Origin of the sequence: Liquorilactobacillus capillatus DSM 19910 (genome assembly GCF_001434915.1) — a bacterium.
Taxonomy (GTDB): domain Bacteria; phylum Bacillota; class Bacilli; order Lactobacillales; family Lactobacillaceae; genus Liquorilactobacillus; species Liquorilactobacillus capillatus.
Map to the genome: position 1 here is coordinate 1 of NZ_AZEF01000020.1, position 57,671 is coordinate 57,671.

Below are 57,671 nucleotides of genomic sequence, written 5' to 3' on the forward strand. Positions count from 1 at the left end.
TTAACGCCGATAGTAGTTGGGGGATCGCCCCCTGCGAGGGTAGGACGTTGCCGTGCGAAGATAAAATGTAAAAAGAGTTTAGGACAAAAGTCGTGAACTCTTTTTTTATGTTCTTTATTTTTGAACATCTAGTACTAAAACGTGCGGCAAAGATTGGTTAGTTATACGTAACTCCGTAAGTCAGAGAATCTCAACCCAGAGTTATCTGTCTTACGATATTAATGCTCGTCAACTAAACGTTTTTTGACCCGCTCTTTTTTTATTTGAATGTGTTTAATAACTTAGGCTCAGGTGACATATTAAAAAATATGCTTTCAAGGTATGTAAGATAAACCTATAAAAGCATATTTTGTAATTTTATTTTTTATTGCCAAAACAGTTAACCATTTTTGTTCGGCAACGTGACATTGCACGATTTACTTTTGTTCGAGGCAAGTTTAAATCAAGACAAATTCGCTCCGGTGTATAGTGTTCAAAAGCAAGTAAATTAAAAATAGTGTATTCAAATTCGGACATATTTTCCGTAATAGATAAGACCATTTCTTTTGTTATAAGTATTCCCAAAGAGTTAGGGGAAAAGAAGTTGTCTTTTGTGAATGAATCACCCTGTGTTTCAAAAAGATATTCAAATGATTCGGCGTATCTGTCGCCAAGCCTTTTTTTAGCACTTTCCTTGCGTAATAAGCTACAATATCGATTGAATAAACTCTGTTGGAAAAACTTTCCAAAGGAAACATTGCCGGTGGTATCATAAGCCAACGAAGCTTGATAACAAACTATTCGAGCTTCTTGAACAAGATCCTCATTCTCTAAAAATCTAAAATGATAACGTTGAGTCGCCTTATTGACCAGCGGGCGGTATTTATTAAAGAGCTCTTCAAAAGAAGCGCTTTCATTATTAAGCCTGATTGCTATGATCAATTCATTATCTTGGTTAATTGAGATGCTATTCATTTCTTGTTCCTCCAAAAATAGTGTTTTATGTGTCTACTAATTAATATACCTTGTTTTAGCTAAACAAATAGGAAGTACGTTATTAAAAACTAACAAATTCGATAAAAAATTATCTAAAGTTGTTATTATCAGATAAGGAAAAGAAGGTTTTGGAGAAGCAAGTAGAAGGGAAGTTGAACACTGAGTAATAATTATACTAACCATTGAACTATGATGGAATCAATAGATGAATAAAAATAAGGAATGAGTCAAAAATTAGCTTTGACTCATTCCTTATTTTATCTACGGAGATTAGCTTAGAGATGTAATAATAATAAGCCACTTACCGGATTTGAACCGGTGACCCCCACCTTACCATGGTGGTGCTCTACCTGCTGAGCTAAAGTGGCATTGAATTGTTACCTTAGATAGTATATTATATCATTGTTTTAAAATCAATAACAATTCAAAAAAAGTTTGGTAAGATCGGTCATTTAATTATTGTGTGGCAAAGTTATTTGCTGTTCAAGTGTAAAAAGATCGGCTGGTACTTTACTAAGAATAGGTGATATATCACCAATACTCAGTAGAATTAGTTCATGCATAGCACGTGAACAGATCGTATATAACTTACCAAGTGTCTGTTCATTTGGATAAGTAACAGCTGAGATATTATAAGCAACTACTGCATCAAACTCAAGCCCCTTGGCCAAATAAACAGGGAGAATTAAAATACCTTGTGGCAATGCACGGGTGGTATTAGTAATAAGGGTTGCGGACAATGGTGAATGAAGTTTGCGATATAGTAACTTACTTTCTTCAAGGCTATTTGTAATGAGGGCAACCGTTCCATGGACAGCAAGTAGTTGAGATAATTGAAGATTAATTTTAGCAAGAGCATCAGCTTCATTTTGTGCAAGTAAAATTTTGGGCTTTTTACCAGGACGAGTAAAGGCATGGATTTTAGAACCATCTGGTAATAAGGCCTTAATAAAATTCGTAATATTACTTGTTGAACGGTAACTTTTGTTGAGTTGGATAACACGAGCTCTATTTACATTAAGTGCTTTTTCTAAGTTACGTAAAAATTCCTGGGGTTCTTGTAACGCTGCAAATAAGGCTTGTTCACTATCACCAAGTAAAGTTAGTTTTGCTTTTGGAAATGCAAATTTAAGATAAACTAGTTGAGCTAATGAATAATCTTGAATTTCATCAATAAAGAGATGCTGGATTCTGTGATTTTGGCCACTACCAGTCAACAAATCGCGTAAATAAAGCAAAGGAGCACAGTCACTTAGAGCTAAGCGATGCAGCTCTAAGCGATTATTAAAACTAGTTTCAGAGCCGTTGCGTTTTTCTTTAAGGAATAAAGAGTACTGCCGATAAATATCTAGGAAATAATTATTATAGATCGCATCATAGACTGGTTGAAATTTTTCTTTGACTAGCTTAAGAGCTAAATAGTGTTCTTCATCTGCAATTTCTGTAAAACGAGTATGTTTGTAGTCGGAAGCTAAGGATAAATATTCTTCATCGCTCAACGTGTCGATTTGTTCACTGACCCACTTTTGCTGGGTCTCTTCGTTGATTAGCACTTTTAATTTTTTAATAAGTATATTTTTAGTTTCAAAGAAGAGCTGAGAAGAAGACATTGCTTGTGGCAGGCTGGCATAGATTTCCCTAATCATTTCTTTACTGAACATAATACGGTCGACCAACATAATATCCGTAAATTGCAAATCAATAGCTGCCAGTTGGTGAACGTAGTCTGTAACAGAGACCATAAAGTTGGCACTTTCTTTTAAACGTCTAGTAGTGCTGGAACTATTGGAAGTAACAAGATTATTTTCATAACTATCAAAAAGGGTTTCAACTTTTAAGCCCTCAAAACGCTGTGAAAAGAATTCAGCCAAAGTAACTTGCCGCATGTTACGTTCACCCAGACTAGGTAGGACTTCAGAAATATAGTGACTAAAAAGGAGATTAGGTGAAAAAAGAATGATTTGGTCAGCGTTTAAATCACTACGGCTATGGTAGAGTAAAAAAGCAATTCGTTGGAGAATAGCTGAAGTTTTTCCGCTTCCGGCTACTCCTTGAACAAGCAGCATATCACTGTGTGTGTCACGGATGATTGTATTTTGTTCTTGTTGGATTGTTGCAACAATATTTTTCATGTATTCATCACTCGCGCTACCTAAGATTTCCTGTAAAATATTGTCACCTACAGTCTCATTAGTATCAAACATATTTTTTATCTGGGCATCTTGAATGAGAAACTGCCTTTTTTTTAATAATTCGGTTTCTTGGCTGCCAATAGGTGCGTTATAGCTAACCTTGCCCAGAGTTCCATTATAATAAATGCTTGAGATAGGTGCACGCCAATCATAAATTAGAAAATGCTGATCTTCATCAACAAACGAGGAGATACCAATGTAGAGTTTTTCTGGAGTATGTTCCCCCTCATCAAGAATATCGACTCTTCCAAAATATGGTGATTTTTTTAAGTCTTTTAGAGTCTGAACTTGCTGTTTGAGAATTTTTTCCGTTTCTACATTTTTAGCGACTAGTTGTTTCTGCTGTTGTACCTCGGCATTTGTTTCAATCCGGTCGTCTATCTCAAAGGTATTGATTTTTGCATTTTGAACATAGTTTTTTTCAACAGAAGAGGTTTCCTGATGAGCTTTTGTGTATTCTTCTTCTTTCTTGAGTAAGTTGTGCTTGATTTTGGCAACCACATTATTAACGCGATGTTGTTCTTTCAGCCGTTCTTTATCCATGCTCAAGCCTCCTATTATTCTTTTCATAAAAAGTAATACTAACATACTCTTTATCCAACAACAATTATTTAAGGATTATGAAATAAATGAGTTGCGATGGGGTTTTGACTTTACAATTTTTGTTGGGTACAATAAAATTGTAAGTTAACAAATAGACTAGTTAATTTAGGTAATAAGTAACAAAAATTTTAAATAAGAGCTCAAGTGGCGGGGATACCCTGCATTTAGGTGGTACCGCGATGAAAAAATCATCCTATTGCTAGGTAGCAATGGGATTTTTTAGTTATTTTAGCTTATTGGAGGGAAATTATGAAAAAAGTTATTTTAACAGGTGATCGTCCAACTGGAAGATTGCATATTGGACATTATGTCGGTTCATTAAAAAATCGAGTTGCATTACAAAATACAGGCAAGTATGAACCCTATATTATGATTGCAGATCAGCAAGCTTTAACTGATAATGCGCGTGACCCTGAGAAAATACGCAATTCACTAGTTCAAGTAGCATTAGATTACTTGGCTGTAGGGATAGATCCAGCAAAATCAACTATTTTTATTCAATCACAGATTCCAGCGTTGACAGAATTGACAAGTTATTATTTGAATTTGGTTACAGTTTCACGACTTGAAAGAAATCCAACTGTTAAAGCTGAAATTCAGCAAAAAAACTTTGAACGCTCTATCCCAGCCGGCTTTTTCGTTTATCCAGTTAGCCAAGCTGCAGATATTACAGCTTTTAAAGCTAATTTAGTACCAGTTGGTGATGACCAAGAACCAATGCTTGAACAAGCACGAGAGATTGTCAGAAGTTTTAATACTATTTATAAGAAAAAAATTCTGGTCGAACCAGAAGGAATTTTCCCACCTAAGGGTGAGGGCCGTTTGCCGGGGCTAGATGGAAATGCCAAGATGAGTAAGTCACTGGGAAATTGCATTTATTTATCAGATGATGCTGATACTTTACACAAAAAAATTATGTCAATGTATACTGATTCAGAACATATCCATGTTGAAGATCCGGGCAAAATTAAGGGAAATATGGTCTTCACATATCTAGATGTTTTTGATGATGATAAGCAAAAGGTTGCAGAATTAAAAGAACATTATCAAAAGGGCGGTCTAGGTGATGTCAAGATTAAACGCTATCTAAATGAAGTTCTTGAAGCACAGTTAGGGCCTATCCGTAAAAGAAGAATGGCCTTTGCCCAAGACTTACCAGCAGTTTATGATCTTCTGCAAAAGGGAAGTCAAAAAGCTAACGCTGTAGCAGAGCAAACATTAGCAGAAGTTCGTGCCGCAATCGGAGTTAACTATTTCGGTTAAGTAATTTTTAACAGACCGCTTGGCAAAGTTTGGAGGGGACACATTGGAAAATTTAGTTATTCTTGATTTTGGGTCGAATTCAGCTCGATTAGCAATTAATCGAATTTCAGCTAAAGGTAAATTTAAAGAAATAAAACGAATCAAAGAAACGACTCGTCTGGCTGAAGGGATGGGTCGTGAGAATGGCGGCAAAAAAATGCTTGACCCGCAAGCGGTTGAGCGAACACTTAAAGCTGTTAAATATTTTACCAAAGTCTATCAAAATTATCCGCACAGTCAAGTGTGTGCCATAGCAACCGCAGCAGTGCGTGAAGCTGAGAATAGCGCTTCTTTTTTACAAGCGGTTAAACAAATGACGGGGGCTGATGTTCAAGTCCTTTCAGGTCAAGATGAAGCTTATTATGATTATCTGGGTGTAACTAATTCACTGCCGCTTAATGACTGCCTGATTGTCGACATGGGCGGAGGCAGTTGTGAGCTGATCTTAGTAAAAAATAAAAAAGCGCAGCATCTAACCTGTATTCCTTACGGTGCTATCAGTTTAACTGAACGCTTTGGAGCTGACAAGGTAATGACTGCTCAACAATTATTTAAATTTCAAAGTTTTATTCAAAAAAAATATCAGCAGTTAGGTTGGTTGGAGCAAGCTCGAGAAGTACCTATTGTGCTTTTGGGCGGATGCAATCGGACAATTGCGCGAGTCCAGAAAGAAAGATTACACCAGAAGAACCTTGAACAGATTCATGGTTTCAAAATACCGGCACAGGATTTTGCTGCTATTTATACAGCACTGTTAGGTAAAAACAGTCAGGAGCGGAAGCAAGTTGCAGGGATGGAACAAAATCGTGCAGATATTATTTTAGGTGGAATGACGCCTGTGATAATGTTGGTCCAGCAGATGAACAGCTCACACGTTATTTTTTCTGAAAGCGGAGCCCGGGAAGGCTTCATGCATACTTTTCTAAAAAATAGAACTAATTGAGGACGATAGCTACGTGTTTACAGATAGTTATTAAAATCGCAGTAGATTTTATTGGTTATAAGGTTGTGGCTGTAGTACTAAGTTGAGGATAGTAAAAAAGAGTTGCAACAAAGTTATTTTGTCGCAGCTCCTTTTATTGTTTTGACCAATCTTGTGAAAAATACTTTTGTGAAAGTGTGGCTAATACTCCTTCTTTATCTAGTGTGGTAAGACTTTTATTTATCTGGTGCCGCAGTTTTTTATTACGTGAAGTAATTCCATATAAAGGTTGTGCAGTAACAGGCGGAAAAGAATTACTTTTGACCAGACGATCTAAAAGTAATGGGTTCTTTTGGACTGCAACTGAATAGTCAAAGCTACTTATGATCCCAGCTTTAACTTTTCCTTGAAGAATAGCTTGAATAAGTAGTTGTGTTTTAGGATAACGTAAGACGGTTATTTTAAAAGACTGCAACGTTTTGGGGAGATCTAGTTTCGAAGCAAGAGCTAGTTTGTATTTCTTGGTGAGAACAAGGTTACCTATTTTGTGGTTAGGTAGTGATAACAAAACATTAGGCTGATAGAGATAAGCGTTTGTTTTGTAATACGTTTTTTGCTTAAGATAAGTTGTCTTTTGTTTCCAAAAAAGTAGTTGAATTTCTCCCTTATTAAACTTATGTCTTAGTGCTTGAGATGAACCACTAATGAATTTAACCTGCATGTTATTTTGGTGAGCGATTTTTTGAGCAAGTTCAACATTAAAACCAGTTAATTTTTGCTTGGAGTTATACCAACTGTAAGGTTTGTCTGGTGTGACGATACCGACACGAAGCGTTTCTTTTGCGGCTGGTTTGAGTTTATGAATAAAACTCACTGTCAGACCTATGCCAGTTAGCAAAATAATGATCCCTAACATAAATAAATAATATTTTTTTTTAAACATAAACAGCACACAAATGAAGTGTTGCTTGGCCTCCTCTTTAGGACTCTAATCATATATGAGTACCATTATATAATGAAAATGAAGTAATTACACGTTAATGTATATTTGAAAGGGAGAATACAATGCCCGGTTTTGAGAAATTTTATGAAAAGACTTTGCAGCAGCGCTGGGAAACTTTACAGCAGCAAGGGGTTCTATCTGAAGAACAACTATGTTATTTGAAGAATAAAATTTATGCTCCAGATTTAGGTAATTCGATGATTGAAAATTATATAACTGATTATACCCTTCCTGAAGGAATTAGCTTTCATTATCTAATTGATGGACGTAATTATCTTGTTCCAATGGTAACGGAAGAACCTTCAGTAATTGCTGCAAGCAGTCATGGAGCAAGAATGGTTCAAAAAGCTGGTGGTTTTAAAACAAAAGTTGAACAACGTTTGATGATTGGGCAGATAGTGATAGAGGATTTCCAAGATTATGCTGACTTAAAGCGGCAAATTGAAAAAGAACAAACGGCGATCCTTAAGGTGGCAAATGAAGCACATTATTCATTGGTCACACGTGGCGGAGGAGCACGTTGGTTACGTTGCAGACAGTTGGCAGATGATTTGATGTCAGTTGACCTAGCAGTTGATGTGCAAGAGGCGATGGGGGCTAACATGCTTAATACGATGTTGGAAGCTACAGCAGATTATATTCAGACAAAACTTGCTTCGAAGGTCTTGATGAGCATCCTATCCAATTTTGCGACTGAATGTTTGACGACCGCAGAGTGCAGTCTGCCACTTTCAGCCCTTACCAAAGGAAATCTTAGCGGAAAAGAAATTGGACAAAAAATAGTTCAAGCAAGTAGAGTAGCCCAACTTGACCCTTACCGTGCAGCAACACACAATAAGGGGATTATGAATGGAATTGATGCAGTAGTTTTAGCAACAGGTAATGATTGGCGCGCGATTGAAAGCGGCGCACACACCTTTGCCGTGAAAAATGGACAATACCGAGGCTTAAGTCAGTGGGAAATTGATGATCATCACTTAAAGGGAAGAATTGAATTACCATTGCCTGTGGGTCGTGTTGGCGGGTCAATTGGAATTGTACCGCTTGTTAAAATCAATCAGCAAATAATGAATGTTAGGAGTGCGCGGGAACTGCAGAGTATTATTGCTAGTGTCGGCTTGAGTCAAAATTTAGCAGCCTTGTATACTTTGACATCAGAGGGGATCCAACGAGGACATATGCGTCTTCAACTAAAGTCATTAGCGTTAGCAGCCGGAGCAAAAACAGCTGAACTGAAACAAGTTTTAGATGTCATGATTAAGAAAAATGAGCATAATTTAGCAGCTGCCAAAGAGGTTGTAGCTGAGATTAGGAGGAAGGATCAGAATGAATGAGATTAGATTAAATGAAGCTGCTACCAAAGTAGTGGCGGAATTAGGTGAGTTATGTCCCCAAAAGATGGAAATCAAGTATCATCAAAAACAGGCTGGTTTTTTGAGGCATGATCAGGCTCAGCAATACTTGCGTGGTGGTAAAATGATCATTGAAGTGAATGATGTGACGGAACCTAATTACACCGTTTCACATGAGTTACTTCATTTACGGTTGTTATTTAAAGGTGCACCGCAGATTTCGTTTAATATTACAACAGGCGCGTCAGAGTTAGATAATAAAATTATGGCAACGGGGATGGAACTATATGATATTGTACTGCATTTTAGTGTCTATCAGCAGCAAAAAGAACGTGGACTAATTAATGAACGCGTTAAAGAGCTTTATTTTAAAGGTGTTCTAGCAACGTTGAAACCTGAACCGCAAGATCGCCAGGATGAATGGATGGTTCTACGTGTTTTAACTTTACTGGATACGCTAGTCTTCTTTGACACTGAAGCTCAGACTATACTACCCCGACTCGAAGAGCTTTACCCACGAACACTGGTTGCGGCTCAAAAGATTTATGCTGAATTAACCAGTAAAAAAATCAGCTCAGCTTTTGAAATACGGAGAGCAATTGTTAAAATATATCGATTATTTGATCAACAATTAGAAAAATGGCAGATGGTAAAAATGAATCTACAAAATTTCGTCACTCTGACACCCGTTTTTAGCGAAAGACAGAAACGACTCGAAGTACGGCAATTATTTTCTATTTTACATTCTGAACTACATGAAAATCTACAGGATACAACGGCGTATATTGGTATTTTAAAAAATGATGGTCAAAATAGTTTCGTGCTGCCTGCACCGCAGAAAGAGAAGACTGAGGAAGTCTTTAAACGAATCTATGCAATGCCAACAGGAAAGTTTCTTGCCAAACTTGCAATTCCGTATTTAACTCGCTAAAGTTGCCGTTAGGAGGCGGGGATAGTGACTTACTTGCAGAAAATGATGGAAAAAGCGGAACATATCTTATTTTTAACGGGTGCAGGTGTTTCAACGACTTCAGGAATTCCTGACTACCGCTCTAAAACCGGTTTGTATACACAAACCACCACTGACCCTGAATATTTATTGAGTCAGAGTTGTTTAAGACAAGAGCCAGCTGTTTTTTATGATTTTGTAACGAAACATATGTATTATCCCACAGCTAAACCCAATATTATTCATGAGAAGATGGCTGCAGCGACGCACCATTATGATGCACATGTTATTACACAAAACGTTGATGGCTTGCATCAAGCGGCTGGGACGAAGGATGTGCTTGAGTTTCATGGCGATCTGTACCATGTGTATTGTCAAAAATGTAACGAACAGGTAGATTATCGTGAATACCTGAAAAATATGGTTCACCAGCATTGCGGCGGAATATTACGGCCAGATGTAGTGTTATATGGTGAGACAATTAAACAACAGGTGTTGGATACAGCAATCACATTGCTTGCACAAGCTGACTTAATTGTTGTTTGTGGAACATCGTTGAGAGTGTATCCTTTTGCGGGGCTAGTACAGTACCGTAAATCAACTGCACAAATCGTAGCGATCAACCGGGAAAAAATTACACTTCCATTTGGAGGTAAAATGATTCTTGAGGATGCAGCAAAAGTTTTTACTAAACTGGATTTTTAAAGCTGAGTTAGTGTTAAAAAGATAAGCTGGATATAGGAAACTATTAATATTTTTTACACGAATTAGCTTTAAAAAATATGATATACTTACACTAATAATTATTACGTAAGTAAAGCTGAGTTAAAGGAGATTAATTCAATGGGCGAGAAAAAGACTTTTTATATAACAACACCAATTTATTATCCGTCTGGAAAACTACATATAGGAAATTCATACACAACGATTGCTTGTGATGTTATGGCGCGTTATAAAAGATTGCAGAATTTTGATGTGTTTTTCCTAACAGGAACTGATGAACACGGGCTTAAAATTGAACAAAAAGCTGAAAAATTGGGGATAACGCCCAAAGCTTATGTCGATAAGATGGCTGCGGAGATAAAAAAGCTGTGGCAGATTCTTGAGATTTCTAACGATAAGTTTATTCGTACAACGGATAGTTACCATGAAAAAGCAATTCAGAAGATCTTTCAAAAATTACTTGAAAAAGGTGACATCTATTTGGGGGAATATGAAGGCTGGTATTCTGTCTCTGATGAAGAATACTTTACTGAATCGCAACTTGCTGAAGTTTACAAGGATGAGAAGGGGAAGATTATTGGTGGAAAAGCTCCTTCAGGTCATGAAGTGGAATTAGTAAAAGAGGAATGTTATTTTTTCAAAATGAGCAAATATGCTGACCGCTTGGTTAAGTTTTATGAAGACCATCCTGATTTTATTATTCCAGTTGCACGTAAGCATGAGATGCTTAATAACTTTATCAATCCGGGACTTGAAGATTTAGCTATTACACGTACAACCTTTAACTGGGGAGTTAAGGTTCCTGATAATCCTAAACATGTCGTGTATGTCTGGATTGATGCATTATGTAATTATATTACAGCTCTAGGGTATGGGACTAATAATGATACGTTATTTAAAAAATATTGGCCTGCTGATGTTCAAATGGTCGGAAAAGAAATTGTTCGTTTCCACACCATCTACTGGCCAATTATCTTGATGGCACTTGATCTACCATTACCTAAGCATGTAATTGGGCATGGTTGGCTTTTGATGAAGAATGGCAAGATGTCCAAGTCAAAGGGGAATGTTGTTTACCCAGAGATGTTAGTTGAACGTTATGGTCTTGATTCTTTAAGGTACTATTTGATGAGAGCTGTTCCTTTTGGCAATGATGGTGTCTTTACACCAGAAGACTTTGTTGAGCGAATCAATTATGATTTAGCCAATGATTTAGGGAATCTATTAAACAGAACCGTGGCTATGATTAACAAGTATAATGCAGGGACTATTCCAGCGTTAGTTAAAGCGACAGAACTGACAGGATTTGATAAAGAGTTAGAGACACAAGCAGCAGAAACGATTCAAAATTATCAGCATGAGATGGATAACGTTCACTTTTCTAATGCTCTAGATGTTGTCTGGAAGCTTGTTAGTCGGACAAATAAATATATTGATCAGACAGAACCGTGGGTCTTAGCTAAAGAAATATCTAAAAAAGATGAATTAAATAGTGTGCTTGCACATTTAGCAGCCAGTTTACGTGTTATTGCGATTCTTTTGCAGCCCACTTTACTGCATGGAGCCAGAGCAATTTTTGAACAGTTGGGATTACCAACCGTTAAGATGGATATTGCGGGAGTTAGTTTTACTGATTTACCTACGGAAGTTCAAGTTATTGCTAAAGCAACACCGATTTTCCCACGTTTAGACGTTGAACAGGAAGTTGCTTATATTAAATCTAAGATGACTAAAAGTGAAAAAGTAAAGGGTCGTAAAGCTATTGCAGAAGCTAAACAGCAGGTGCAGCCGGAACTAAACTTGACTAAAAAAGAGATCAGATTTGATAAATTTGAAAAAGTAGAATTGAAAGTAGCTGAAGTTTTACAGGTCGAACACGTCCATGGGGCAGACAAGCTACTGAAATTTCAACTAGATGCTGGCGATAAGGGGCAACGGCAGATCCTGTCAGGAATTGCTAAATGGTACCCTACACCAGAAGAACTAGTAGGGAAAAAAGTTATCATTGTTGGTAATTTGCAGCCACGGAAAATGCGTGGAGAAATCAGTCAGGGAATGCTATTATCAGCTGAGTATGGTGAACGTATCAAGTTAATAACAGTTGATAGTGCGATTCCAAATGGATCTTTGATCAGTTAATGTTTTAAAGAGATTGCGCTTGTAAAGTAGCTAGACTTTGCATGACAATCTTTTTTTAGTTAAATCTATCTGAGTTTTCAGGAGGAATATGGAATGAAGATTTTTGACTCGCATACGCATATTAATGCACCGCAATTTGAAGGTGAAACAGCTGAAGTAGTCCAAAGAGCGCAAGCATTAGATGTTACTAAGATGCTTGTGCTGGCATATGACAAGCCGAGTATGCAAAAGTTGACAGAATTGATCAAACGCTACCCAGGGATCGTTTATGGTGCAATCGGTTGCCATCCTGAAGATGCCGCTCGTTACGATGAACGGCTAAAGATGTTTCTTGAACAGCAGCTGCATGGTGCTGGAATGGTGGCACTTGGTGAAATAGGCTTAGATTATTATTGCTCTGTGCCCCATGATCTGCAAAAAGATGTTTTTAGAGAGCAGATAGAACTCGCACAAAAATTAAGTTTACCTATCAGTGTTCACAATCGTGATGCATTTGAAGATACTTATACGATCCTGCAAGAAATGAAATTAGGTAAGCTCGGGGGAATTATGCACAGCTTTAACGGTAATGCTTTTTGGGCGAATAAATTTTTAAAGTTAGGGATGTTTTTGTCATTTAGTGGTGTGGTGACCTTTAAGAATGCAACAGATGTTAGAGAAGCATTTATGGCAGCACCGCTGGAGCGAATACTAGTCGAAACAGATGCACCATATCTTACTCCTGCACCTAATCGCGGCAAACGTAATGAACCGGGCTATACGAGATATACATTGGAATATTTGGCACAACTTAGAGGAATAACGGCCGAACAATTAGCCAATATTTCCTATAAAAATACAAAGAAAATATTAAGGATCAAGTAGGATGAGAAAAATAAAAGAAGTTATTGTTGTTGAAGGAAAAGATGATACTAAAAGAATAAAATTGGCGGTTAAAGCAGATACCCTTGAAACGAGAGGGTCCGCCCTTAGTGATGAAACACTTGAACAGATAGCCCTGCTGCAAGAAACAAGGGGAGTTATTGTATTTACAGATCCCGATTTTTCAGGTGAGAAAATTCGGAAAATCATTACACGTGAGGTTCCAGGCGTTAAACATGCTTTTTTAAGTAAAAAGGATGCGGCACCGCATGCGAAGGGAAGCCTGGGAGTCGAACACGCTTCGCTAGCAGCAATCCGTGAAGCACTTGCTCATCTTTATACTGAGGTAGCAGTAGATGAGCCCTTGATCCTTCGTGAAGATCTTATTGCAGCAGGACTAATGTCAGGAGCAAATGCTAAGAAAAAACGCGCACTTTTAGGTGAAATTCTAAAAATAGGCTATACTAATGGAAAACAATTGTATAACAGGTTGAATCTATTCCAGATAACACCGAAACAATTTGGAGAGGCTTTACAGTTAGTTAAACAGATAATGGAGGATAAAAAGCGTGACGGACAATAACAGACCAGAAATAGGGTCTCCAGTTAGAACAAGAGCGATTATGGAGACTTATGGTTTAAATTTCAAAAAAAGTCTAGGTCAAAATTTCCTAACAGATACTAATATTCTTAGAAAAATCGTTGCGGCAGCTGAGGTAACTACCGCTGATGATGTAATTGAGATTGGTCCTGGAATTGGTGCATTGACAGAGCAATTGGCCAAAAAGGCCCATCGTGTACTGGCTCTTGAACTAGATGAACGTTTAATACCTGTTTTAGCAGAAACATTAGCGCCATATCCTAATGTGCAGGTGATAAGACAAGATGTACTTAAAGCCAATCTAAAAAAATTGCTGACAAGTTATTTTGATGGACAGCATCCAGTTAAAATAGTAGCAAATTTACCTTATTACATTACTAGTCCAATTATTCTATATTTACTTGAAACCGGCATTGATTTTAAAGCGATTGTTGTTATGATGCAAAAAGAAGTGGCAGAACGTTTAGGAGCACATCCAGGAACCAAGTCTTATGGTTCCTTGACCGTACGTGTTCAATATCAAATGGATGTGAAGGTTCCATTTGTAGTACCTAAGACGGTCTTTGTACCTCAACCTAAAATTGATTCTGCGATTGTTGCGCTGACGCCTAAAGTACAACCCTGGACCGTTCTTCCACAAAATGAACAGCTTTTCTTTAAGATAGTTAGAGGATGTTTTCAACATCGACGCAAAAATATTTGGAATAATTTACAATCATTATTGGGCAAAAAACAAGTAAATAAGGAAAAATTACAACAGTTGTTAAGCGATACCGGTATTGCGCCGCAAGAGCGGGCAGAAAAGCTGACGATTCCCGAATTTATCCAGTTAACTAATAAAATGATTGATTATAAAATCATCGAAAAATAATTATTTTTTAATTGAATTAAGGTGTTGTAGTGTGGTATAATTGCAATTTTTGTGAAACAATGTTATGATAGTTTCACAGAGGGGTGAAATCCATGCCAATAACATTAGCGACTATTAAGAAGAAACTTGACGATTATGTAGGTGAAAATTTAACGGTAATCGCACAAGCTGGGCGTAAGAAAACGATTAGGCGACATGGAATCTTGCGGGAAACATTTCCAGCTGTATTTGTAGTTGATTTAAACCAGGATGAGAATGCATTTGAACGAGTTTCATATAGTTATACAGATGTACTTACTAAGAATATTGAGCTTGATTTTGAAAAGAATTAGTTTGGGAAGAGCATTGATTAGAAAAATGTTATTTTTTACTGAAGCCTAGCTGGTCGATAATGCATGGCTTTTTTTATTTGCTAAAAAATGCTTGGATTTTTCTTTTCAAGTAGTACTCTTTTTAAGTATAATGATAGTAAAATGTTTGAGTAGGTGACCAGATGGATACTATAGAAAAAGCTCCTGCTAAGATTAATTTGTGTTTGGATACTCCATTTCGTCACCTTGATGGAAGTCCGGAATGGAGAATGGTGATGACTTCGATTGATCTAGCTGATTACGTGCACATTGAAACGAGTAGTGTTTTCACTGGAATTGCTGTTGAAACTGATGCAGGTTTTCTACCCAGTGATCAGCGTAATTTAGCTTATAAAGCGGCTAAAGAATTACAAAAAAGTTTTAATATCAAGAATGGAGTACAGATCAGTATTAAGAAAAATATTCCAGTTGCGGCGGGGCTAGGTGGTGGTTCTTCAGATGCTGCTGCAGTTTTACGCGGCTTAAATAAACTCTGGGACCTAAAGCTCTCAACACGTAAGCTGGCCCAAATTGGGCTGAAAATAGATTCTGATGTTCCGTTTTGTGTTTATAGCACAACAGCATTGGTTGAAGGAAAGGGGGAAGTAGTGACCCCACTTGATGAACTGCCGCCATTATGGCTTGTAATTGCTAAGCCGCGAGCGAGTGTGTCAACACCCACTATTTTACGAAAAATATCATACGAGAAAATAATTCATCCTGAAGTTGATAAAGTTGTAGCTGGGATCAAGAAAGGCAGTTTAACAGAAATTTGTAAATGGATGGGTAATGCTTTAGAACCAATAACAATTAAGGAAATTCAGGAAATAAAGCGAATCAAGCAAAAAATGTATGCTTTTGGGGTGGAAGCAGCCCAAATGAGTGGAAGTGGGCCAACTGTTTTTGGTATCTGTTCTAAGTATTCACGGGCACAGCATGTTTATAACAGTCTTAAAGGTTTTTGCGACGAAGTATATTTAGTACGACCATGTAATTTGAATTAGCTGAATTGGAGGAACCATTAATAAAGACGGAGCATGGTGACGCCATGGAGTACCAATAAAATGACAAGAAAAGCAAACTAAAAAGGACATCATATTTACAGTTGAAACTTGGAGTAGTCAGATTAATTCCAAGTAGTAAATAATGGTGTCCTAAACTGATGATATTTAAAATGAGGGATACTTAAATTTTTAAGTCAGCTTTAGCAGCCTGGACTTGTTTGGCGACTTCGTCGAAACCAGTACCACCAGCTGATGTTCTACGGGTTACGGCAGTTTTAGCCTTGAGATCATCATAGATATCTTCGGTAATCAATGGTGATATCTTCTTAAATTCAGTTAATGGAATATCTTGCAAGTTAGTACCGTCCTGTGTGCCCTTGAGGACGAGCTTACCAACAACTGCATGTGCTTGCCGGAAAGGAAGACCTTTGCTGGCAAGGTAATCTGCTAGTTCGGTAGCATTAGAGAAATCGTGTTCGGTAGCATGTTCCATTTTGTCTTCATTAACGGATAGTGTGTCCAACATACCTGTAAAAATTTTTAAACTAGGAATAATTGTTTTGATAGTGTCAAACAATCCCTCTTTGTCTTCTTGCAGATCTTTATTGTAAGCTAAAGGTAAACCTTTTAGCGTGGTTAATAAACCAAGTAGATGTCCAAATATTCGTCCACTTTTACCGCGTATTAGTTCAGCCATATCAGGATTTTTCTTTTGGGGCATAATAGAGCTGCCGGTAGAATATTCATCACTGAGTTCAATATAGTTGAATTCGTAGGAACACCACAAAATGATTTCCTCACAAAAGCGCGAAAGATGCATCATAAGAATTGACGAGTTACTGATAAATTCAAGGACAAAATCTCGATCTGAAACAGCATCAAGGGAATTAGTATAAAGTCCTTTGAATTGTAGCTCATTAGCGGTAAACTGACGATCAATTGGAAAAGTGGTCCCTGCTAGAGCGGCTGCCCCCAATGGACAGAGGTCTGTATGTTGCTGATTAAATGTAAAACGCTCAATATCACGTTTGAACATTTGATAATAAGCCATCAGATAATGACCATATGATATTGGTTGCGCATGTTGCAGATGTGTATAGCCGGGCATAATCGTGTAAATGTGTTTTTCGGCTTTCTTTACAATTGTTTTCTGTAATTGTGATAAAGCTGTGAGCACTTCAGGCAAACGATGTTTGAGATAGAGATGTAAGTCGGTTGCAACTTGATCATTACGACTGCGTGCAGTATGCAACTTACCAGCGACAGGGCCGATTTTTTGAGTTAAGAGGCTTTCTAGATTCATATGGATATCCTCATTTTTTATAGAGAAAGTTAACTGCCCGGCAGCTAGTTCCGTTTGGAGTTCCTGAAGGCCCTTAATAATCTGATCAGCATCTGTTGCTGGTAATATCTTGGTCTTTTTCAGCATTTTTACATGAGCTAGAGAACCTTCCAAGTCTTCGTCAGCCATCAACTGGTCAAATGAAATAGAAGCACCAAAAGTGTCGATCCACTGTGCACCTTCAGCTGTAAAACGTCCCCCCCACAATTTATCAGTACTCATTATTCAACACCCTCACTCATTGCAGATTTATGAGCATCTTGTTTATTTTTAGCCTGAACTTGAGCATACACCTGTGAAGGCAGTCCCCACAACTTAATGAAACCAGCAGCAGCTTCTTGATCAAATTCATCAGCAGAAGTATAAGTGGCAAGATTTTTATCATACAATGAGTTAGCTGATTTCCGTCCTTCGCAAATAGCATTCCCTTTAAATAATTTGATTCTAACCACACCATTAACATCTTTTTGTGATTCCTTTAAGAAGGCAATTAAGGCAGGCATAAGTGGTGAGAACCACAGACCATTATAAATAATTTCACTTAGTTTTTGCTCAATAACTGGTTTGAAATGAGCTAAACCTCGTTCACTAGTCAAATCTTCTAAATCTTTGTGGGCTTTGATCAAAACAGTTGCAGCTGGACATTCGTAGACTTCCCGTGATTTGATTCCAACTAACCGGTTCTCAATATGATCGATTCTTCCAATACCATGTTTTCCAGCAATTTTATCAAGCTTCATAATCATTTCAGCTAAAGAATAATATTCACCATTTAAAAATGTTGGAACTCCCTTTTCAAAAGTGAGTTCGATTATTTCTGGTGTATCAGGTGTCTCCTCGATAGCTAAAGTCCGGTCATAGGCGTCTTCAGGTGCGCTTTCCCATGGATCTTCCAAAATGCCGCATTCATTTGCTCTGCCCCAAAGATTTTCGTCAATAGAGTAAGGACTTTTTTTGTTAATAGGGACAGGGATGTTATTATCCTGAGCATACTGAATTTCTTCTTCCCGTGACCAATGCCAATCTCTAATGGGGTCTTCAATTTTCATATCCGGTGCTAGTGCATGAATGCCAACTTCAAAACGAACTTGATCATTACCTTTTCCAGTACAGCCATGAGCGATGGCCGTTGCGCCATAGCTTTTTGCGATTTCAACTAGTTTAGAAACAATTAGAGGCCGTGATAGTGCGGAGACAAGTGGATATTTATTTTCATAGTAAGTATGTCCTTGAAGTGCAACTAGAGCATAATTTTGTGCAAATTCTTCTTTTGCATCGATTGTAATTGATTCAACAGCACCCACAGTGAATCCTTTTTGCTTAATTGCTTCTAAGTCTTTTCCTTCACCAACGTCAATACAGCAGGCAATAACGTCATAGCCCTTGTCTTTTAGCCATGAGATTGCTACAGAAGTATCTAAACCACCAGAGTACGCGAGAACTACTTTTTCATTTGCCATTTATATGACCTCCAAATACTTTTTTGATTGATAAAACAATAACATGTGTATTCATAAAATGCAACAATATTTGTTAAATATACTAAAAAAATGTTAAAAATGGTTTTTTATTCATTTATTACTGAATAAATACAGTGATTGACGTTTCTTTTCTATTAAATCTTTTCTTGGGTGTTGACAGTTTAAAAAGCTTAAGTTATAGTAAACTTATTCAATTCTAAGGAGTCTTTAATTATGCGAAAGATAAATAGGCTTAAACAACAATTGAATACACTTTATTACTTTTGGTTTTTTCACAAGTGTTTGTAGTTGATCCCTTGATTAGGTGCAAACACGGAGGCAAAACGTATTTGCACCTGTGGGGAAAACAAAAGTTTGTTTGTTGACTAGAAATCAAACAAAGCCGCGCAGATGTTACAATAGTCTGGCGGCTTTTTAACTTAGATAGAAAGAATGAAAGCCTAAAGACGATTGGAAGTCTTTGGGCTTTTATTATGTAATCAAGAAAGGGAGTTTTGGTATGGGTTCGCTAGCTGACAGTATGAAAAAAGAATTAAAACTTTTAAAGTCTTCAGATATCTTGGCCTTTAATGATTTTACTTCGCAAATACCAGATATTATTAAATTTACAATGGGAGAGCCTGATTTTACAACGCCTGAACACATTAAAGCTGCTGGAATAGAAAGTATTAAGAAAAACCAGACGCATTATGCTCCGTCGACTGGGACTGTGGGATTGCGTAAAGCGGCAAGCATGTTCTTAAAAGAAAAATATGGTCAGGTTTATGATCCTCAGGATGAAGTTATTATTACTAATGGAGCAACAGAAGCTATATATACTAGTTTGACAGCAATTTTGAATCCCGGGGATAAGGTTATTATTCCAACCCCAATTTTTCCGCTTTATATCCCCATTACAATTTTGAATCAAGCAACTCCTATTTTTATTGATACATCTAAAAATAACTTTAGGTTATCAGCAGAGATGCTTAAACAGGCACTGGATGAACACGGTACGGCAGTCAAAGCAGTAGTTTTAAATTATCCGTCTAATCCAACTGGTGTTACGTACTCGCAGGATGCTTTAGATGAACTGGCGGAAGTTATTCGCGGTAAAAAGATTTTTGCAATTTGCGATGAAATCTACAGTGAATTAACGTATGAACACAAACATGTCTCGCTGACAAATAGTTTACGCGAACAGACTATTCTAATTAATGGTGTTTCTAAGTCGCATGCAATGACGGGGTGGAGAATTGGTGTGATGTGTGCACCACGAGAAATAACAGCAGAGTTAAGTAAAGTTCATCAATTTGCTGTAACGACGACTTCAACAATGACACAAGCAGCAGCTGAAGAAGCCTTTAAAAATGGAGTGGATGATGGGATTAAGATGCGTGATAAGTACCAAGTCCGAAGAGATTACTTGGTTGATGAACTGACAGGGTTGGGCTTTGACTGTGCTAAACCTGAGGGAGCATTTTACTTGTTTGCTAAGATCCCAGCTGGTTTAATTCAAGATGACAAGAAGTTTATCTATGATTTAGCGGCTAAAGCTAAAGTTGCTGTGATAGGTGGAAGCAGTTTTGGACCTGGTGGTGAAGGGTATATTCGGATCAGTTATGCAGCCAGCATAGACAACATAAAAAAAGCAGTTGAACGTATTAAAGACTATGTTAAAGTAAATAAACAAAACTAAAAGTAAGGGAGAACGATTGGAATGAAAATTTTAATGACGAGTGTTCGTGATGATGAACAAAAGGCAATCACAGAATGGGCTCACAGAAATAAAGTTCAAGTTGACATGGTTTCATGGGACCTGCATGAAGGTACCGCCGTAAAAGTGCAGGGATATGATGGACTGGTTACTCAACAAAGAAGTAAAGTTGAAGCGAGTGTCTACCCTATTTTAAAGAAAGCTGGTTTGAAGCAAATTACAACGCGAACAGCAGGGTATGATATGATCGACCTGGCTGCTGCAAAAGAAAATGGAATGCAGGTAACTAATGTTCCAGCATATTCACCGCGGTCCGTGGCCGAATTAGCATTAACACATACGATGAGATTGATTCGCAACCTTGAACTCTTTGATAAAAGAATGGCAAAGCAAGATTATCGTTGGGACGGCTTACAGGCAAAAGAAATTCATTCTTTGACAGTCGGTATTATTGGAGCTGGTCGAATTGGTGGAACGACCGCACAGCTCTTTAAAGCTCTTGGAGCAGAGGTGCTGGCTTACGACCTGAAGGAACAAAGTGATTTAAAGGAGATCGTTACTTACACAAGTAAAAAAGCAGTTTTGACCAAGTCAGATGTTATCTGTTTACACGTTGATTTAAACGAAACAAGTTATAATTTGATCGATAAACAAGCGTTAGAGTTAATGAAGCCGACAGCTTTTATTGTTAATGAGTGTCGAGGACCAGTTATTGATACAGATGCGCTGATCACAGCACTGGAACAAAAGAAAATTGCTGGAGCTGCATTGGATACATTGACAGGCGAAGAGAATTTCTTCAATGTTGATCTGCAAGGTCAAGAGTTACCTAGTGAACAACTACAGAAGCTGCGTGAAATGGACAATGTGATTATTACACCCCACATTGGTTTTTATACCAACATTGCTGTTAAAAATATGGTTGATATTAGTTTAGATGATGTATTGCTTATCCTAAAAGGTAAGCATAGTCCTCACCAAGTAGCCTGAATGGAGTTATAAAAATGAAAAAAAGAGTGACTGGTAGACAATATACTATGAATATCTTGAACGGAATTAGTTTGGGTGTGGTCGTAGCACTATTGCCTGCAGCCCTTGTAGGTCAATTGATGCAGGCTCTTCAAGCGAGTTTTCCACCCGCAGCACAGATTATAATGATGACTAACTTCGCGATGAGTCTGTTACCTGCAATTGCTGCATTTTGTGTTGGAATGCAGTTTAAGCTTAACCCGATCCAGACTTCAGCAGTAGCGATCGCTGCGATGATTGGTTCCGGCGTTATGACCCAAAGTGATAAACAATTTTTGCTCCAAGGAACTGGCGATATTATTAATACTGGAGTAACAATCGCATTAGCAGTTGGTGTAGCTCTGTTTGTAGGAAATAGTTTTAAGAATTATACAATTTTGCTTTTGCCGCTGCTAGTGATTATTATTGCTGGTGGAGCAGGTTTGCTGTTGTTGCCTAGTGTTAAATTAGTAGCAACCTCAATCGGTGCTATTATAACGCATATTACAGCGTTACAACCATTATTGATGGGGGCGCTAATGGGAATCAGTTTTGCGGTCTTAATTGTTTCGCCGATAAGTTCTGTCGGAATTGCGACGGCTATTGGATTAATGGGGATCAGTTCTGGCTCAGCCAATCTTGGAATTACGGCGGGAAGTTTTATGTTAGCTGTTTATGGCAGTTCGGTGAATCATATTGGGACGACCTTAGCACATTTTATTGGTTCGCCTAAGATACAAATGGGTAATATGCTACGCAAGCCGCATTTATTTGTCCCATTAATGATTAATGCTGGAATAATGGGGTTATTAGGAGCTCTTTTTGAAATCAAGGGAACACCGATGAGTGCTGGCTTTGGATTTAGCGGCTTAATTGGTCCGCTAACCGCATACCATGCAATGCAAGGAACGGCACTTAACATTGTTGTTTTATGTGTTCTATTTGTTATCCTGCCGGTAATTTTAGCGTATATTTCCAAATACATCTTTATAGAACGGCTAAAATGGGTCGCCCCCCAAGACCTGTTATTAGAGATCTAAATAAGTGTCAAATTTAATTTATCTAAGTAATGTTGAGGCAGCACAAAGTCAGGCTAACTTGGCGATTGTGCTGCCTATTTAAGTTGAGTTTTAGAAGAAGGCACTCTTTGAATTTAAAATATTGGAATATAAAACTGGTACTTTATAGAAAACATTTTAAAGATAAGCATTAGACAAAGTATTCTTTGGTTTACTAATTACGCTGTGCCTAAACCTCGAATGTTAGATATTTATAAATGTCTTTTAACCAAAGTTTAAAAAAATTAATTAATCCAGCTTAAAAGCGAACAATTATTATTATAATAATAAATTTACTATGCAAATCACGTAAAATGGCTTATAATGATGCTTAGATTATTTTATACAGGTCTTTTATAGAAAAATAAGTTTACGGAGGAATTTTTTTGAAAACTAGAAGAAGTGATCGCTTGATTGATATGACACATTATTTACTCGAAAGGCCTCATGCCTTGATTTCATTAACCTTTTTTGCTAAAAGGTATGAATCTGCCAAATCATCAATTAGTGAGGATCTAGCAATTATAAAGCGAACATTTAAAGCGCGGGGAATTGGTATTCTCGAAACTATTCCGGGTGCAGCTGGCGGAGCACGATACATTCCTTCAATTAATGAAGTGGAGACGCGTGATTTTATTGTATCAATGACAGAGAAACTTTCTGAGAAAGATCGTTTATTACCAGGTGGATATGTTTATTTATCCGATCTTTTAGGGAAACCCGAAGTTTTACGCCAAGTTGGGCGGGTAATTGCGCGGCAGTACTTGGATAAACAAATTGATGCCGTTATGACAGTTGCAACAAAGGGCGTTCCAATCGCCCAAAGTGTTTCTAGTTATTTAAATGTACCATTTGTTATTTTACGACGAGACTCTAAAATAACAGAAGGTTCAACGGTATCAGTTAATTATGTTTCCGGCTCAAGTGAACGAATTGAGAAAATGGAATTATCAAAAAGAAGTTTAAAACGTGGTTCTAATGTTCTTGTCGTTGATGATTTTATGAAAGGCGGCGGCACCGTTAACGGAATGAAGAGTATGATTGAAGAATTTGAATCTAAGTTAGTAGGGATAACGGTCTTTGCGGAAGCTTCATTCGAGGGCCACAGAATGATTGACGACTACACTTCCTTATTAAAAGTGGATAAGGTAAATACTCTTAATAAGACGATTAAAGTTAGTGCAGGGAATTACCTTGAAAAAGTCTTTGGCGAAAAATAATTTTTCAGCTAGCCAGGGCTATAAGTGTTGGCTGGTATGTACTTTAATGAAGGATGTATTATAGTAAAGAATATCAAGAGGCTAAGGGCGAGCGTAAAGTATATTTAATTTACTGCTCGTTTTTTTGTGGAACACGGGGTTGCAAGAGCTATCTTGCACACTAATAGGCAACTACGGTATTATGTAGTAGGAACATATCAATTTAGAGGAGATTAGGAAATGACGGCAAAGTATGCAGTTATTCTTGCTGCTGGACAAGGAACAAGAATGAAGTCAAAACTATATAAAGTTCTACACAAGGTCTGTGGGAAAACGATGGTTGAACATGTATTAACACAGATTGAGCAAAGTAAAATGGATGAAATCGTAACCGTTGTCGGTCATGGAGCACAAAAAGTCGAAGAAACGTTAGGTAAGCGGACTGAATATGCTTTACAAAAAGAACAATTGGGAACAGGCCATGCTGTGCTTCAAACAGAGAAAATACTCGGAGAAAAAAAGGGAATAACGCTGATCGCATGCGGCGATACACCCTTATTTACAGCACAGACATTTAATGAATTATTTGAATACCACCAACAAAAAGGCGCTGTTGCGACTGTCTTGACAGCAACGGCTAAGAATCCTTTTGGGTATGGTCGGATCGTACGTAACGATTTAGGAATTGTTGAAAAGATCGTTGAACAAAAAGATGCAACTAAAGAAGAAGCTGCTATCAATGAGATAAATACTGGTGTTTATTGTTTTGACAATGAAGCTTTATTTGATGCGCTGCATAAAATAAATAATAATAATGTTCAAGGCGAATATTATTTAACTGATGTCATGGAAATTTTTAAAAAGCAGCATGAAATAGTTGCCGCATATAAAATGAAAGATTTTTCTGAATCGATGGGTGTTAACGACCGGGTAGCGTTAGCTGCAGCTACTAAATTAATGCGCCAACGAATTAATGAAAAACATATGCGTAATGGGGTAACTTTGATTGATCCTGCGACAACGTATATAGATGATGATGTTAAAATCGGTAGTGATACGATTATTGAACCGGGAGTTCTCCTAAGAGGAAAGACGGTAATTGGTGAGGACTGTGTAATCGGGGCACATTCAGACATTTGTGATAGTGTTATTCATAATGGAGTTACTGTTACTGCTTCAACGCTTTCACAGGCCCAGATGCAGGATGAAAGTAATATTGGACCGTATAGTCATCTGCGTCCAGCTGCTGAAATTGGTAAAAAAGTCCATATTGGAAATTTTGTAGAAATAAAAAAAGCAACGATTGGTGAAAATACCAAGGTAGGTCATCTGACATATGTAGGTGATGCTACTTTAGGAAAAGATATTAATGTAGGGTGTGGCTGTGTTTTTGTTAACTACGATGGTAAGAACAAGCATCACACGACCGTTGGCGATGAATCCTTTATTGGAAGTGCCTCAAATATGATCGCGCCTTTGCAAATAGCTGATCATGCGTATATTGCCGCAGGCTCAACCATAACAAATGATGTTTCACCGCATGATATGGCTATCGCCAGGGGGAGACAAGTTAATAAAAAGGGCTATTATGATAAGTACCCGTGTGCCGAAACAGCTCAAAAAGGTGAAAAAAATTAAATTGACAAAAGATAATCACTAATAATCTTGATTTTAGTCCTAAAAATGAATAGTATTAGCTATAGATAAATATAAATTATGGAGGCTGTCATGTCTGGATATTATGCTGATCCAAAGCTCAAAATATTTGCTTTGAATTCAAATAAACCCTTAGCTGAAAAAATTGCTGAGGCTGTGGGTGTTAAGTTAGGAAAAACTTCGGTTGATCGTTTTAGTGATGGTGAGATAAGGATCAATATTGAAGAAAGTATTCGTGGAGATGAGATTTTCATTATACAGTCGACTTCAGCACCTGTAAATGATAATCTAATGGAACTATTGATTATGATCGATGCTTTAAGACGTGCAAGTGCATCAACAATTAACGTTGTTATTCCTTATTATGGTTATGCGCGTCAAGATCGTAAAGCTCGCCCACGCGAACCAATTACTGCAAAACTAGTCGCAGATATGATAGTAAAAGCCGGTGCAAGCCGTGTCGTTGCATTAGATTTACATGCTGTTCAAATTCAGGGCTTTTTCGATATTCCAGTGGATCATTTGATGGGAGCACCGCTGCTGGCAGATTATTTCCTTAATAATGGGCTTGAAAAGGATGCTGTCGTTGTGTCACCAGATCATGGTGGTGTGACCCGTGCACGTAAATTAGCTGAGTTTTTAAAGGCACCAATTGCAATCATAGACAAGAGACGACCTAAAGCTAATGTTGCTGAAGTTATGAATATCATTGGGTCAGTTGATGGTAAAAAATGTATTTTAATCGATGATATGATTGATACGGCTGGAACGATAACACTAGCTGCTCAGGCGTTAAAAGATGCCGGTGCAACTGAGGTCTATGCATGTGCAACACATCCCGTATTATCAGGTCCAGCAATTGAAAGAATTGAGAACTCACCAATTGAACGATTGGTGGTTACTGATTCGATCAAGTTGCCTGAAGAAAAACGGATTGATAAATTGTTGCAAGTTTCTGTTGGTCCGTTAATCGGTGATGCAATTAAACGTATTCATGAAAATAAATCTGTTAGTCCGTTATTTAAGAATCGTTTTCACCGTGAGTAAATAGTAGTTGGCTTAGAACAAGGTTAGTTTGCTCTAAGTGAGGAAGAACATTTTGGTAGTAATTAAAAAAAGGAGTTAAGTCAAATTATATTTTGGCTTAACTCCTTTTTAGATGTAGTTTTGCAGTACTGTCTGATAAATTACATTATTAGTCTAACTGTTTGATAATTCGATACTGTTTAGACTGAGAAGTAGTTTCTTGTTCAGCAGCGGCTTTGTCAAAAACACAATATAACTTACCATCTTCTTCTTGCACGACAAGTAAAGGTTTATTACGCTTTTTCTGATAAATCTGGGCTGAGACATAGGCTTCATTAAAATCAAAGGTACTAGAAATAGCTTGCCCTGGGTTGAACAATACATTTTCACTCATAGAAAATCACTCCTTGAATAGTTTTAACTATCACCTTAAGTCTAACACTGATTAAGTTAATTACTTATTTTTCCGCTTAAAGTATATCGAGGGTTTTATTGCTTAACTTGGGGAACGGGATTACAGGCTTCACATTAGTGAAGTGTGTGCCTAATTGTTTTTCCATCCAAATCATGTCATACCAAGTAGCGAATTTATAGCCACAATTATGGAAGTGCCCTACCTTTATAAAATCCATATGTTCGTGAAATTTAATGCTGTCTAGTGGTAGATAAGGATCTTGTTTTTGCGGAACTCCGATACAGGCATTTAGGTTCATAATGTTTTGCTGCTTGGCTATCTTTTCTAGGAGTGTGTAGAAGCGGCGTCCTAAACCATGATGTCTACAGTTGGTTTTTAGGTAAATTGAAATTTCAGCTGACCAAGCATAGGCTGCTCTGGGATGAAATGGCGATAAGTAGGCGTAACCTAGCAAGGTATTTTGCTGTTCAGCAATAAGATAAGGATATCGTGTTGAGATTTCGTTAACCCTACGCGTAAACTCATCAATTGTAGGTACTTTGTACTCAAAAGTAATAGCTGTTTCTTCAACATAAGGAGCATAAATAGCTAGCATTTGCGTGATATCTTTTTCCTGAGCTTGACGAAAATTAATTTGTAGATCTTTCATTTTAGACATCTAATCATTCCTAACTGTTGATTGGGTAAGGGAGCTTTTAATAATAATATGCTGCTTATAACAAAAAAGCAAAAAGCGTGTGTCTAAACCAACATTTTACCACAAATCTTTTTGCAATTTTCATTGTTTTAGTAAATTACTCTAGTATTTTATTATTAGTTTCAGGGCCAAAGAAAAGAACGATCACGCCAGCAATCAGCGCAAAAAGACTTATTAAGATAAAAATCATGGAAGGATTAGAAATTGTGATCAACCACGAAACAACGAAAGGCATACCGACAGTAATCAGTTTTGAAATACCATTGGCAATGCCAGCACCACGAAAACGGTACTTTGTTGAGAAAAGTTCCGAAACATAAACTCCCACAACAGATGCCATCAAAATATAAAAACATGATGTAAGTAAAAAACCAAAGAGCATGACCAACAGTGGATGAGTTTGATGACCATATAAGATACCTAAAATTGCCGCAAAAGTGAACGCGGAAACAATGGTTGGTTTTCTTCCAATGCGATCGACAGCTAAAGCACCAATAAAAGCACCAAACGGAGCTCCCAGCAACATGACGGTGGTGAAACCCAATGAAGAAACAACATTAATACCTTGTTTGACAAGGAGTGTCGGCACCCATGAAGTAAAGGTATACTGACATACGATAGTAGCTGAAACTGCAAAAGTTGCCACAAGAAGGTTTCGAATAAAGTGCTTATCTGATGCTACTGAATTTTGTTCAGCAGTATTCGTTGCAATATTGGCTGCCGGAGCTGTTTTTTCAGCTTTCATCTCATCTTCAATACTTGAAATAACTTTTTGAGCGTCATGGTATTTCTGATGTGCTATGTACCATCGCGGCGATTCAGGCAGATTACGTCTGAAGTACCACAGGATCAAAGCAAGCACACCTGAGATAACGAACATTGCACGCCAAGAAAACCGTGGAATTATTAGCGTACACAGCAGCATTGTTATCGGAGCGCCGCAATTTGCGACGAAAGAAGTCAGCGCACACCATTTGCCGCGAGATTTGATAGGTGCAAATTCGTTGATCATTGCATAACCTGTAACTATTTCAGTACCTAAACCGATACTTGAAATAAGGCGGCAAATGATTAGAAAAGGCATGTTGGGAGCGAAAGATCCTAATAGCGTAAACGTACCAAAGATTAGCAGGTTGAGCTGATAAGCTCTTTTACGCCCAAATAAATCACCAATCAGACCTGCAAAAACAGAACCAAGAAAAAGTCCAAAAAAACCGACCGAAAGAAAAGCTGAATTTAATGAGAGTGTAGACCAGCCATCTTTCAATAAGTAGCTGCTGACACCACTGGCGAGATAAACATCAATGGCATCAAGAAACATCCCAGCTGAAACTAAAGTGAAGATCTTATAGAATGTTTTTGTCGGTTGGATCTTGTCCATTCTGACATGTAAGCTTTTTTCAATTGTTTGATTAAAATTATTTTGGGAGACAGTGCTAGTATTATCCATTAATGAGTCACTTCCTTAGGAAAATGAGGGCAGCGAATCTTCAAATTCAGTGATTTTATCAGAGTAGTTCAAAGTGATATCGATATCATCAGTACCATTGATGAACTTTTGTTTCCAAGTTGAATCAATGGCAAAGTGATATTTTTCATCTTGGCATTCTACAAATTGTTGTGGTAAATTGACCGTTATCGTCTCTTTTGACGAGATAGAAGCCATTTTTTTACGAGCTTCAAGAGGTAGGATGATTGGAAGAACACCATTTTTAGTACAGTTCATAAAAAAAATATCACTATAACTGCCGGCAATAATAATTTTGAATCCCCAGTCCTTCAAAGCCCATGCAGCATGTTCACGCGAAGAACCACAACCAAAATTTTCACCGCTGATCAAGATTGTTGCACCTTGTCTTTCCGGATGGTTTAAGATGAATTTGGGATCAGGTCGACCGTCATCCAGAAAGCGCCAATCATGAAAGAGATGTTTTCCGTAACCGATCTTTAAGATATTTTTCAGAAATTGTTTTGGGATGATCTGATCTGTATCGATATTGTTATTCATTAAGGGAATTGTTGTTCCTTCATGTATGGTGATAGCTTCCATTTAAATTACCTCTTTCTGTCTAATATCAATGAAATGTCCGTGAATACCGGCAGCTGCGACCATTGCTGGACTTGCTAAATGTGTGCGGGCATCTTTCCCTTGACGTCCTTCAAAGTTTCGATTAGTTGTTGAGGCACAATGAATGCCAGCGGGAATTTTGTCAGGGTTCATGGCCAAACACGCGGAACAGCCAGGATCACGCCATTCACAGCCAGCTTCTTTGAAAATTTTGTCAAGGCCAAGTTTTTCAGCCTCATTTTTTACGGTTCTTGAACCTGGAACGATCCAGGCTGTTACGTTTTTAGCGAGATGATGGCCCTTCAAGACACGTGCAGCTTCTTGTAAATCAGCTAAGCGTCCATTAGTACAAGATCCGATAAAGATCCATTGAATCGGGATCGCACTTGCTGCCATATGAGGTTTAAGATCCATGTAGTCATAGGCACGTTGAAAATTCATGTCTGCAATGTCAGGTAATTTGCTAGAGATAGGCACAGACATCGAAGGGTTGGTGCCCCAAGAAATATAAGGGGCTAGATTGCTAACATCAAACTCTAAGACTTTGTCATAATCAGCGGGGCTGTCGGTATAAAATTGTTGCCAATATTTTATAGCTTCTTCCATTTTTTTAGGGGCATACTTGCGGCCCTTAATGTATTCAAAAGTAGTTTGATCAGGTTTCATCATGCCCATTTTTGCTCCGCCTTCAATCGCCATATTACAGATAGACATTCGATTTTCCATCGAGAGACGGTCAACGGTGTCTCCATAAAATTCAAGAGCGTAGCCTGTACCAAAATCAACACCGTAGGTTGCGATCAATGCCATAATAATATCTTTAGCGGAAACTCCAGCTTGTAGTTTGCCATGCAAGTGAATACCCATTGTTTTTGGCTTTAATTGCCAGATCGACTGAGTAGCTAAGACATGTTCAACTTCTGATGTACCAATTCCAAAAGCAATTGAGCCAAAAGCACCGTGGGTCGCCGTATGTGAGTCACCACAGACAACAGTTTGACCGGGTTGGGTCAAGCCTAATTGCGGACCGATAACGTGAACGATGCCTTGATCTGCAGATCCTATTTCTGCCAAGCGGATCCCAAATTCGTCACAATTTGTTTTGAGTGTTTCAATCTGCTTAAGTGAAATGGTGTCTTGGATATTGAAGATATCCTTAGTAGGAACGTTATGATCCATCGTTGCAAAAGTTCTTTCAGGGCGTCGAACGCGACGGTGGTTCACGCGCAACCCTTCAAATGCTTGGGGAGATGTAACCTCGTGAACTAAGTGCAAGTCAATATAAATCAATTGCGGTTCTCCAGGCTTACCCGTGATAACATGTTTCTCCCAGAGTTTATCAAATAATGTCTTTCCCATTTTGTTCATCCTTTCAGGTTCTTCACAATATTAGCTGTAACTTCTTGTGTTGTGGCAGTTCCACCCAGATCAGGCGTGATTATTTTGTCTTCAATTGTTTTTTGGACAGCGGCTGCTATTTTGTCGGCAAGGAGAGTTTCATTAAATGATTCACGCAGCATCATTTCAATGCTTTGAATCATTGAGATTGGATCTGCGATCCCTTTACCAGCGATGTCTGGTGCAGATCCGTGAATCGGTTCATAAAGATTGGGGCCATCTGTTCCAGCACTCATGGATGGAATTGTGCCTAAAGATCCTGTCAGAACCGAAGCTTCGTCACTCAAGATATCACCAAATAGATTAGCAGTGATTATGACATCAAAGGCTGTCGGTTGTGTGATGATTTTCATTGCTGCGGCATCGACATAGTTGTAATCAACTGTCACTTCAGGATAGCTTTTTTTGAATTCTTCAGTGACTTGACGCCAAAGCTTTGAAGTAGCCAGAACATTTGCTTTATCAACGATAGTGACGTGTTTGCGGCGATGCATGCTCATCTCAAAGCCAATTTTTAAAATACGCTTGACTTCCTGTGCAGTGTAAGTCGTTGTATCTAGTGCTTTTTCTTCATTTTGCTCGCGCGGTGTTCCAAAATAAATACCGCTGGTCAACTCGCGGACGATAACAAAATCTGTTTCGTTAAGAATCTCTTGTTTCACAGGGGAGAAATGAGATAGGTTAGGGTCAACTTTAGTTGGGCGAATGTTTGAGAAAAGTCCTAATGCATTCCTGATTTCTAAAAGCCCCTTTTCAGGCCGCTTTTTGGCAGTATCCCATTTAGGACCGCCAATCGCACTCAGTAAGATTGCATCTGCTTTTTTGCAACCAGCGATTGTTTGTTGGGGCAAAGGCTCGCTATACTGATCAATAGCTGCACCACCGAAGGGATAATCAATCGTTTCGTATTGGAAGCTTGAGTCTTTACTTGCCGCATCCAAGACTTTTAAGCCAGCTTCCATTATTTCTGGGCCAATGTAGTCTCCACGGAGAATTGCAATTACTTTCTTAGACATTACTGCACACCTTTCTTGGTAAAAAATTATTGTGCTACTTTACTTTTTTGCATAATTTTGATCAAATCTTCATCGGAAACCAGCTGTTGATTGTCAGCAACCGACTTAAAAATAGGAAAAATACGCCGCATATCCTCTTTAGAGACCTGATACCCCATGTCACTTAATTTAACCGCCACAGCGTGAGACCCAGATAATTTTCCTAACGGAATTGATGCATGATCTATGCCAACAGTTTGTGGTGTCAAAATTTCATAAGTCGCATGATTTTTTAAAAAACCATCTTGATGAATGCCAGATTCGTGTGAATAGGCATTTGAACCAGTAACAGCTTTATTGCTTGGAATAGGCATTTTAGTTTTTTCACTGACCATTGTGGCTGTTTTGAATGTCTGCTTAAGATCAATGTTGTTTTCGGCTTTGTAGTAGTCCTTGCGGACATGCATTGCAGCAGCAACTTCTTCTAAAGCAGTGTTTCCAGCACGTTCACCAATACCATTGATAGTTCCTTCTATTCTTGTTGCGCCGTGTTGAATAGATGCTAAGGCATTTGCTGTTGCCATACCTAAGTCATTGTGGCAGTGGACAGAGAAAATAACATCATCGAATTCAGGGATGTTTGCGCGCATATAGTCAAACAAAGCGGCAAATTCGTGGGGATTAGTGTAACCAGTCGTATCAGGTATGTTGATAACAGTTGCTCCAGCATGTATAGCTGTTCTAATTGCCTTGACTAAGAAATCCCATTCAGTTCTAGTTGCATCTTCTGGTGAAAATTCAACATTAGTGAAGCTTTTTTTAGCATAGCTGACAAAATGATGAATTGCTTCAAGTACTTCTTCTTGAGTCATATGCAATTTTGCTTCGCGGTGGATCGGACTTGTTGCGATGAAAACATGTATTTGCCCTGTAGGAGCATCCTTTAAGGCAGCTGTAACTGCATCAATATCTTTTTTTACACAACGTGCCAAGCCGATAACATTTGTTTTGGTAATTTCTTTACCAATACGTTCAACTGCTTCAAAGTCATTTTTAGAAGCAACGGGGAAACCTGCTTCGATTACATCGACGCCCCAACTTTCAAATTGCTGAGCCAATTCGATTTTGTCTTCAATTGAAAAGTTAACACCAATAGTTTGTTCACCATCTCGTAATGTAGTATCGAAAAATTGAATTTTTTTTGTCATAAAATAACCTCCCAGTAAGTTGTATGTGATGTTTGAATATAAAAAAGCGCCTCATTCATTAAGAATGAGACGCTAACCATTTTTTGGTTCGAGCCCCATTCCCGTAACGCTAAACAGGACTCGACATTTTTTGTCAGAGTCCTCCGTTATAGTAGTAGGGCGAATTCAATTGTTGTAGTTGTATTGTATTCGTAAACCATCTCGAGGACTCCTTTCTTTATTTGATTACCAATCTAACTTATTTTTAATTCCATGTCAATCATTTTTTTAGAATTATTTCATTTTTGACCATTATTATTATTTTAATAATTAAAATTAACGTTTTTCAAAGCTGGTTAAGTATAAAAAACTTAAATACGCTTTTAAATATTTACAAACGCTTACAAAGATGATAGAATTTATTAAGAAATATTTCTTTGATCTCCGTGTTGAAGTATACAAGAACGAGTCTTTTTACTTGTATACTTGGTATAGTCCATTTACAATAGGGCTATACCATTAAATGGAGGCACAATATGATGAAAATTATTATTGTTAAGGATGAGAAACAGGGCGGACAAACCGCCTACACATTTTTTGAAAATGAACTAGCTAAGAAGTCTAATGTGGCTTTTGGATTAGCGACAGGAAGTACGCCGCTTAGTACTTATAGAGCAATCGTAGCTAGTGATTTGGATTTTTCTAACAGTGTATCTGTTAATCTGGATGAATATGTTGGTCTAGCTACAGACCACCCGCAAAGCTATAACTACTATATGCAGAAGAATTTATTCCAGTTTAAGCCGTTTAAACATTCATACTTACCCAATGGACAAGCTGTAGATGAACAGAGTGAGATTGCACGTTATGATGCGCTTCTTGCCGAACATCCACTTGATCTTCAGTTGTTGGGAATAGGTCGGAATGGTCATATTGGTTTTAATGAACCTGGGACATCATTTACTTTAAAAACGCATAAAGTAGAACTTATGGCATCAACGATTGATGCTAACGCTCGCTTCTTTAAGAATAAAGATGAAGTTCCACGCTATGCTTATTCAATGGGGATAGGTTCAATCTTGAAGTCTAAGAAGATTATTTTAGAAGCTTTTGGAGCGGCTAAAGCACAAGCTGTGAAAGATATGCTTGAAGGACCAGTTTCAGAACAGTGTCCGGCTAGTGTCTTGCAGAAGCATCCTGATGTAACAGTTATTTTAGATGAAGCAGCAGCAGAAAAATTAAATAAGTGACTAACTAGATGAAAATCTAATAAATCTTTAATATGGGCTAAAAGCCAGTAGCTTGTGTTCGAACAAAAAATAAAAGGAATAATGCATTCTCCAAACCCCTTTGAACGTTCAAGCATAAGTATACTGCCTTTTGGCCCATATTATTAATTAATTAATTTTAGGAAAGCGGAAAAGTACTCAATGTTTGGGTTAGAGTTTTAATAATTTTTTTCTGGGTTGGAGATAATAGCTGTGACTGCCGAAAAACCAGTGAAATCAGAAATTCAGGTTGAAAAGGGTCAGTTAGTTCCAAGCTGATTAAATTATCCTGTGGAATAATAGCTGTCTCAGTTAGAAAACTAATTCCAATATTTTCATGAACCATTTTTTTAAGTAAGGTGATGTCCCCTGTTTTATAGATAATCTTGGGATCAATGGATGAAACTTTATTTAATGCTCCAAAGGCGGTCGGATGAACGAAATCTTCGGTCTGCATAATGAATTTTTCGTCACGGAGGTCCTGCAACGAGATCTTTTGAAAAGAAGCCAAGTGAGACTGAGGACTGACGATTATTTTAAAGTGATGTTTAGCTAAAAGAGTCGCACTTAAGGCAGTATTGTTGAGTGAATGAGTGGAACCAAGCAGGGCGAGGTCAAGTTTGCCACTCTCAAGAGCTGCTAACAATTCACCAGATCCTGTTTCAGTCACGGACAGCTGAGTGAGTAAGTCGACTTGTGCTAGTCGAGAAGCTGCTCGGGGGAAAAAGTAATTACCGATAATTGGTGGTAAACCAAAACGGATCTGCTCTTTGTGCAAAGCGATCATATCAAAATTAGTTAAGGTAACCTCATTCAAGATACGGTTAGCATGTTTTAAAAGCTGTTCACCACTGGCTGTGATCAAGAGTGATTGATGAGACTGGTCGCGCTGGATCAAGGTTGTTTCAAATTCATCTTCTAGACGTTTAATAGCCATTGTAATTGTCGGTTGACTGACGGAAAAATAATCTGCAACGGCGGTGAAGTTTTTTAATGATACTAATTTAGAAAAGTAGGTTAAATCGTGAATCTTCATAGAGTTCCTCCTGAGGGCAGTGAGAATAAATGATACTAAAATAAAGATGCATACCGGAAAAATCAAGTCCGGTATGCTTTTTTTGTTGCTTAAATAATTAGCTGATAACTCATATAAATTTATTTTATCATAACTACTGAATTTGACTATAGTTTTTCAAGGATGCTATGCTTTCCCGGCAATTACTTAAGCAAAGAGAAGGAGATTTTTTTGATGGAAGAAAAAGCACAACAGGTTTTAAATAATCCATTTCTAAATAAGGGAACAGCTTTTACCCAAGAGGAACGACAACAGTTAGGTTTAGTTGGACTATTGCCACCACATGTTCAAACACTTGATGAACAAGTTAAGCAAAATTATGCACAATATTTGAGTAAACCATCAATGTTAGCCAAACGTCAGTTCTTAATGACGATTTTTAATGAGAATCGTATTTTATTTTATAAACTTTTTAGTCAGCATATTGCTGAATTTATGCCGGTTGTATATGACCCAACAATTGCTGATACGATTGAAAATTACAGTGCACTTTTTGTTGATCCGCAAAACGCGGCTTTTCTATCAATTGACGATCCAACATCAGTAGCTGAAACTTTAAAGAATGCAGCTGGTGGACGGAAAATCAAACTGATCGTTGTAACAGATGCTGAGGGCATTCTGGGAATTGGTGATTGGGGAACACAAGGTGTTGATATTTCAGTCGGTAAATTAATGGTTTATACAGCAGCAGCGGGTATTGATCCCAGTTCCGTTTTACCGGTCGTTTTAGATGTTGGAACTAACCGTCAGAGCTTGTTGGATGACCCATTATATTTAGGGAACCAACATAAACGAGTTCAAGGTGATAAATACTACGCTTTTGTTGATCAGTTTGTTCAAACAGCTGAAGAACTTTTTCCAGATTTATATTTACATTTTGAGGATTTTGGTCGTAGCAATGCAGCCAATCTTTTGAACAAGTATAAGGAAAAGTTTGTAACCTTTAATGATGATATTCAAGGAACAGGGATTATTGTTCTAGCAGGTTTGTTGGGCGCCTTAAATATTTCCGGTGAAGACTTTACTGATCAAGTCTATATGAGCTTTGGTGCAGGAACAGCTGGAGCAGGAATTACTCAACGAATATATGAGGAAATGTTGCAACAGGGTTTATCTGAAGAAGAAGCACGCAAGCATTTTTATATGGTCGATAAGCAAGGCTTATTATTTGATGATGACCCAACTTTAACACCAGAGCAAAAGCCTTTTGCGCGTAAACGGGCTGAATTTGCACATACAGATAAATTAACGACCTTAGCTGCAGCAGTTAAAGCAGTTCACCCAACGATTTTGGTTGGAACTTCAACACAACCAGGAACTTTCACAGAAGAGGTTGTTAAGGAAATGGCGGCACATACTGAGCGGCCGATTATTTTCCCACTGTCTAATCCAACTAAGCTGGCAGAAGCTACGGCGGAGGATTTGTTGAAATGGACTGCTGGTAAAGCTTTAGTTGCTACCGGAATACCGGCTGAACCGGTAGAACTGGATGGTGTGACGTATGAGATAGGTCAGGCCAATAATGCACTTGTTTATCCAGGGCTAGGTTTAGGAACAATAGCGGCAGCAGCCCGTGTTTTGAATGATGAAATGATCAGCAAGGCAGCGCATTCCTTAGGGGGAATCGTTGATGCAACTCAACCTGGGGCAGCTGTATTACCACCAGTAACTAAGCTAGATGTTTTTTCTGAGACAGTAGCTGAAGCAGTTGCTCAAAGTGCTGTGGATCAAAACTTGAACAAAAAAGAAATTAAGGATGTTAAGGCAGCTGTTACAGCCTTGAAGTGGATTCCTGAATATAATTCATTAACAGACTAAGGGGAGCGTGTTTATTTTGGCAGCATTTTTAACTTCATTATCCAGTGTTGGTCAAATCATTTTAGTAATTGCACTAGGGTATTTTTTAAGACGTAAAGGGAAATTTGATGACAGCTTCAAAGGTAGTATATCTTTTTTAATTATGAATATTGCTTTACCACTCTCGATCTTTGTTTCAGTTTTAGATAATCTAACAAGAGATAAGCTGATCAGTCTCTCAAGTGGACTTGTTTATGTGTTGATTAGTTTTGTCAGTGGTTATATTATAGCCTGGGTTTTGACAAAGGTTTTGCGTGTTAGGCCAGGACGCCGTGGAACGTTTATTAATATGTTTGTTAACGCAAATACAATTTTTGTAGGTCTACCCTTAAACTTAGCTTTGTTTGGCAATGTCAGTTTACCGTATTTCTTGATTTATTACGTGGCTAACACTGTTTCAACTTGGGCAGTAGGAGTTTTTTTCATTGCTAATGACGATCCTACTAAACAAGTAAATAGTCAGAGTGAAAGCAAGTTTAATTGGAAAAAATTATTACCAGCACCGTTGATCGGCTTTTTAGTAGCACTTGTTTGGCTGCTGCTTGGTTTACCCTTACCCCAATTTTTCGATAAGACCTTCTCAATGGTTGGTGGAATTGTTACCCCAATGTCATTGATCTATATCGGAATTATTTTGGCAGATGCAGGCTTGAAGTCGATTCACTTTGATAAAGATACGATCTCTGCTCTGCTCGGTAGGTTCGTAGTGGCACCTGCAATTATGATAGTTATTTTAATTATCTTTAAAAACATGGGACAAACGGTTCCGAATATTGAACAAGATACATTAATTATTCAAACAGCAACACCTGGGTTAGCTGTTTTACCGATTTTAGTTGGACAAGCACATGGTGATGTTGAATATGCAACTAATGTTGTAACGACCAGCACAGTTTTATTTGTGATTGTAGTTCCAATTTTAATGCAGATTATACGTTTTATCTAAAAAGATATCTTAAATGATTCTTAACTGATCGATTTTATTAAATTAAAAAATGGAGCTGTGCCAAAAGTTAAATTTTGGCACAGCTCCTCTTTTGTTCTGGATAAACGTGTTCCATAAGTCAAAATTCTCCGTCTAACTTCGAATTACTCATAGCAAAGTACTCACTATGTTCGTAATTTTGAGTTAGTACTCAAATTTTCCCGATTTATGTACACTCTCGTTTTTTCGTTTTTAAGTAAGTGCAGTTTTCATTGCGTGAACGTAGTCTGTTAGTTTTTTGTCTGCATGTCGCCCTTCCTGTGCAATAATTTTTACGATAGCAGACCCTACGATGACTCCATCTGCCACTTGAGAGATTTGGGCAGCTTGCTCAGGTGAATGGATACCAAAACCAACCGCAACAGGAGTATCCGTAAATTGTTTGATGTCAGTAATCATCTTTTGGAGGTTAGTAGCGATTTTATTTCGTGCACCGGTTACTCCTAGTGATGAGACTGCATAAACAAAACCATCGGCATCAGTTACTATTTTTTTAATACGGGTTCCAGAAGTAGGGGCAACTAGTGGAATTAATGAACAGCCACTGTTTTTAGCGAAGACAGCAACTTCTGCTCGCTCCTCAACAGGAAGGTCAGGGATGATAACACCGCCAATCTTTAAATCCTGGCAGGTAGCAAAGAATTTTGCATAACCATATTTGAAAACGTTATTCAAATAAACCAATAAAACCAGAGGAACTGATGATTCCTCACGGATCTTAGCCACCATCTCAAAAACGCGTTTAGTTGAAACACCGCTTTTGAAAGCACGTAAACCAGCTTCTTGGATGACTGGTCCATCAGCAATTGGATCACTAAAAGGAACTCCAATTTCAACTAGATCTGTACCAGCAGCTGCTAACGTTTTTACATAGTCGACAGACTTTTCAAAATCTGGATCACAAGCAACGGTAAAACCGATAAAAGCTTTTTTATTTTTAAAAGCATCACTGATATTAGTCATTAATTTCTTCCCCCTGATAACGTGCGATTGCAGCTACATCTTTATCTCCACGCCCAGAGAGGTTACAAACAATAATTTGATCTGTACGCATCTGGGGTGCAAGTTTTTTTACATAAGCTACGGCATGGCAACTCTCAATAGCTGCAATAATACCTTCTTCACGCGCGATGTACTCAAACGCTGCAACAGCTTCATCATCTGTGATCCCCACATATTCTGCACGGTTAGCGGCAGCTAATGCAGCATGTTCTGGTCCAATACCAGGATAATCAAGCCCAGCAGAGATAGAATATACTTGATTGATTTGACCATCATCGTTTTGCAAAAAGATCGATTTCATACCGTGAAAGATACTAGTCGTTCCACGTTCGAGAGTAGCCGCGTGTTGCGTGGTATCGATCCCTTTGCCAGCGGCTTCACAGCCAATTAGTCGCACATGTTTATCCTCAATGAAGTGGTAGAAAGCACCGATTGCGTTACTACCACCGCCGACACAAGCAACAACGGCATCTGGTAAGTGCCCTGTTTCCGTAATAATTTGTTTTTTTATTTCTGCACTGATACAAGCCTGAAAATCACGCACCATCGTTGGAAAAGGGTGTGGTCCCATGACAGACCCAATAACATAATGTGTGTCTTCAGTTCGGCTTGCCCATTCCTGCATAGCCGCGTTGACGGCATCTTTTAAGGTACCGGTTCCAGTTGTAACTGAATGTACTTTAGCCCCTAATAGACGCATTCGGTAAACATTTAGTGCTTGACGCTCAGTATCAACTTGACCCATAAAGATTTCACATTCTAGGCCCATTAGGGCGGCAACGGTTGCGGTGGCGACACCATGTTGGCCTGCGCCTGTTTCGGCAATTACCCTTGTTTTATGCATCTTTTTAGCGAGCAGAATTTGTCCAAGCACATTATTGATTTTATGTGAGCCAGTATGGTTAAGATCCTCACGCTTGAAATATATTTGAGCACCACCTAAGTCCTCGCTCATACGTTGCGCATGGTATAGAAGTGAAGGGCGATTAGCGTATTTATGCAGTAAGTCGGTTAATTCATCTTTAAAAAGAGGATCATTTTTATAATGATTATACGCTTCAGTTAGTTTTTCGATCTCGTGCATCAAGGTTTCTGGAACATATTGGCCGCCGTATTCACCGAAACGGCCAGCTTGGGGTTTATCTGAAAGATTATTTTGCATCTCGAACGCTCCTTATAAAACTATTTATTTTTTGAAAATCTTTTTTACCAGCAACTTCCACGCCAGAACTAACATCTACAATTTGTGGATGCAATTGTGAGATAGCTTGGTTGACATTTTGGGGAGTTAGACCACCTGCAAGGACGAAAGGCCGGTGTAGGTCAGGAATATGGTCCCAGTCTGCATGTTTACCGGAACCAGGGGTGGCAGAATCAAACATAATGTAAGCTGCAGGAGAATCTATCGCCATTTTACGATTGTGAACGGCATGAATAACAGGCAGGCCCTTTTGTTGTAAATACTGAATTTGTGTTGCGTCAATCTGCCCATGAAGTTGTGCGATCTGAATAATATTAGCCGAATATAAAGCAAGTACCTCTGTGCTTGAAGGTTCCACGAAGACACCAACTGTTTTTATTTGCTGAGCAAGCAGCTTGTGGAGTTCTTGTGCTTGTGTGAATGAGACCTGACGTTTGCTAGGTGCAAAAACAAAACCGATAAGTTCGGGCAAAAGGTCATTGACAGTATAAATATCTTCTTTACGACTTAAACCGCATATTTTTATCTTAGTCAAATTTTAGCCTCACTTAATTGGGTAATTGTTTTCTTTTTATCAGCCGAATGCATTAAATACTCGCCAACTAGAATTCCGTTAAGCCCTGCTTTTTTAAGTTTGGCAACATCGTTACTACTACGGATCCCACTTTCTGAAATCAAAAGGATGTTAGTAGGGATAATTTTTCTAAGTTGAATAGTCGTTGTAATGCTAACACTGAAGTCTTTTAAATTACGATTATTGATCCCAATGATACGGACGCCAGCAGCTAAGGCTCTTTGAACTTCAAGTTCACTATGGACTTCAACAATGGCTGACATTCCGAGGTCGTTTGCAAGGTGAAAGAAGTCTTTTAATTGTTGATCAGTTAAAATGGCAACGATTAGTAAAATAATACTTGCTCCATTTATTTTAGCTTCATAAATCATATAAGGGTCAATGATAAAATCTTTTCTAAGGACTGGGACTGTTGTTGCAGCGGCAATATCACGTAAATATTTTAAATTACCTTGAAAATAGTTTTGTTCAGTTAAAACTGAGATCGCAGCAACGCCTGCTTCAGTGTAATCATGGGCGATTTGCAGATAAGGGAATTTTTTGACAATAACGCCCTTTGAAGGTGAGGCTTTCTTTACTTCTGCAATAATACTTAGATTTGCAGTAGCTAAATCTTTTTCAAACAAAAAATCTTTCTTGATATCAAGTGCAGCAACTTGTTTCTTTAATACATCACAACTGTAAGTCTGTTGTCTTTTATACATATTTTGACGCGTAGCGGTAACAAGTTCTTCTAAAATCATAGGTTCACCGCTTTATTATTAGATAGTGCTATAAAAGCAGCTAGTTTTCGTTGGGCCGCGCCAGAATCAATTGCAGTAGCGGCAACTTCTAAGCTACGCTTCAAGGAAAGCTTAGGGTGAGCAACATGGATAGCTGCAGCAGCATTTAATAAAACAATGTCCCTTTTAGGACCAGTCGCTCCAGCTAAGATATTACGGGTGATCTGGGCATTATCTTGTGCTGAACCACCGACTAATTCTTTAGGGTGGCAACGGGAAAGGCCAAATTGTTCGGGCGTTATTTCAAATCTTTTTAAGTGGTTATTTTGAAGTTCAACAATATGTGTTGGTGCAGATAATGAAATTTCATCTAAGCCATCTTGTCCATGAACAATCATTGCAGAAGTTACTCCTATTCTCTGTAAAACGGCAGGCATAGTATCTAGCAATCCTTCATCGTAGACACCAAGAAGCTGTTGTGTAGCATGTGCGGGATTAGCTAAAGGCCCTAAAATATTAAAGATTGTGCGAATACCTAATTCTTGACGAACAGGTGCGACAAAACGCATAGCTTTATGATATTTCTGTGCAAATAGAAAACAGATATTCTCCTTGGCTAATATTTCTTGTGATTTACTTGGTGCAGCGGCGATATTAATTCCTAAGGCTTCCAAAACATCAGCTGCGCCACTGCGTGATGATGCAGCACGATTCCCATGCTTAGCTACTGGAACGCCTGCAGCTGCAACTACCAAAGATGCTGTGGTCGAAATATTGAATGAATTTGAATGATCACCACCAGTTCCAACAATTTCTAATGTCGGCCGCGATGTCTTAAAAGCAAGGGCATGGTTTCTCATTGCGACAGCTGCACCAGCAATTTCAGCAACAGTTTCTTTTTTCATTGTGAGTGCGGTCAAGAATGCAGCGATCTGCACGTTGCTGGCAGTACCACTCATAATTTCACCAATAGCCGCTTGTGTTTGTTCGAATGTTAGTTCTTTATTTGTAACAACTTTTTTTATCATCTCATCAAGCATCGAAAAACCTCCATTTGTAATTTCTCTGATCCTACTAGTGTCAAGGCATTGTTAAGAAGGAGGTACGACCATCGTTTTGTGAGTTTCATTAGAATCTCCTTTCAAAGTAAAGACAAAAAATCCGTCCATAACATATTGTTAAGGACGGATTCTTCCGCGGTGCCACCTTTAATTTGGAATCGAAGAGAACGCAAATAAAACTCTTACGAACTAGATTCCACACTTGCCAGAGTGCTACCACACTCCTGATAACTGACGTGTATCTTACGTTGTGAAGTACTAACGGTTTACCCGCGTTCATCACACCCTCAGTGGTCCATTTAGCAGTCTGCGTTCAATCGCATTCTCAGCAATAGCGACTCTCTGGATATGCACGGCTGTCTTGATCTCCACTTCAACGGTTTGTATGGACGAATATTAAGTTAAGGAAAGATTAAACCATTATGAGGATGTTGTCAATAGAAAATCATTTTATTTTTAGAAAATTACGGATAATTTGATTACCAATCGTTTTTGAAGTCATGATTGACTCAGGGTGGAACTGTACACCAAAAATTTTTTGCTGTGCATTTGAAATGGACATAATACTATTGTCACTAGCTTTTGCGGTTACGTAAAAAAAAGGTGGTAATGTTTGTGGATCGATCACGAGCGAATGGTACCGTGCAGCTTTAAAGTTTGGTGGACAATTATCAAAAAGAGGGTCATTCATTGTTTGCTGAATAAGTGATGTTTTTCCATGCATTAATTTTTCGGCATGAATGATCTTAGCACCAAAAGCAGCTGCAATTACTTCGATTCCCATACAAATACCAAGAATAGGGATCTTGCCCGTGAATTTTTGGACTAATTTCAGACTGATGCCTGCATCTTTAGGGGAGCCAGGGCCGGGAGAAATAAAGATATGGCTAGGATTCATCTTTGCGATCATAGAACAATCTATTTCATCATTTTTGTAGACCTGAATATCAGGAGCCAAGGCGCCTACTTGCTGATACAGATTGTACGTAAAGCTGTCGTAATTATCAATTAGAAGTTTCATTATTTTTACCTCCAGTTACTTGATTAAAAGCTTGAACTACGCCGCGGGCTTTATTTAAGCATTCCTGATATTCAAGATTAGGGATGCTGTCAGCTACGATACCTGCACCGCTGTGAATGGTCGTTGCTTTTTTAGTTTTGTGAATTAATCTAATGCCTATGCACATGTCCATATCACTGTTAAAACCTAAATAGCCGAAGCAGCCACCATAAACACCTCGTTTAGTTTTTTCAAGATCATTAATTATTTGAATTGCTCTGACTTTGGGAGCACCAGATAAAGTTCCAGCGGGGAAAACAGCTTCTAAGATATCTAAGGAACTTTTGGTGGGATTGGCAAGGCTCTCGATGGTGGAAGCTAAATGCATAACGTTAGAGTACCGCTCCAATTGAGCATGGGCGGTAACTTGGACACTGCCAAAACGGCTGACTTGCCCAAGGTCATTGCGGCCAAGGTCGACTAGCATGTTGTGTTCAGCTAGTTCTTTAGGATCAGTTTGTAATTCGTGTGCGAATTGCTGGTCTTCGGCTGTCGTGCGGCCACGCCGCCGTGTTCCTGCTAAGGGATAGGTTGTTAAATGGTCAGAGACCTTAGTTACTAAGGTTTCTGGTGAAGCACCGGCAATTTGAAAATCAGCTTGATGAAAGTAGAAATTGTATGGGGCAGGGTCACTTCGGGCTAATTGATGTGTCACCGGTAGTAATGAACCGTTCGCTAGACAATTATGTGGGTTAGAGTAGATTAACTGAAAAATATCACCATCATTAATATGTTTTTTTGCATCAGCTATTCCTGCTGTAAAAACTTGTTTGGAATGTTGCAGCTTGAAAGGTGATAGCTGTGATAACAGCGGTTGCTCATAGTCTTTCTTTAGTAGAGCTAACAATTTTTGCTTGATTAAAGATAGCTTTTTACTTGCTTGAGTATAGCTTGTGGGCAATTCATTACTGGCAATACTTTGAATCAGAAATAAGCAATGGTCGGAGTGGCGGTAAGCAATGACAAAATTGCATAGTAGAAGGCCGGCATCCTGTAAATTATGGGGATTCGGGTGTGTAAATGAAACTTTTTTCAAGTAATACTTAGTATATTCATAGCTGAAATAACCAACTAAGCCACCGGTAAAGGGAGGTAACCCAGCAAGTTTAGGTTGATGATAGCGTGATAGCAACTGTTCAAGGTAAGTATGTGGATCTTGCTTAAGAATCTCCGTCTGTTTTTCCTTTTTAATTGTTAGTGTGTTATCAAGAACCGTAATACTGGCTTGTGGCTGTAAGGCAAAATAACTATACGTTTCCTTGTTATGAGCTGTGATAGTTAACTGAAAAGAGTCCCCTAACTGGTCACAGATTTGTGCTAGTTTGAAGGTATTCAAGTTTTTTAGTTTGAAGGCAAGGCAAAGTGGGATACGGGGATATTCGTGTGCTAGTTTTTTAGCTTTTTCAATAGTCGGTTTCATTTTTTTAGCTCCTCCATTTTTTAGATACAAAAAATCCGTCCATAACATATTGTTAAGGACGGATTTTTCCGCGGTGCCACCTTTAATTTGGAATCGAAGAGAACGCAAATAAAACTCCTACGGACTAGATTCCACACTTGCTAGAGTGCTACCACACTCCTGATAACTGACGTGTATCTTACGTTGTGAAGTACTAACGGTTTACCCGCGTTCATCACACCCTCAGTGGTCCATTTAGCAGTCTGCGTTCAATCGCATTCTCAGCAATAGCGACTCTCTGGATATGCACGGCTGTCTTGATCTCCACTTCAACGGTTTGTATGGACGAATATTAAGTTAAGGAAAGATTAAAGCATAATGAAGTCATTGTCAATAGTTAATTAAGTTAATCTTATGCGGGTTACTTCACCTGAAGCTAGTGTCGTCCCATCGCTTAAGACGATTTCACCACGATGATTGATTGCTTCAACTCTCCCGGTAAACTGTTTTTGACCTTGTGTAATAGAAACCTGCTTATGCAAAACAGCGGAATGCGCACGGTAGTCATTTAAAAAAGCTCCATTTTCATAATTAGGGTAAAGCAAGAAGAATTCATGCAAAACAGTTGCAATGAATTCATTACGGGAAACAGCATATTCTTTAGCAAAACAGCGTAGTGAGCCAGCTCGTTGCTGTAATTCGGCGGGCATACTGGTAACGTCAGTTAAATAGTTGATCCCGATTCCAACTACGATCTGTTTGATATAGCGACTCTCAATATCTGCAATTCCTTCGGTTAGAATCCCGACCACCTTCTTCTTAGCGACCAAGATATCATTGACCCACTTAATGCTGGGGGTGAGATGTAGTTTCTTCTCAATTGCCCGTGTGACCGCGGTTGCAGTCGCAGTTGTTAAGAGGCCTGGATTTAATGTTGTTATGGGATTGTCTAGAAGAAAACTCATATAAATACCAGTATTAGGTGAGGAAAAAGCGCGTCCATAACGACCATAACCTGCTGTTTGCTGATCACCAATAATAATAAGAGGCAAGGAGGCAGCTGAGCCGATACTTATTTCTTTAGCCCGTGCATTTGTTGAAGTAATTTGATCATGGATTTCAAAAGTAAGGAGTTGATTCTCAGCTGCGGACAAGTACCGTCGGATAGCAAATTCATTTAGGCGCCCGTTATCATGATATTTATAGCCAATATGCGGCTTACTTTCTATTTGGTAGCCACTTTGTTTTAAATTTTTGATAGCCTTCCAGATAGCAGTTCGTGAAACCGAAAACTTTTGTGCTAACTGTTCGCCAGAGATAGGTCGATCACTTAATGATAGTTCTTTTAAAATTAATTGATTAGTCTGCATTGTGATTCTCCTTAAAGTGTAGAACTGAGTAGAGATAAGTTTCTTTCTCAAAGATAAAACAATGTTTAGCTGCAAGCAAGGAGTAAAGCTAGAAATAATGCTCTATTTTAGTTAAGAATGCAGCTTCTTCTTTATTTTAAGCCATTAGCCGTGTTATCTTGGTTAAAAAGAGACGGGGAGGAAACAGGGTAGATGCGACTCAAAAAAAAGAATTTTATTTTGGGGCTGTTAATTATTTTAAGCGGAGGGCTACTTTATTTATTTACTATCAACGATGCCTTTTTATACAAACAGCCAATTATGCGCATAACGCACGTCGAGAACGGCAAAACAGTTGGAATTGTCGATGAATTTAAAAATCATGATCAGCAAACAAGTCAAAGGATAACTGGAAATATTTTGAATGGCGAACATAAGAATGAAAAGTTTAAAGTTCATAATACATACACTAAGTCACGAGGTATGGATCAAAAATTTCATGTAGGACAACTTGTTTTTGTTAATATTTACCAGAAGAAAGACAAGCAGACAGTTTCAATTTCACATTATAAACGGGACACATATCTTTTAATGTTATGTTGGTTAACGTTAGTTTTGTTATTTGTGGTCATGCGTAGTAATGGTCTGCGCTCAATTGTCAGTGTGATACTCAACTTTATCTTATTCCTGATAATTGTACAGTTGGATGTCATGTGGAATATAACTTCTTTTTTTGGGATTTATGCAATTAGTGCAATTGTCTTTACAGCATTGACATTAGTTTTAGTGATCGGTTGGAATAAACAGTGTCTGGTAACTTTCGCAGCTATTTTCTTTGGAACAGCAACAGCCTTATTGATTACGGTAATAGCGATGTGGTTGACAGATGATAAAGGGATGCATTACGAAGCATTGGACTTCGCAACGCAGGCGCCAAAGCAGTTATTCTTATCAGCTAGTGTGATTGGACTGCTAGGAACTGTGATGGATGCAGCAACCGATATCGTCTCAACTTTGTTTGAACTAAAACGTAGCCAAGCAACCGTTTCATTTAAGCAGCTTTTCGAATCGGGGCGGCAGGTTGGAAAGAAGATTATGGGGCCTTTAATTAATGTTTTACTCTTGATCTTTTTTGCGGAAACCTTTACCTTGGCCATTCTTTATTTCCGAACGGGAAATTCATTTGGCTATACTTTTGAGTGGACGATGTCATTAGGGTTAGTTCAAACCTTGATTAGCGGAATTGGAATTACGCTAGTTATCCCCTCGGCTAGCTTACTAGCGGCCACAGCACTACGAGGTGATGACTAATGACGACGATGATACTTTTAACCTGCATTTTAGCTCTTTTTATGTTCATAACTAGTGGACGCAGTGGACTATATTCTTTTATCAGTTTAGTGATTAATTTTATTCTGCTATTTATCACGATCGTTTTAATTGCTGGCGGGGTACCAGCTATTGCAGTCTCCTTTTTCACTGGTATTTGTATTTTAGCAATTACGATATACATGGGAAATAGTGGTGAAAATGAAACCGATATCGCTTTTTTGGCAACAATTCTTGTTATGAGTGTGATGATCGTGCTAATTATTCCGGTGGAACACCTAGCACAGGTTCAAGGATTCAGTAATGAAGATTCTGAAGAAATTGAAGCTTTTAACTTAGCGATTGGTGTGAACTTCGAAGCAATTATCATCTCTACGACTGTTTTAAGTACATTAGGGGCAATTGCAGAGGCAGCGATTGCCGTTGCAAGTGGGTTGCAGGAAATAATAGAACAGAAACCTGATATTACGTTACAAGAATTACGTAAAAGCGGTCAAAACATTGGGTATCAGATTATGGGAATGACATTCAATACATTATTTTTTGGAATGTTTGGCGGTAACTTAGCATTATTTATTTTACTGTATAAATTACAAGCGACATTCGGATATTATTTGAATTCGAAAGTTTTTGTGAGTGAAACGATGTTAGTATTGTATGCATCGATTGCAGTGATCTTAATTATTTGGACAACAAGTGAATTAATGGTTTATCGCTTAGCTAAACAACGCAAAAAAAATAGTAAATAGAGAGTAATATTATTGCAAGTAGCCGCGTGGTACAATAACAGTGTAGACATGTTAAAAGGGGGATAATGAGATGAATGAATTTAGGCGTAGGTTTATTAGTGGAATAGGAATCATTGCTTTAACATTAACGCTAGGAGCGTGTTCTACTGGACAGAGCAGGCAAGAAAAAGGACAAACTTCTTCGAATAAATCATCATTAGTCGATACAAGTTATCAAAAGGCACTTAAAGATCTTGAAAAAGGTGCCCCCCAACAAGCATATAGCAGGTTGGAAAAGGCAAATTCTGCAAATAGTACTAACAAAAAAGCGGCTAGCCTATACCGGAACCTAGCGTATCTGTTAACAGCTAAGAAGGCGGTCACTGAGAATAAACTTCCTAAAGCTGGTGAGTATCTAGCAAAACTAGACCGTGTCAATACACCTAAGGGACTTGTAAAACAAATCAATGCCGTTAAGAAGGAATATCAATCAGTTAGACTTGCCCAAGTCTATTATACTGAGATTGGTAATTATTATCAGGCTCAAAAGATGACGGCTGCTGGTGGAAGTTTGGAGGCATTAAAATCATTGCCTTCACGTTATCAAGCGGTGGCAGCCTACCAGACCAAAGCCCAAAAGTATGAGGACTTGATTAGTCAAGCACAGACGGTAGGGACAAGTTCGGCAGTGGATAGGTCACTGCAAAGCTCACATAGTTCTGATACGGGGAGTTCAGCTGCCACATCAGCAAGCAGCGGTTATACTAATGCGCGCAATTCAAAAATTGTCAGTTCAGAATATGCTAAGAAAACAGGCAGTTCAATTTCCTCTGCAACAAATAGTCAAGTGTCTTCTGTCACGAAAGGCTTGACTGATACTGAAGTCTTAAACAAGTTTCGAGCAGCAGCAGCAATACCGCAAGAAGCAGGGGATCAATACTATATTCAAAAGCTTGACGATGATAATTATCAAGTCGAGATTAGACATACAAGCCCTAATAACACAACTGTTTCAAACTTAAAGGGGATGTATCGTTTTAATATTTCGACGCAAGCGGTTCAGAAATTGAATGAAGTTTCTGGTGAATATGTGCGGGTCAACTAAAAAAGTATCATAAAAAACGTTAATGGAGAAATATATGCAATGGCTTAAACAAAAAATCTATTTTAAATCAGTTAGCGCTACTTTGTTAATAACGATTATTATCTTGGTGGTAGCAAAATTAACAGTTTGTGGGGTCTTACTTTCGAATATCTTGTTTACAAGCGGCCTTTTATTGATTTGTATTAGTATTATTGATGTGCTATTAAGAGCGCATTTATTAGCTGGCTGGTTCCGACATAAGAAAAAGGGCGAAACAGATGAAGAGTACCGTAAAAATAAAATCAAAGTTAATGAAGTGGGAAGTTTAAAGAATATGCCGGTTCAAAGTAGTAAATTCGGTCGAAGTTGTTTAGCAGCGGGGAGCATTTTAATTTTGGGAGCCATTTTAATAACTATTTAAACAAAGTATCACTTAATGATCTTACTAAGAGAAAAATCTAAAAAGCACCTGTCCAACAAGAGAATTGAAAATCTCCGTTTGGGCAGGTGCTTTTGAATGGTAAATATTTAAGGAATTTTCAGTAAATAGTTTTGAGTCAATAAGTGTTAGTTATTAAGGCTGTTAATATGTCCATTTTTGATGTATTGTTGAAATTCATGATAAATAGGTGCAAAAACCTCGACCTGATTTGACTTCGCTAGCATTTCCTTAGGAAAAAAGAATCTTTTATCGCCAGAGACCTTACCTGTTATAGCGGCAACTAAATTGCTGACTGTTGAAAGCTCGACAAGAGTTCCATCATCTTGCATCAGTTCGATTTGAGTGCGTTGCTTTTTGCTAGCAGGGTCATAAGCATCATAAGGAAGATCATAGCTGTCATTAGTTGCAGTATAGTAGTCGGAATTGTAACCAGCTTTATCAACTAAAAGACGCAACTTAGGCAGTAATACAGCCGTTTCAGAACTAAAACGAACTGATTTTAAGGGTTTACGATTAAGAAAACGTTTGGCCAAGTTATTAAGGATCTTATCAGAGCTGTCACACCAATGGATAAAGTAAGTTGTTAAAACTCCATCATCCAACTTTAAATAATCAGTTAAATCAAAGTTGTTTTCAAAAAAGGGCAATAATAGCTGAGGTGTGATCTCAGTATCTAAAGTGTTGTTCTCGTAGAGAAATTTAGCTCTTTTTAGAAGATGGTTTAAAATAACTTCCATGGAACGGGAGACGGGATGAAAGTAAACTTGTTGATACATCTGAAAGCGACTGACGATATAGTCTTCAACGGCATGCATCCCACTGATATGAAAAGTAATTCCTCCTTTATACGGCCGCATTACACGTAGAATCCGTGTTAAATCAAAAGTCCCGTAATTTGCCCCCGTAAAATAAGAATCTCGTAAAAGATAGTCCATCCGATCGGCATCTATCTGACTGGAGATCATCTGAACGACTTGCGGATTAGGGTAAGTCTTCTGGATGACGCTAGCAACCTCTTGTGCAAAGGTGGGTGAAACTCGACTTAAAACATGATTGACCTCAGTTATAGGTGAAGTTAGAATTGATGCAGTGATTGCCTCGTGGTCGGTGTGAAAAATATGTTCAAAAGTATGCGAATAGGGTCCATGACCGATATCATGAAGTAAAGCAGCACATAGAGCGACTAAACGTTCGTGATCATCCCAGAGACCGTCATTCGGTTTCTTAGTAGGATAGTTACGCTGGAAAAGATCGCATATCTGGCGCGTAATCTCATAAACACCGACTGAATGGGTAAAGCGCGAGTGTTCGGCACTGTGGAAGGTGCTGTTTGAAGTTCCAAGTTGACGAACACGACGAAGACGCTGAAATTCACGGGTGTTAATTAAATCAAGTATGACTTGGTGTTGAATGAAAATATAGTTATGGATAGGATCTCGCAAGACCTTCTCCATAGGCAGCATTTTATCTCTATAAGGTGTAATAATATTTCAGCTCCTCATTAAAATATACATTTCTACTGTTGATTATAACTTAAACAGGCAAGAAGCGCATCTGCTTGTAGCAAGGCAGTATTTCTGAAATAGTAACCAAAATTAATTATTTGAGATATAATAGTACGAGAACTAAAAAAGGCGGTGGTGACTTTTGGCAAAAGGAACGCCAGTATTGGTGTATGTACAAACACAAAGAAATCAAAATGGAGAAATAAGCAACTATGCTAAAAAGTTTCAAGGACAACTATTTCAGATGGGACCATCACTTTACTTGAGGTATCTTGAAGAAAATGAGAAATCTGCAGATGAAGCGACAGTAACATTTAAAATATCTGAAAATGGTATCGTGCAATTGATACGGCGACAGGCGGATATGCAGTCAAAATTATACTTTGGGGACAAGCAACGGATAGCGGCTCTTTATCGAACGACCGCTGGAGATATCCCAATTGAGACAATTACACCTAAGTTAAGTGTTGAAATAAGGGAGAATCCCTTATCAGGCGTAATCAAAATTGATTATGCGCTTTATAATAATGAAGAATTATTGGGAAATTACAAATTAAGATTGCAATTTACAGCATAAAATTGTATGATTGAGTCTAGACTGTAGAAGGGACGTGTACCAGTTTGGAGCTAGAAAAATTCAAGGATACCAACAAAAATGAATTATCTATGATCGAAGTTGCTCGTGTAATTTTAAAGCGTCACGGGGATGTAATGCCCTTTGCTGACTTGACAAATGAGATCCAAGAATATCTTGGAAAGAGTGATGAGGAGATAAGAGAACGTCTTTCTCAATTTTATACAGATTTGAATATTGATGGCAGTTTCATTTCGTTGGGAGATAATCTTTGGGGATTACGCTCGTGGTATCCGTATGATTCTATTGATGAAGCTGTTATTCATGTTGAAGATGAAGAAAACGATATGCCTAAAGGGAAGAAAAGAAAGAAAGTTAATGCCTTTATGGCTGATGCAGCTGATGATGATGACGTTATTGATTACAACAATGATGATCCTGAGGATGAAAATCTAGATGTTGATTATGATTCTGAAGACGAAGACCACGAATTAAAGCAATATAGTAAAGATTTAAATGATATTGATGACCCTGAGGATGAAGAAGAATTACCTGACGGTATAGAAGGACAATTAACAGAATTATCTGATGATGAGATGGATGATGACAATGATTAATTGAGGCTTGACTGTTAACTTGTTTTTTTGTAGAATTCTTATTGGGCGCCTTACTTATAAGCGTGAGGCATTGTACGGAGATATTTACAAGCTCCCTATTCCAAATGAATAGGGAGCTTGTTCTTTTTATTGGGTGAGTCCAGTAGCAAGCTTTCTTTTTGCGGTAGCCCTCAATTTATTAATCAAAGGAGAGTTGTAATGACCAAGTATATATTTGTTACAGGTGGCGTAGTTTCATCGTTAGGAAAAGGAATCGTAGCTGCTTCTCTTGGAAGATTACTGAAAAATAGAGGGTTGAAAGTAATGATCCAAAAGTTCGATCCTTATATTAATGTGGATCCAGGGACGATGAGTCCTTACCAACATGGTGAGGTTTTTGTTACTGATGATGGGACGGAAACGGATTTAGATCTGGGCCATTACGAACGTTTTATTGATAACAATTTAAATAAGTACTCAAATGTAACGACAGGGAAAATTTATTCCGAGGTTATTAAAAAAGAGCGTCGGGGTGATTATCTTGGTGCAACTGTACAAGTAATTCCACATATAACTAATATGATTAAAGAAAAAGTCATGCGCGCTGGAACAACAACTGATGCTGATGTTGTAATTACTGAGGTTGGTGGGACCGTAGGCGATATTGAATCATTGCCGTTCTTAGAAGCTTTACGTCAGATGAAAGCAGATGTTGGAAGTGATAACGTTGTTTATGTTCATACGACGTTGGTTCCTTATTTGCACGCTGCTGGCGAGATGAAAACTAAACCAACTCAGCATAGTGTGAAGGAATTGCGTGGGTTAGGTATTCAGCCAAATATTTTAGTAGTAAGAACTGAAAAACCGATTCCGCAAAGTATGCGTAATAAGATTGCAAGTTTTTGTGATGTTGAACCTGAAGCTGTAATCGAATCAATGGATGTACCGACATTGTACCAGATCCCATTAAACCTCAAAGCACAGCGAATGGATGAAATCGTATGTCAGCACCTGCACCTAAAGACACCAGAAGCTGATATGAAGAGTTGGGAAGAGTTAACTAAACGTGTGCAGAACCTAGAGAAGACCGTCAAGATTGCCCTTGTTGGGAAGTATGTGAAGTTACCAGATGCTTACATCTCTGTGGTAGAAGCATTAAAACATGCGGGCTTTGCGGTCAATGCTGACATTGATATTCAACTCTTTGACTCAGAAAAGATTACCAGTGAGAATGTTGCTGCAAAATTAGGTTCTTTTGATGGGATCATTGTTCCTGGTGGTTTTGGTGATCGTGGTCTGGAAGGCATGGTCGAATCAATTCGCTACGCGCGTGAACAAAATGTTCCATTCTTAGGTATCTGTTTAGGGATGCAGATGGCTTGTATCGAATTTGCACGAAATGTTGTTGGTCTTAAAGATGCCAACACGACTGAAGTTGATCCTAAGTGCAAGGCTAACATTATTGATTTGATGGCTGATCAAGAAGACGTTGAGAACATGGGAGGAACACAGCGCCTGGGACTTTACCCATGCCGTCTAATGCCGGGAACAGTAACGGCTGCAGCTTACGATAATGAAGATGTTATCCAAGAACGTCATCGTCATCGTTACGAGTTCAATAATGAATATCGTCGTAGTTTTACTGAACACGGGTTAGTCTTTGCAGGAACATCCCCAGATAATCGATTAGTTGAAGTAATTGAGTTACCAACTAATGATTTCTTCGTTGCATCACAGTATCATCCTGAGTTCCTTTCGCGTCCACAAAGATCAGAAGGTTTATTCCGCGCATTCGTTAAAGCGAGTTTAGATAAGCAATAAAAAAACAAGCCTCTTTCAAGTACGGCTGAGTGTGTTATTCTAGAGTTACAGATGATATTTAAATCACTTAGGGGGAAATCAGAATGAGTGCAGATAGCCAAACAGATTCTTTGGGCGAAAAACTAGTTTTGTTTCAGGAAAAGCATCATACGACAGATGCTGCAATATCTTTAGCAAGTCATTTGTCGGTTGAGAAAATCCATGGAATAAAGATGGGAAAGTATTCACCAAATAGTGAAGAAGAGAAACTATTGCTAGAATTTATTAATAATTATACTGAAAAGCAGTAATTAAGTGATATAGCAGTGAAATATTATCGGGTGTCTATCGATTGAATGGCGCTAAGTATTTTTAGCAATCTAATTTAGCGCAATTAGTATTCAGGTAAAGAATGATTGTCCCCTGATAGTATATGCTGTTAAAAAGAAGGAGCCGTGCCAGGAGTGAGCTTTTGGCGTGGCTCTTTTTTACATAGTCCTAAATAACTATGTTACGATAACTAAAAGGATATTTGTTGTTAAAAATTATAATCTACGTTACTACTCGGTGTGGTTAACCCCTAGAAAACAAGAAGTAGCATAATTAGTAAGATATCTTTTTTCTCCTCTAAAAAGGGATATTACTTTTTTGATGAAAATTTGAGAATAATTATGTTAATTTAGCTGTTTTAGATTGAAACCAGAGCATCTATCTTGTATGATGAAAAGAGGCACATTTTTGTGCCCCTATGTTAGCGTACATTGCTTTTTCGAATACTTTTTATTGTTTAATAGTCGAGTGAGGATTTATAAAAAATGAAAAAAATGATTATTAAGGGAGGGCAAAAACTGTCAGGCGAAGTTACAATCGGCGGAGCCAAAAATAGTACAGTTGCCCTTATCCCGGCCGCAATTTTAGCGGATACGCCAGTTACATTTGATTCTGTTCCTGATATCTTGGATGTACATAACTTAATGTTAATTTTAAAGTCGATGAATGTTACATCAACATTTAATCATGGAGAGTTGTATGTTGATCCTACTAAAATAAATAAGGTTCCGCTGCCAGGTGGAGCAATTAAGAGTTTGCGTGCGTCATATTATTTTATGGGCGCGTTGTTAGGTCGTTTTGGTGAAGCTGTTGTTGGGTTCCCGGGTGGTGATAATATTGGTCCGCGTCCCATTGATCAGCATATTAAGGGTTTTGAGGCCTTAGGTGCAAAAGTGCTTGAACAAAATGATGCTGTCCATATCAAGACCGGTGCTGCTGGCTTGCATGGAGCACGGATTTTCTTTGATATCGTTTCTGTCGGTGCAACCATTAACGTTCTTTTAGCAGCTGTTAAGGCTAAAGGGACAACAATTATTGAGAATGCTGCTAAGGAACCAGAAATAGTTGATTTAGCAACATTTCTAAATAATATGGGTGCCCAAATCCGTGGGGCGGGAACGGATGTAATTCGAATCAAGGGTGTTGACAGTCTTAAGGCAACTAATACCCATACTATTATTCCTGACCGAATCGAAGCGGGAACCTATTTAGCATTTGCGGCTGCAAATGGTGATGGCGTTTTAGTTAAAAATGTCATAACAGAACATCTCGAACCATTTATCGCTAAGTTGGTTGAAATGGGAGTTTATCTTGAAGTCAATGAAGATAGTATCTATGTCAGAGGTGGGGGAAAGTTGACACCTGTCACAGTTAAGACAGCTCCTTTTCCAGGCTTCGCAACTGATTTACAGCAGCCGATAACACCTCTATTGATGAAGGCACATGGTGAAAGCAAGATTATTGATACATTATATCCTGAAAGGATCAAGCATGTTCCAGAGATGCAGCGAATGGGCGGTAATATTTCAAGTAATAACGGTATTATTACGGTTGGCTATTCTGATATGCTGCGAGGAACAACGGTTGAAGCAAGTGAGATTCGTGCAGGTGTTTCTTTGTTAGGTCTAGCATTAATGTCGAATGGAACAACGATGATCGTTAAAGCTGAGAACATTCTGCGCGGTTACGAACGGATCGTAGCGAAGTTGCGTGGACTATCCGTTGATGTTCAGATTATTGAAAAGAATACTGATTCAGAGGATTAACCATCAGCAAATAATGCGTGGTGAATCAAGCTTGAAGGGGAGAGTATTACGGAAAATCTAACGTTAGTTGATTTAAAGGACAAAACATTAAAAGAAATTTACGGCTATGCACGCGAATTTAAGATACCGTATTATAGTCAAATGAATAAAAAAGAGCTCTCACTTGCTATAATTAGAGCGCAGGCACAAGAACAAGGGTTCTACTACATGGCTGGTGTTTTAGATATAACTACACAACAAGACGGATACGGGTTTTTACGGCCAATCAACTATGGTTCTTCGCAAGAAGACATATACATTTCATCTTCTCAAATCAGGCGTTTTGGTCTACGTAATGGTGACTTGGTCGCGGGGAAAGCACGCCCTCCAAAGCCTAAAGAGCGTTATTATGGTTTAATGCATGTTGACAGTGTTAACGGAAAACATCCGGAAGAGGCCAAGCAACGCCCCCATTTTCCTGCTTTAACACCATTGTATCCAGATAAGCAGCTACTTCTTGAAACAACACGAACACAGTTGGCAACGCGTATCCTAGACCTATTTGCACCGATCGGTTTTGGCCAGCGAGGATTAATCGTTGCTCCGCCTAAAGCAGGTAAAACAAGTTTATTAAAGTCGATTGCAAACGGAATTAGCAAGAACTATCCACAAGCAAAACTGATTCTATTATTAATTGATGAACGCCCAGAAGAAGTCACTGATCTAGAGCGGACTGTTAATGGTGAAGTTGTTTATTCAACTTTTGATCAAAAGCCTGAGAACCATGTCCGTGTTTCTGAACTAGTACTTGAACGGGCAATGAGACTGGTTGAAGACAAGCAGGATGTTATTATTTTGCTTGATTCACTGACTAGGCTGGCACGTGCCTACAACTTAATTGTTCCCCCAAGT

52 protein-coding genes and 1 tRNA gene (1 of these 53 running past the window's edge) are annotated in these 57,671 nt (G+C 38.3%); 30 read left to right on the forward strand and 23 right to left on the reverse strand.

The features are described from left to right. Window positions 1-357: 357 nt before the first annotated feature. From FC81_RS04510 to helD, 3 genes are all read right to left on the reverse strand, one after another. A complete protein-coding gene (locus FC81_RS04510) occupies window positions 358-954 on the reverse strand; it encodes a sigma-70 family RNA polymerase sigma factor (protein WP_057743459.1) in 597 nt (198 codons plus the stop codon). A 316-nt stretch (window positions 955-1,270) separates the two neighbouring features. Next, window positions 1,271-1,343, reverse strand: a tRNA-Thr gene (locus FC81_RS04515). Window positions 1,344-1,427: 84 nt separating this feature from the next. After that, window positions 1,428-3,710 (reverse strand): RNA polymerase recycling motor HelD, encoded by a 2,283-nt coding sequence (gene helD, locus FC81_RS04520; protein ID WP_057743462.1) that lies wholly within the window; start codon window positions 3,708-3,710, stop codon window positions 1,428-1,430. A 309-nt stretch (window positions 3,711-4,019) separates the two neighbouring features. On the opposite strand from helD, the gene trpS reads away from it, so the two are divergent. Both trpS and FC81_RS04530 read left to right on the forward strand, forming a co-directional pair. Further along, window positions 4,020-5,033: a tryptophan--tRNA ligase gene (gene trpS, locus FC81_RS04525; protein WP_057743465.1), complete on the forward strand. Its 1,014-nt coding sequence runs from the start codon at window positions 4,020-4,022 to the stop codon at window positions 5,031-5,033. 43 nt (window positions 5,034-5,076) lie between these two features. After that, window positions 5,077-6,015, forward strand: coding sequence for a Ppx/GppA phosphatase family protein (locus FC81_RS04530; protein WP_057743467.1), 939 nt, complete (start codon window positions 5,077-5,079; stop codon window positions 6,013-6,015). Window positions 6,016-6,148: 133 nt separating this feature from the next. On the opposite strand, the gene FC81_RS04535 is transcribed toward FC81_RS04530, so the two are convergent. Continuing rightward, on the reverse strand, window positions 6,149-6,937 hold the full coding sequence (locus FC81_RS04535; protein ID WP_057743469.1) for a transporter substrate-binding domain-containing protein: 789 nt from the start codon (window positions 6,935-6,937) through the stop codon (window positions 6,149-6,151). Window positions 6,938-7,059: 122 nt separating this feature from the next. Here FC81_RS04535 and FC81_RS04540 point away from each other — a divergent pair, with 122 nt between their 5' ends. The 9 genes from FC81_RS04540 to ispE all read left to right on the forward strand — a co-directional run bounded on the left by FC81_RS04540 (window position 7,060) and on the right by ispE (window position 15,847). Then, entirely contained in the window at window positions 7,060-8,331 is a 1,272-nt protein-coding gene (locus FC81_RS04540; RefSeq protein ID WP_057743472.1) for a hydroxymethylglutaryl-CoA reductase, degradative, read from the forward strand. Beyond that, window positions 8,324-9,280, forward strand: a complete 957-nt coding sequence (locus FC81_RS04545; RefSeq protein WP_057743475.1) for a hypothetical protein — start codon at window positions 8,324-8,326, stop codon at window positions 9,278-9,280. The genes FC81_RS04540 and FC81_RS04545 overlap by 8 nt, the downstream gene beginning before the upstream one ends. Before the next feature lie 24 nt (window positions 9,281-9,304). After that, on the forward strand, window positions 9,305-10,003 hold the full coding sequence (locus tag FC81_RS04550; protein ID WP_420806342.1) for an NAD-dependent protein deacylase: 699 nt from the start codon (window positions 9,305-9,307) through the stop codon (window positions 10,001-10,003). 138 nt (window positions 10,004-10,141) lie between these two features. Next, complete coding sequence (metG, locus tag FC81_RS04555; protein ID WP_057743477.1) at window positions 10,142-12,160, forward strand: methionine--tRNA ligase; 2,019 nt, start codon at window positions 10,142-10,144, stop codon at window positions 12,158-12,160. 93 nt (window positions 12,161-12,253) lie between these two features. Next, a complete protein-coding gene (locus FC81_RS04560) occupies window positions 12,254-13,024 on the forward strand; it encodes a TatD family hydrolase (protein WP_057743480.1) in 771 nt (256 codons plus the stop codon). A gap of 1 nt (window position 13,025) precedes the next feature. Continuing rightward, window positions 13,026-13,604 carry a ribonuclease M5 gene (rnmV, locus tag FC81_RS04565; RefSeq protein ID WP_057743483.1) on the forward strand — a complete coding sequence of 193 codons (579 nt, stop codon included), beginning with the start codon at window positions 13,026-13,028 and terminating at the stop codon, window positions 13,602-13,604. Between the two features lie 40 nt (window positions 13,605-13,644). Further along, on the forward strand, window positions 13,645-14,493 hold the full coding sequence (rsmA, locus tag FC81_RS04570; protein WP_057743672.1) for a 16S rRNA (adenine(1518)-N(6)/adenine(1519)-N(6))-dimethyltransferase RsmA: 849 nt from the start codon (window positions 13,645-13,647) through the stop codon (window positions 14,491-14,493). A 92-nt stretch (window positions 14,494-14,585) separates the two neighbouring features. Next, a complete protein-coding gene (locus tag FC81_RS04575) occupies window positions 14,586-14,825 on the forward strand; it encodes a Veg family protein (RefSeq protein WP_034989790.1) in 240 nt (79 codons plus the stop codon). Between the two features lie 161 nt (window positions 14,826-14,986). Continuing rightward, on the forward strand, window positions 14,987-15,847 hold the full coding sequence (gene ispE / locus FC81_RS04580; protein ID WP_057743486.1) for a 4-(cytidine 5'-diphospho)-2-C-methyl-D-erythritol kinase: 861 nt from the start codon (window positions 14,987-14,989) through the stop codon (window positions 15,845-15,847). Window positions 15,848-16,028: 181 nt separating this feature from the next. On the opposite strand, the gene argH is transcribed toward ispE, so the two are convergent. Continuing rightward, a complete protein-coding gene (gene argH / locus FC81_RS04585) occupies window positions 16,029-17,411 on the reverse strand; it encodes an argininosuccinate lyase (RefSeq protein WP_057743488.1) in 1,383 nt (460 codons plus the stop codon). Then, window positions 17,411-18,649: an argininosuccinate synthase gene (locus tag FC81_RS04590; RefSeq protein WP_057743491.1), complete on the reverse strand. Its 1,239-nt coding sequence runs from the start codon at window positions 18,647-18,649 to the stop codon at window positions 17,411-17,413. Before FC81_RS04590 ends, argH begins: the two co-directional genes overlap by 1 nt. 520 nt (window positions 18,650-19,169) lie before the next feature. Between FC81_RS04590 and FC81_RS04595 the strand changes: the two genes are divergently transcribed. The 6 genes from FC81_RS04595 to FC81_RS04620 all read left to right on the forward strand — a co-directional run bounded on the left by FC81_RS04595 (window position 19,170) and on the right by FC81_RS04620 (window position 26,334). Continuing rightward, window positions 19,170-20,348, forward strand: coding sequence for an aminotransferase class I/II-fold pyridoxal phosphate-dependent enzyme (locus FC81_RS04595; protein WP_057743493.1), 1,179 nt, complete (start codon window positions 19,170-19,172; stop codon window positions 20,346-20,348). 21 nt (window positions 20,349-20,369) lie between these two features. Beyond that, on the forward strand, window positions 20,370-21,356 hold the full coding sequence (locus tag FC81_RS04600; RefSeq protein ID WP_057743496.1) for a D-2-hydroxyacid dehydrogenase: 987 nt from the start codon (window positions 20,370-20,372) through the stop codon (window positions 21,354-21,356). Between the two features lie 14 nt (window positions 21,357-21,370). Next, the gene (locus FC81_RS04605; RefSeq protein ID WP_057743498.1) at window positions 21,371-22,414 is read left to right on the forward strand and encodes a PTS sugar transporter subunit IIC; all 1,044 of its coding nucleotides are present in this window, start codon (window positions 21,371-21,373) and stop codon (window positions 22,412-22,414) included. Between the two features lie 404 nt (window positions 22,415-22,818). Continuing rightward, complete coding sequence (gene purR / locus FC81_RS04610) at window positions 22,819-23,652, forward strand: pur operon repressor (protein ID WP_057743501.1); 834 nt, start codon at window positions 22,819-22,821, stop codon at window positions 23,650-23,652. Between the two features lie 219 nt (window positions 23,653-23,871). Beyond that, window positions 23,872-25,269: a bifunctional UDP-N-acetylglucosamine diphosphorylase/glucosamine-1-phosphate N-acetyltransferase GlmU gene (glmU, locus tag FC81_RS04615; RefSeq protein WP_057743504.1), complete on the forward strand. Its 1,398-nt coding sequence runs from the start codon at window positions 23,872-23,874 to the stop codon at window positions 25,267-25,269. A gap of 90 nt (window positions 25,270-25,359) precedes the next feature. Then, window positions 25,360-26,334 carry a ribose-phosphate diphosphokinase gene (locus tag FC81_RS04620; RefSeq protein ID WP_057743507.1) on the forward strand — a complete coding sequence of 325 codons (975 nt, stop codon included), beginning with the start codon at window positions 25,360-25,362 and terminating at the stop codon, window positions 26,332-26,334. A 148-nt stretch (window positions 26,335-26,482) separates the two neighbouring features. Here the strand turns inward: FC81_RS04620 and FC81_RS04625 are convergent, their stop codons facing one another. From FC81_RS04625 to FC81_RS04655, 7 genes are all read right to left on the reverse strand, one after another. After that, window positions 26,483-26,707 carry a hypothetical protein gene (locus FC81_RS04625; protein WP_057743509.1) on the reverse strand — a complete coding sequence of 75 codons (225 nt, stop codon included), beginning with the start codon at window positions 26,705-26,707 and terminating at the stop codon, window positions 26,483-26,485. 76 nt (window positions 26,708-26,783) lie between these two features. After that, window positions 26,784-27,386: a GNAT family N-acetyltransferase gene (locus FC81_RS04630; RefSeq protein ID WP_338041711.1), complete on the reverse strand. Its 603-nt coding sequence runs from the start codon at window positions 27,384-27,386 to the stop codon at window positions 26,784-26,786. A gap of 136 nt (window positions 27,387-27,522) precedes the next feature. Beyond that, the gene (locus FC81_RS04635) at window positions 27,523-28,875 is read right to left on the reverse strand and encodes an MFS transporter (RefSeq protein ID WP_057743513.1); all 1,353 of its coding nucleotides are present in this window, start codon (window positions 28,873-28,875) and stop codon (window positions 27,523-27,525) included. A gap of 15 nt (window positions 28,876-28,890) precedes the next feature. Beyond that, window positions 28,891-29,475, reverse strand: coding sequence for a 3-isopropylmalate dehydratase small subunit (leuD, locus tag FC81_RS04640; RefSeq protein WP_057743516.1), 585 nt, complete (start codon window positions 29,473-29,475; stop codon window positions 28,891-28,893). Then, the gene (leuC, locus tag FC81_RS04645) at window positions 29,476-30,852 is read right to left on the reverse strand and encodes a 3-isopropylmalate dehydratase large subunit (RefSeq protein WP_057743518.1); all 1,377 of its coding nucleotides are present in this window, start codon (window positions 30,850-30,852) and stop codon (window positions 29,476-29,478) included. A gap of 5 nt (window positions 30,853-30,857) precedes the next feature. Beyond that, window positions 30,858-31,907, reverse strand: coding sequence for a 3-isopropylmalate dehydrogenase (gene leuB / locus FC81_RS04650; protein ID WP_057743521.1), 1,050 nt, complete (start codon window positions 31,905-31,907; stop codon window positions 30,858-30,860). Between the two features lie 26 nt (window positions 31,908-31,933). Next, on the reverse strand, window positions 31,934-33,094 hold the full coding sequence (locus tag FC81_RS04655) for a 2-isopropylmalate synthase (protein ID WP_057743523.1): 1,161 nt from the start codon (window positions 33,092-33,094) through the stop codon (window positions 31,934-31,936). Window positions 33,095-33,612: 518 nt separating this feature from the next. Here FC81_RS04655 and FC81_RS04660 point away from each other — a divergent pair. Then, window positions 33,613-34,323: a glucosamine-6-phosphate deaminase gene (locus tag FC81_RS04660; protein WP_057743527.1), complete on the forward strand. Its 711-nt coding sequence runs from the start codon at window positions 33,613-33,615 to the stop codon at window positions 34,321-34,323. Window positions 34,324-34,480: 157 nt separating this feature from the next. On the opposite strand, the gene FC81_RS04665 is transcribed toward FC81_RS04660, so the two are convergent. Further along, window positions 34,481-35,377: a LysR family transcriptional regulator gene (locus tag FC81_RS04665; RefSeq protein WP_057743529.1), complete on the reverse strand. Its 897-nt coding sequence runs from the start codon at window positions 35,375-35,377 to the stop codon at window positions 34,481-34,483. 162 nt (window positions 35,378-35,539) lie between these two features. Here FC81_RS04665 and FC81_RS04670 point away from each other — a divergent pair, with 162 nt between their 5' ends. Both FC81_RS04670 and FC81_RS04675 read left to right on the forward strand, forming a co-directional pair. Beyond that, window positions 35,540-37,234 carry a malolactic enzyme gene (locus FC81_RS04670; RefSeq protein ID WP_083478757.1) on the forward strand — a complete coding sequence of 565 codons (1,695 nt, stop codon included), beginning with the start codon at window positions 35,540-35,542 and terminating at the stop codon, window positions 37,232-37,234. 16 nt (window positions 37,235-37,250) lie between these two features. Continuing rightward, window positions 37,251-38,219 (forward strand): AEC family transporter, encoded by a 969-nt coding sequence (locus FC81_RS04675; RefSeq protein WP_057743535.1) that lies wholly within the window; start codon window positions 37,251-37,253, stop codon window positions 38,217-38,219. Between the two features lie 231 nt (window positions 38,220-38,450). Here the strand turns inward: FC81_RS04675 and trpA are convergent, their stop codons facing one another. The 8 genes from trpA to FC81_RS04715 all read right to left on the reverse strand — a co-directional run bounded on the left by trpA (window position 38,451) and on the right by FC81_RS04715 (window position 46,647). Next, window positions 38,451-39,221: a tryptophan synthase subunit alpha gene (trpA, locus tag FC81_RS04680; RefSeq protein WP_057743537.1), complete on the reverse strand. Its 771-nt coding sequence runs from the start codon at window positions 39,219-39,221 to the stop codon at window positions 38,451-38,453. Beyond that, window positions 39,214-40,422 carry a tryptophan synthase subunit beta gene (trpB, locus tag FC81_RS04685; protein WP_057743540.1) on the reverse strand — a complete coding sequence of 403 codons (1,209 nt, stop codon included), beginning with the start codon at window positions 40,420-40,422 and terminating at the stop codon, window positions 39,214-39,216. The genes trpA and trpB overlap by 8 nt, the downstream gene beginning before the upstream one ends. Further along, on the reverse strand, window positions 40,412-40,996 hold the full coding sequence (locus FC81_RS04690; RefSeq protein ID WP_057743543.1) for a phosphoribosylanthranilate isomerase: 585 nt from the start codon (window positions 40,994-40,996) through the stop codon (window positions 40,412-40,414). Before FC81_RS04690 ends, trpB begins: the two co-directional genes overlap by 11 nt. Further along, window positions 40,993-41,778 carry an indole-3-glycerol phosphate synthase TrpC gene (trpC, locus tag FC81_RS04695; RefSeq protein ID WP_057743546.1) on the reverse strand — a complete coding sequence of 262 codons (786 nt, stop codon included), beginning with the start codon at window positions 41,776-41,778 and terminating at the stop codon, window positions 40,993-40,995. The genes FC81_RS04690 and trpC overlap by 4 nt, the downstream gene beginning before the upstream one ends. Continuing rightward, the gene (gene trpD, locus FC81_RS04700) at window positions 41,775-42,797 is read right to left on the reverse strand and encodes an anthranilate phosphoribosyltransferase (RefSeq protein ID WP_057743549.1); all 1,023 of its coding nucleotides are present in this window, start codon (window positions 42,795-42,797) and stop codon (window positions 41,775-41,777) included. The genes trpC and trpD overlap by 4 nt, the downstream gene beginning before the upstream one ends. A 466-nt stretch (window positions 42,798-43,263) precedes the next feature. Next, on the reverse strand, window positions 43,264-43,839 hold the full coding sequence (locus tag FC81_RS04705) for an anthranilate synthase component II (protein WP_057743551.1): 576 nt from the start codon (window positions 43,837-43,839) through the stop codon (window positions 43,264-43,266). Next, entirely contained in the window at window positions 43,823-45,298 is a 1,476-nt protein-coding gene (locus FC81_RS04710) for an anthranilate synthase component I family protein (RefSeq protein ID WP_057743553.1), read from the reverse strand. The genes FC81_RS04705 and FC81_RS04710 overlap by 17 nt, the downstream gene beginning before the upstream one ends. 380 nt (window positions 45,299-45,678) lie before the next feature. Then, window positions 45,679-46,647, reverse strand: a complete 969-nt coding sequence (locus FC81_RS04715) for a biotin--[acetyl-CoA-carboxylase] ligase (RefSeq protein ID WP_057743556.1) — start codon at window positions 46,645-46,647, stop codon at window positions 45,679-45,681. A gap of 192 nt (window positions 46,648-46,839) precedes the next feature. Between FC81_RS04715 and FC81_RS04720 the strand changes: the two genes are divergently transcribed. The 4 genes from FC81_RS04720 to FC81_RS04735 all read left to right on the forward strand — a co-directional run bounded on the left by FC81_RS04720 (window position 46,840) and on the right by FC81_RS04735 (window position 50,188). After that, on the forward strand, window positions 46,840-47,937 hold the full coding sequence (locus FC81_RS04720) for a YibE/F family protein (RefSeq protein WP_057743559.1): 1,098 nt from the start codon (window positions 46,840-46,842) through the stop codon (window positions 47,935-47,937). Continuing rightward, complete coding sequence (locus FC81_RS04725) at window positions 47,937-48,704, forward strand: YibE/F family protein (RefSeq protein WP_057743562.1); 768 nt, start codon at window positions 47,937-47,939, stop codon at window positions 48,702-48,704. The genes FC81_RS04720 and FC81_RS04725 overlap by 1 nt, the downstream gene beginning before the upstream one ends. Before the next feature lie 70 nt (window positions 48,705-48,774). Continuing rightward, entirely contained in the window at window positions 48,775-49,788 is a 1,014-nt protein-coding gene (locus FC81_RS04730) for a hypothetical protein (protein WP_057743565.1), read from the forward strand. A 34-nt stretch (window positions 49,789-49,822) separates the two neighbouring features. After that, on the forward strand, window positions 49,823-50,188 hold the full coding sequence (locus tag FC81_RS04735) for a DUF3899 domain-containing protein (RefSeq protein WP_057743567.1): 366 nt from the start codon (window positions 49,823-49,825) through the stop codon (window positions 50,186-50,188). 146 nt (window positions 50,189-50,334) lie between these two features. On the opposite strand, the gene FC81_RS04740 is transcribed toward FC81_RS04735, so the two are convergent. Next, window positions 50,335-51,672, reverse strand: coding sequence for an HD domain-containing protein (locus FC81_RS04740; RefSeq protein ID WP_057743569.1), 1,338 nt, complete (start codon window positions 51,670-51,672; stop codon window positions 50,335-50,337). A gap of 184 nt (window positions 51,673-51,856) precedes the next feature. Between FC81_RS04740 and FC81_RS04745 the strand changes: the two genes are divergently transcribed. From FC81_RS04745 to rho, 6 genes are all read left to right on the forward strand, one after another. Next, complete coding sequence (locus FC81_RS04745; RefSeq protein WP_057743571.1) at window positions 51,857-52,291, forward strand: YwiB family protein; 435 nt, start codon at window positions 51,857-51,859, stop codon at window positions 52,289-52,291. 44 nt (window positions 52,292-52,335) lie between these two features. Beyond that, complete coding sequence (gene rpoE / locus FC81_RS04750) at window positions 52,336-52,905, forward strand: DNA-directed RNA polymerase subunit delta (protein ID WP_057743574.1); 570 nt, start codon at window positions 52,336-52,338, stop codon at window positions 52,903-52,905. 198 nt (window positions 52,906-53,103) lie between these two features. Continuing rightward, window positions 53,104-54,705: a CTP synthase gene (locus FC81_RS04755; RefSeq protein WP_057743577.1), complete on the forward strand. Its 1,602-nt coding sequence runs from the start codon at window positions 53,104-53,106 to the stop codon at window positions 54,703-54,705. Window positions 54,706-54,788: 83 nt separating this feature from the next. Further along, on the forward strand, window positions 54,789-54,995 hold the full coding sequence (locus tag FC81_RS04760) for an LBP_cg2779 family protein (protein ID WP_057743579.1): 207 nt from the start codon (window positions 54,789-54,791) through the stop codon (window positions 54,993-54,995). A 504-nt stretch (window positions 54,996-55,499) separates the two neighbouring features. Beyond that, window positions 55,500-56,780 carry a UDP-N-acetylglucosamine 1-carboxyvinyltransferase gene (locus FC81_RS04765; RefSeq protein ID WP_057743582.1) on the forward strand — a complete coding sequence of 427 codons (1,281 nt, stop codon included), beginning with the start codon at window positions 55,500-55,502 and terminating at the stop codon, window positions 56,778-56,780. A 45-nt stretch (window positions 56,781-56,825) separates the two neighbouring features. Continuing rightward, window positions 56,826-57,671, forward strand: the 5' portion of a protein-coding gene (gene rho, locus FC81_RS04770) for a transcription termination factor Rho (RefSeq protein ID WP_057743585.1). It continues 444 nt past the right edge of the window; only the first 846 of its 1,290 coding nucleotides appear in the window; its start codon is at window positions 56,826-56,828; the stop codon falls past the right edge of the window.

Excerpts from the sequence above, each read along its gene's own strand:
- FC81_RS04590 (WP_057743491.1), bottom strand. The coding sequence starts at position 18,649 with ATGGCAAATGAAAAAGTAGTTCTCGCGTACTCTGGTGGTTTAGATACT.
- FC81_RS04730 (WP_057743565.1), top strand. The coding sequence starts at position 48,775 with ATGAATGAATTTAGGCGTAGGTTTATTAGTGGAATAGGAATCATTGCT.
- FC81_RS04535 (WP_057743469.1), bottom strand. The coding sequence starts at position 6,937 with ATGTTTAAAAAAAAATATTATTTATTTATGTTAGGGATCATTATTTTG.
- helD (WP_057743462.1), bottom strand. The coding sequence starts at position 3,710 with ATGGATAAAGAACGGCTGAAAGAACAACATCGCGTTAATAATGTGGTT.
- FC81_RS04710 (WP_057743553.1), bottom strand. The coding sequence starts at position 45,298 with ATGAAACCGACTATTGAAAAAGCTAAAAAACTAGCACACGAATATCCC.
- FC81_RS04715 (WP_057743556.1), bottom strand. The coding sequence starts at position 46,647 with ATGCAGACTAATCAATTAATTTTAAAAGAACTATCATTAAGTGATCGA.
- FC81_RS04600 (WP_057743496.1), top strand. The coding sequence starts at position 20,370 with ATGAAAATTTTAATGACGAGTGTTCGTGATGATGAACAAAAGGCAATC.
- trpS (WP_057743465.1), top strand. The coding sequence starts at position 4,020 with ATGAAAAAAGTTATTTTAACAGGTGATCGTCCAACTGGAAGATTGCAT.
- FC81_RS04540 (WP_057743472.1), top strand. The coding sequence starts at position 7,060 with ATGCCCGGTTTTGAGAAATTTTATGAAAAGACTTTGCAGCAGCGCTGG.
- FC81_RS04635 (WP_057743513.1), bottom strand. The coding sequence starts at position 28,875 with ATGGATAATACTAGCACTGTCTCCCAAAATAATTTTAATCAAACAATT.
- leuB (WP_057743521.1), bottom strand. The coding sequence starts at position 31,907 with ATGTCTAAGAAAGTAATTGCAATTCTCCGTGGAGACTACATTGGCCCA.
- leuC (WP_057743518.1), bottom strand. The coding sequence starts at position 30,852 with ATGGGAAAGACATTATTTGATAAACTCTGGGAGAAACATGTTATCACG.
- FC81_RS04765 (WP_057743582.1), top strand. The coding sequence starts at position 55,500 with ATGAAAAAAATGATTATTAAGGGAGGGCAAAAACTGTCAGGCGAAGTT.
- trpB (WP_057743540.1), bottom strand. The coding sequence starts at position 40,422 with ATGCAAAATAATCTTTCAGATAAACCCCAAGCTGGCCGTTTCGGTGAA.
- FC81_RS04605 (WP_057743498.1), top strand. The coding sequence starts at position 21,371 with ATGAAAAAAAGAGTGACTGGTAGACAATATACTATGAATATCTTGAAC.
- FC81_RS04595 (WP_057743493.1), top strand. The coding sequence starts at position 19,170 with ATGGGTTCGCTAGCTGACAGTATGAAAAAAGAATTAAAACTTTTAAAG.
- trpC (WP_057743546.1), bottom strand. The coding sequence starts at position 41,778 with ATGATTTTAGAAGAACTTGTTACCGCTACGCGTCAAAATATGTATAAA.
- FC81_RS04655 (WP_057743523.1), bottom strand. The coding sequence starts at position 33,094 with ATGACAAAAAAAATTCAATTTTTCGATACTACATTACGAGATGGTGAA.
- FC81_RS04665 (WP_057743529.1), bottom strand. The coding sequence starts at position 35,377 with ATGAAGATTCACGATTTAACCTACTTTTCTAAATTAGTATCATTAAAA.
- FC81_RS04545 (WP_057743475.1), top strand. The coding sequence starts at position 8,324 with ATGAATGAGATTAGATTAAATGAAGCTGCTACCAAAGTAGTGGCGGAA.
- FC81_RS04760 (WP_057743579.1), top strand. The coding sequence starts at position 54,789 with ATGAGTGCAGATAGCCAAACAGATTCTTTGGGCGAAAAACTAGTTTTG.
- trpA (WP_057743537.1), bottom strand. The coding sequence starts at position 39,221 with ATGACTAATATCAGTGATGCTTTTAAAAATAAAAAAGCTTTTATCGGT.
- FC81_RS04630 (WP_338041711.1), bottom strand. The coding sequence starts at position 27,386 with ATGTCTAAAATGAAAGATCTACAAATTAATTTTCGTCAAGCTCAGGAA.
- FC81_RS04620 (WP_057743507.1), top strand. The coding sequence starts at position 25,360 with ATGTCTGGATATTATGCTGATCCAAAGCTCAAAATATTTGCTTTGAAT.
- rsmA (WP_057743672.1), top strand. The coding sequence starts at position 13,645 with ATGGAGACTTATGGTTTAAATTTCAAAAAAAGTCTAGGTCAAAATTTC.
- FC81_RS04510 (WP_057743459.1), bottom strand. The coding sequence starts at position 954 with ATGAATAGCATCTCAATTAACCAAGATAATGAATTGATCATAGCAATC.
- leuD (WP_057743516.1), bottom strand. The coding sequence starts at position 29,475 with ATGGAAGCTATCACCATACATGAAGGAACAACAATTCCCTTAATGAAT.
- FC81_RS04660 (WP_057743527.1), top strand. The coding sequence starts at position 33,613 with ATGAAAATTATTATTGTTAAGGATGAGAAACAGGGCGGACAAACCGCC.
- metG (WP_057743477.1), top strand. The coding sequence starts at position 10,142 with ATGGGCGAGAAAAAGACTTTTTATATAACAACACCAATTTATTATCCG.
- FC81_RS04735 (WP_057743567.1), top strand. The coding sequence starts at position 49,823 with ATGCAATGGCTTAAACAAAAAATCTATTTTAAATCAGTTAGCGCTACT.
- FC81_RS04755 (WP_057743577.1), top strand. The coding sequence starts at position 53,104 with ATGACCAAGTATATATTTGTTACAGGTGGCGTAGTTTCATCGTTAGGA.
- ispE (WP_057743486.1), top strand. The coding sequence starts at position 14,987 with ATGGATACTATAGAAAAAGCTCCTGCTAAGATTAATTTGTGTTTGGAT.
- FC81_RS04725 (WP_057743562.1), top strand. The coding sequence starts at position 47,937 with ATGACGACGATGATACTTTTAACCTGCATTTTAGCTCTTTTTATGTTC.
- FC81_RS04575 (WP_034989790.1), top strand. The coding sequence starts at position 14,586 with ATGCCAATAACATTAGCGACTATTAAGAAGAAACTTGACGATTATGTA.
- glmU (WP_057743504.1), top strand. The coding sequence starts at position 23,872 with ATGACGGCAAAGTATGCAGTTATTCTTGCTGCTGGACAAGGAACAAGA.
- FC81_RS04705 (WP_057743551.1), bottom strand. The coding sequence starts at position 43,839 with ATGAAACTTCTAATTGATAATTACGACAGCTTTACGTACAATCTGTAT.
- argH (WP_057743488.1), bottom strand. The coding sequence starts at position 17,411 with ATGAGTACTGATAAATTGTGGGGGGGACGTTTTACAGCTGAAGGTGCA.
- trpD (WP_057743549.1), bottom strand. The coding sequence starts at position 42,797 with ATGCTTGATGAGATGATAAAAAAAGTTGTTACAAATAAAGAACTAACA.
- FC81_RS04720 (WP_057743559.1), top strand. The coding sequence starts at position 46,840 with ATGCGACTCAAAAAAAAGAATTTTATTTTGGGGCTGTTAATTATTTTA.
- FC81_RS04740 (WP_057743569.1), bottom strand. The coding sequence starts at position 51,672 with ATGCTGCCTATGGAGAAGGTCTTGCGAGATCCTATCCATAACTATATT.
- rnmV (WP_057743483.1), top strand. The coding sequence starts at position 13,026 with ATGAGAAAAATAAAAGAAGTTATTGTTGTTGAAGGAAAAGATGATACT.
- FC81_RS04560 (WP_057743480.1), top strand. The coding sequence starts at position 12,254 with ATGAAGATTTTTGACTCGCATACGCATATTAATGCACCGCAATTTGAA.
- FC81_RS04670 (WP_083478757.1), top strand. The coding sequence starts at position 35,540 with ATGCTATGCTTTCCCGGCAATTACTTAAGCAAAGAGAAGGAGATTTTT.
- FC81_RS04625 (WP_057743509.1), bottom strand. The coding sequence starts at position 26,707 with ATGAGTGAAAATGTATTGTTCAACCCAGGGCAAGCTATTTCTAGTACC.